Origin of the sequence: Paramylibacter kogurei (assembly GCF_002742285.1) — a bacterium.
Lineage (GTDB): Bacteria > Pseudomonadota > Alphaproteobacteria > Rhodobacterales > Rhodobacteraceae > Amylibacter > Amylibacter kogurei.
Window position 1 is genome coordinate 458,871 of record NZ_MDGM01000012.1, and the last position, 55,277, is coordinate 514,147.

64 protein-coding genes, 1 tRNA gene and 1 pseudogene (2 of these 66 cut by a window edge) are annotated in these 55,277 nt (G+C 49.9%); 50 read left to right on the plus strand and 16 right to left on the minus strand.

All coding sequences use genetic code 11. The annotated features are described in order from the left end of the window. The 7 genes in view from BFP76_RS07710 to BFP76_RS07740 are tightly spaced (at most 29 nt apart) and all read left to right on the plus strand, a layout consistent with a single transcriptional unit that may run on beyond the window. On the plus strand, nucleotides 1-262 hold the end of the coding sequence (locus tag BFP76_RS07710) for an SPOR domain-containing protein (protein ID WP_099592601.1). 605 nt of this gene lie to the left of the window's left edge; 262 of the gene's 867 nt are visible here — the last part of the coding sequence; the start codon falls outside the window, past its left edge; its stop codon occupies nucleotides 260-262. Next, the gene (nagZ, locus tag BFP76_RS07715; RefSeq protein ID WP_240514005.1) at nucleotides 259-1,257 is read left to right on the plus strand and encodes a beta-N-acetylhexosaminidase; all 999 of its coding nucleotides are present in this window, start codon (nucleotides 259-261) and stop codon (nucleotides 1,255-1,257) included. Before BFP76_RS07710 ends, nagZ begins: the two co-directional genes overlap by 4 nt. A gap of 29 nt (nucleotides 1,258-1,286) precedes the next feature. Next, nucleotides 1,287-2,069: a segregation and condensation protein A gene (locus BFP76_RS07720; protein WP_099592605.1), complete on the plus strand. Its 783-nt coding sequence runs from the start codon at nucleotides 1,287-1,289 to the stop codon at nucleotides 2,067-2,069. Beyond that, nucleotides 2,069-2,749, plus strand: coding sequence for an SMC-Scp complex subunit ScpB (gene scpB, locus BFP76_RS07725; protein WP_099592606.1), 681 nt, complete (start codon nucleotides 2,069-2,071; stop codon nucleotides 2,747-2,749). The genes BFP76_RS07720 and scpB overlap by 1 nt, the downstream gene beginning before the upstream one ends. 20 nt (nucleotides 2,750-2,769) lie before the next feature. Then, nucleotides 2,770-3,381, plus strand: coding sequence for a DUF2726 domain-containing protein (locus BFP76_RS07730; RefSeq protein ID WP_099592607.1), 612 nt, complete (start codon nucleotides 2,770-2,772; stop codon nucleotides 3,379-3,381). Next, the gene (locus BFP76_RS07735; RefSeq protein WP_099592608.1) at nucleotides 3,378-3,584 is read left to right on the plus strand and encodes a hypothetical protein; all 207 of its coding nucleotides are present in this window, start codon (nucleotides 3,378-3,380) and stop codon (nucleotides 3,582-3,584) included. Before BFP76_RS07730 ends, BFP76_RS07735 begins: the two co-directional genes overlap by 4 nt. A gap of 3 nt (nucleotides 3,585-3,587) precedes the next feature. Beyond that, nucleotides 3,588-3,977 carry a VOC family protein gene (locus tag BFP76_RS07740; protein WP_099592610.1) on the plus strand — a complete coding sequence of 130 codons (390 nt, stop codon included), beginning with the start codon at nucleotides 3,588-3,590 and terminating at the stop codon, nucleotides 3,975-3,977. Here BFP76_RS07740 and BFP76_RS07745 read toward each other — a convergent pair. Further along, a complete protein-coding gene (locus BFP76_RS07745) occupies nucleotides 3,969-4,352 on the minus strand; it encodes an MAPEG family protein (protein ID WP_099592612.1) in 384 nt (127 codons plus the stop codon). The two genes, BFP76_RS07740 and BFP76_RS07745, sit on opposite strands and share 9 nt — an antisense overlap. A 333-nt stretch (nucleotides 4,353-4,685) precedes the next feature. Here BFP76_RS07745 and BFP76_RS14660 point away from each other — a divergent pair, with 333 nt between their 5' ends. Continuing rightward, a complete protein-coding gene (locus BFP76_RS14660) occupies nucleotides 4,686-4,829 on the plus strand; it encodes a hypothetical protein (RefSeq protein WP_165775683.1) in 144 nt (47 codons plus the stop codon). A gap of 327 nt (nucleotides 4,830-5,156) precedes the next feature. On the opposite strand, the gene BFP76_RS07755 is transcribed toward BFP76_RS14660, so the two are convergent. The 8 genes from BFP76_RS07755 to BFP76_RS07790 all read right to left on the minus strand — a co-directional run bounded on the left by BFP76_RS07755 (nucleotide 5,157) and on the right by BFP76_RS07790 (nucleotide 10,573). Then, nucleotides 5,157-6,239: a 2'-deoxycytidine 5'-triphosphate deaminase gene (locus tag BFP76_RS07755; protein WP_099592615.1), complete on the minus strand. Its 1,083-nt coding sequence runs from the start codon at nucleotides 6,237-6,239 to the stop codon at nucleotides 5,157-5,159. A 39-nt stretch (nucleotides 6,240-6,278) separates the two neighbouring features. Continuing rightward, nucleotides 6,279-6,355, minus strand: a tRNA-Pro gene (locus tag BFP76_RS07760). A gap of 58 nt (nucleotides 6,356-6,413) precedes the next feature. Continuing rightward, complete coding sequence (locus tag BFP76_RS07765) at nucleotides 6,414-7,124, minus strand: MerR family transcriptional regulator (protein ID WP_099592617.1); 711 nt, start codon at nucleotides 7,122-7,124, stop codon at nucleotides 6,414-6,416. A 6-nt stretch (nucleotides 7,125-7,130) separates the two neighbouring features. Next, nucleotides 7,131-7,433 (minus strand): integration host factor subunit alpha, encoded by a 303-nt coding sequence (gene ihfA / locus BFP76_RS07770; protein ID WP_099592619.1) that lies wholly within the window; start codon nucleotides 7,431-7,433, stop codon nucleotides 7,131-7,133. Nucleotides 7,434-7,536: 103 nt separating this feature from the next. Then, nucleotides 7,537-8,508 (minus strand): beta-ketoacyl-ACP synthase III, encoded by a 972-nt coding sequence (locus BFP76_RS07775; protein WP_099592620.1) that lies wholly within the window; start codon nucleotides 8,506-8,508, stop codon nucleotides 7,537-7,539. A 46-nt stretch (nucleotides 8,509-8,554) separates the two neighbouring features. After that, complete coding sequence (gene plsX, locus BFP76_RS07780) at nucleotides 8,555-9,646, minus strand: phosphate acyltransferase PlsX (protein ID WP_099592622.1); 1,092 nt, start codon at nucleotides 9,644-9,646, stop codon at nucleotides 8,555-8,557. Nucleotides 9,647-9,668: 22 nt separating this feature from the next. After that, complete coding sequence (rpmF, locus tag BFP76_RS07785; RefSeq protein WP_099592623.1) at nucleotides 9,669-9,875, minus strand: 50S ribosomal protein L32; 207 nt, start codon at nucleotides 9,873-9,875, stop codon at nucleotides 9,669-9,671. Between the two features lie 143 nt (nucleotides 9,876-10,018). Next, nucleotides 10,019-10,573, minus strand: a complete 555-nt coding sequence (locus BFP76_RS07790; protein ID WP_099592625.1) for a YceD family protein — start codon at nucleotides 10,571-10,573, stop codon at nucleotides 10,019-10,021. 119 nt (nucleotides 10,574-10,692) lie between these two features. On the opposite strand from BFP76_RS07790, the gene BFP76_RS07795 reads away from it, so the two are divergent. Beyond that, the gene (locus tag BFP76_RS07795; protein WP_099592627.1) at nucleotides 10,693-11,148 is read left to right on the plus strand and encodes an outer membrane protein assembly factor BamE; all 456 of its coding nucleotides are present in this window, start codon (nucleotides 10,693-10,695) and stop codon (nucleotides 11,146-11,148) included. 106 nt (nucleotides 11,149-11,254) lie between these two features. After that, a complete protein-coding gene (locus tag BFP76_RS07800; RefSeq protein WP_099592628.1) occupies nucleotides 11,255-11,989 on the plus strand; it encodes a GNAT family N-acetyltransferase in 735 nt (244 codons plus the stop codon). A gap of 8 nt (nucleotides 11,990-11,997) precedes the next feature. Here BFP76_RS07800 and moaA read toward each other — a convergent pair whose 3' ends face one another. Next, complete coding sequence (moaA, locus tag BFP76_RS07805) at nucleotides 11,998-13,011, minus strand: GTP 3',8-cyclase MoaA (RefSeq protein WP_099592630.1); 1,014 nt, start codon at nucleotides 13,009-13,011, stop codon at nucleotides 11,998-12,000. Between the two features lie 112 nt (nucleotides 13,012-13,123). On the opposite strand from moaA, the gene BFP76_RS07810 reads away from it, so the two are divergent. Next, nucleotides 13,124-13,651, plus strand: coding sequence for a hypothetical protein (locus BFP76_RS07810; RefSeq protein WP_133117408.1), 528 nt, complete (start codon nucleotides 13,124-13,126; stop codon nucleotides 13,649-13,651). 3 nt (nucleotides 13,652-13,654) lie between these two features. On the opposite strand, the gene BFP76_RS07815 is transcribed toward BFP76_RS07810, so the two are convergent. The 3 genes from BFP76_RS07815 to glmU are packed head-to-tail and all read right to left on the minus strand — an operon-like array spanning nucleotide 13,655 to nucleotide 17,511. After that, nucleotides 13,655-14,329 (minus strand): DNA alkylation repair protein, encoded by a 675-nt coding sequence (locus BFP76_RS07815; protein ID WP_099592632.1) that lies wholly within the window; start codon nucleotides 14,327-14,329, stop codon nucleotides 13,655-13,657. Next, nucleotides 14,329-16,152, minus strand: coding sequence for a glutamine--fructose-6-phosphate transaminase (isomerizing) (gene glmS, locus BFP76_RS07820; RefSeq protein ID WP_099592634.1), 1,824 nt, complete (start codon nucleotides 16,150-16,152; stop codon nucleotides 14,329-14,331). The genes BFP76_RS07815 and glmS overlap by 1 nt, the downstream gene beginning before the upstream one ends. A gap of 3 nt (nucleotides 16,153-16,155) precedes the next feature. Then, nucleotides 16,156-17,511 (minus strand): bifunctional UDP-N-acetylglucosamine diphosphorylase/glucosamine-1-phosphate N-acetyltransferase GlmU, encoded by a 1,356-nt coding sequence (gene glmU, locus BFP76_RS07825; RefSeq protein ID WP_099592635.1) that lies wholly within the window; start codon nucleotides 17,509-17,511, stop codon nucleotides 16,156-16,158. A 128-nt stretch (nucleotides 17,512-17,639) separates the two neighbouring features. Here glmU and BFP76_RS07830 point away from each other — a divergent pair, with 128 nt between their 5' ends. The 3 genes from BFP76_RS07830 to BFP76_RS07840 all read left to right on the plus strand — a co-directional run bounded on the left by BFP76_RS07830 (nucleotide 17,640) and on the right by BFP76_RS07840 (nucleotide 20,051). Next, the gene (locus tag BFP76_RS07830; RefSeq protein ID WP_099592637.1) at nucleotides 17,640-18,305 is read left to right on the plus strand and encodes an HAD-IA family hydrolase; all 666 of its coding nucleotides are present in this window, start codon (nucleotides 17,640-17,642) and stop codon (nucleotides 18,303-18,305) included. Between the two features lie 82 nt (nucleotides 18,306-18,387). Further along, entirely contained in the window at nucleotides 18,388-19,587 is a 1,200-nt protein-coding gene (locus tag BFP76_RS07835) for a DegT/DnrJ/EryC1/StrS family aminotransferase (protein WP_099593991.1), read from the plus strand. Nucleotides 19,588-19,589: 2 nt separating this feature from the next. Further along, nucleotides 19,590-20,051, plus strand: coding sequence for a thermonuclease family protein (locus tag BFP76_RS07840; protein ID WP_099592638.1), 462 nt, complete (start codon nucleotides 19,590-19,592; stop codon nucleotides 20,049-20,051). Here the strand turns inward: BFP76_RS07840 and BFP76_RS07845 are convergent. After that, nucleotides 20,048-20,908, minus strand: a complete 861-nt coding sequence (locus BFP76_RS07845; RefSeq protein ID WP_099592640.1) for a sulfotransferase family protein — start codon at nucleotides 20,906-20,908, stop codon at nucleotides 20,048-20,050. The two genes, BFP76_RS07840 and BFP76_RS07845, sit on opposite strands and share 4 nt — an antisense overlap. Before the next feature lie 188 nt (nucleotides 20,909-21,096). Here BFP76_RS07845 and BFP76_RS07850 point away from each other — a divergent pair, with 188 nt between their 5' ends. The 23 genes and pseudogenes from BFP76_RS07850 (at nucleotide 21,097) to BFP76_RS07960 (ending at nucleotide 42,035) form a co-directional block, all read left to right on the plus strand. Continuing rightward, nucleotides 21,097-21,462: an NADH-quinone oxidoreductase subunit A gene (locus tag BFP76_RS07850; protein ID WP_099592641.1), complete on the plus strand. Its 366-nt coding sequence runs from the start codon at nucleotides 21,097-21,099 to the stop codon at nucleotides 21,460-21,462. Then, the gene (locus tag BFP76_RS07855; protein ID WP_099592642.1) at nucleotides 21,453-21,986 is read left to right on the plus strand and encodes a NuoB/complex I 20 kDa subunit family protein; all 534 of its coding nucleotides are present in this window, start codon (nucleotides 21,453-21,455) and stop codon (nucleotides 21,984-21,986) included. Before BFP76_RS07850 ends, BFP76_RS07855 begins: the two co-directional genes overlap by 10 nt. Nucleotides 21,987-21,992: 6 nt before the next feature. Further along, the gene (locus BFP76_RS07860) at nucleotides 21,993-22,604 is read left to right on the plus strand and encodes an NADH-quinone oxidoreductase subunit C (RefSeq protein ID WP_099592643.1); all 612 of its coding nucleotides are present in this window, start codon (nucleotides 21,993-21,995) and stop codon (nucleotides 22,602-22,604) included. Then, a complete protein-coding gene (locus tag BFP76_RS07865; protein WP_099593993.1) occupies nucleotides 22,604-23,812 on the plus strand; it encodes an NADH-quinone oxidoreductase subunit D in 1,209 nt (402 codons plus the stop codon). Before BFP76_RS07860 ends, BFP76_RS07865 begins: the two co-directional genes overlap by 1 nt. After that, a complete protein-coding gene (locus tag BFP76_RS07870; protein WP_099592644.1) occupies nucleotides 23,812-24,291 on the plus strand; it encodes a hypothetical protein in 480 nt (159 codons plus the stop codon). The genes BFP76_RS07865 and BFP76_RS07870 overlap by 1 nt, the downstream gene beginning before the upstream one ends. A 4-nt stretch (nucleotides 24,292-24,295) precedes the next feature. Next, nucleotides 24,296-25,027 (plus strand): annotated as a pseudogene (nuoE, locus tag BFP76_RS07875) (NADH-quinone oxidoreductase subunit NuoE); the annotation flags it as partial. 35 nt (nucleotides 25,028-25,062) lie between these two features. Then, nucleotides 25,063-26,112, plus strand: coding sequence for a hypothetical protein (locus tag BFP76_RS14695; RefSeq protein WP_205661392.1), 1,050 nt, complete (start codon nucleotides 25,063-25,065; stop codon nucleotides 26,110-26,112). A 31-nt stretch (nucleotides 26,113-26,143) separates the two neighbouring features. Beyond that, nucleotides 26,144-26,362, plus strand: a complete 219-nt coding sequence (locus tag BFP76_RS07885) for a DUF5337 domain-containing protein (protein ID WP_099592646.1) — start codon at nucleotides 26,144-26,146, stop codon at nucleotides 26,360-26,362. 6 nt (nucleotides 26,363-26,368) lie between these two features. Then, nucleotides 26,369-27,664, plus strand: a complete 1,296-nt coding sequence (gene nuoF, locus BFP76_RS07890; protein WP_099593995.1) for an NADH-quinone oxidoreductase subunit NuoF — start codon at nucleotides 26,369-26,371, stop codon at nucleotides 27,662-27,664. Nucleotides 27,665-27,696: 32 nt separating this feature from the next. Then, a complete protein-coding gene (locus BFP76_RS07895) occupies nucleotides 27,697-28,188 on the plus strand; it encodes a hypothetical protein (RefSeq protein ID WP_099592647.1) in 492 nt (163 codons plus the stop codon). A 160-nt stretch (nucleotides 28,189-28,348) separates the two neighbouring features. Beyond that, nucleotides 28,349-28,750: a DUF5333 domain-containing protein gene (locus BFP76_RS07900; protein ID WP_099592648.1), complete on the plus strand. Its 402-nt coding sequence runs from the start codon at nucleotides 28,349-28,351 to the stop codon at nucleotides 28,748-28,750. A 7-nt stretch (nucleotides 28,751-28,757) separates the two neighbouring features. Continuing rightward, nucleotides 28,758-30,779, plus strand: coding sequence for an NADH-quinone oxidoreductase subunit NuoG (nuoG, locus tag BFP76_RS07905; RefSeq protein ID WP_099592649.1), 2,022 nt, complete (start codon nucleotides 28,758-28,760; stop codon nucleotides 30,777-30,779). 6 nt (nucleotides 30,780-30,785) lie between these two features. Then, a complete protein-coding gene (gene nuoH, locus BFP76_RS07910; RefSeq protein ID WP_099593997.1) occupies nucleotides 30,786-31,823 on the plus strand; it encodes an NADH-quinone oxidoreductase subunit NuoH in 1,038 nt (345 codons plus the stop codon). Then, complete coding sequence (locus tag BFP76_RS07915; protein ID WP_099592650.1) at nucleotides 31,823-32,413, plus strand: hypothetical protein; 591 nt, start codon at nucleotides 31,823-31,825, stop codon at nucleotides 32,411-32,413. The genes nuoH and BFP76_RS07915 overlap by 1 nt, the downstream gene beginning before the upstream one ends. Beyond that, a complete protein-coding gene (gene nuoI, locus BFP76_RS07920) occupies nucleotides 32,413-32,904 on the plus strand; it encodes an NADH-quinone oxidoreductase subunit NuoI (protein WP_373295869.1) in 492 nt (163 codons plus the stop codon). The genes BFP76_RS07915 and nuoI overlap by 1 nt, the downstream gene beginning before the upstream one ends. 25 nt (nucleotides 32,905-32,929) lie before the next feature. Beyond that, entirely contained in the window at nucleotides 32,930-33,544 is a 615-nt protein-coding gene (locus tag BFP76_RS07925) for an NADH-quinone oxidoreductase subunit J (protein WP_099592652.1), read from the plus strand. Further along, a complete protein-coding gene (nuoK, locus tag BFP76_RS07930) occupies nucleotides 33,541-33,846 on the plus strand; it encodes an NADH-quinone oxidoreductase subunit NuoK (RefSeq protein WP_099592653.1) in 306 nt (101 codons plus the stop codon). Before BFP76_RS07925 ends, nuoK begins: the two co-directional genes overlap by 4 nt. 6 nt (nucleotides 33,847-33,852) lie before the next feature. After that, complete coding sequence (gene nuoL / locus BFP76_RS07935; protein ID WP_099592654.1) at nucleotides 33,853-35,829, plus strand: NADH-quinone oxidoreductase subunit L; 1,977 nt, start codon at nucleotides 33,853-33,855, stop codon at nucleotides 35,827-35,829. After that, nucleotides 35,829-37,382 carry an NADH-quinone oxidoreductase subunit M gene (locus BFP76_RS07940; RefSeq protein WP_099592655.1) on the plus strand — a complete coding sequence of 518 codons (1,554 nt, stop codon included), beginning with the start codon at nucleotides 35,829-35,831 and terminating at the stop codon, nucleotides 37,380-37,382. Before nuoL ends, BFP76_RS07940 begins: the two co-directional genes overlap by 1 nt. A 15-nt stretch (nucleotides 37,383-37,397) precedes the next feature. Continuing rightward, entirely contained in the window at nucleotides 37,398-38,837 is a 1,440-nt protein-coding gene (gene nuoN, locus BFP76_RS07945) for an NADH-quinone oxidoreductase subunit NuoN (protein WP_099592656.1), read from the plus strand. 1 nt (nucleotide 38,838) lies between these two features. Next, entirely contained in the window at nucleotides 38,839-39,585 is a 747-nt protein-coding gene (locus BFP76_RS07950) for a biotin--[acetyl-CoA-carboxylase] ligase (protein ID WP_099592657.1), read from the plus strand. A gap of 10 nt (nucleotides 39,586-39,595) precedes the next feature. Next, nucleotides 39,596-40,363 carry a type III pantothenate kinase gene (locus tag BFP76_RS07955; RefSeq protein ID WP_099592658.1) on the plus strand — a complete coding sequence of 256 codons (768 nt, stop codon included), beginning with the start codon at nucleotides 39,596-39,598 and terminating at the stop codon, nucleotides 40,361-40,363. Nucleotide 40,364: 1 nt separating this feature from the next. Beyond that, complete coding sequence (locus BFP76_RS07960) at nucleotides 40,365-42,035, plus strand: ribonuclease J (RefSeq protein ID WP_099592659.1); 1,671 nt, start codon at nucleotides 40,365-40,367, stop codon at nucleotides 42,033-42,035. Nucleotides 42,036-42,091: 56 nt separating this feature from the next. Here BFP76_RS07960 and BFP76_RS07965 read toward each other — a convergent pair whose 3' ends face one another. Beyond that, entirely contained in the window at nucleotides 42,092-43,561 is a 1,470-nt protein-coding gene (locus BFP76_RS07965; RefSeq protein WP_099592660.1) for a DEAD/DEAH box helicase, read from the minus strand. Between the two features lie 201 nt (nucleotides 43,562-43,762). Between BFP76_RS07965 and BFP76_RS07970 the strand changes: the two genes are divergently transcribed. Together BFP76_RS07970 and BFP76_RS07975 are read left to right on the plus strand one after the other, a co-directional pair. After that, the gene (locus tag BFP76_RS07970) at nucleotides 43,763-44,098 is read left to right on the plus strand and encodes a hypothetical protein (protein WP_133117409.1); all 336 of its coding nucleotides are present in this window, start codon (nucleotides 43,763-43,765) and stop codon (nucleotides 44,096-44,098) included. Next, nucleotides 44,095-44,526 (plus strand): hypothetical protein, encoded by a 432-nt coding sequence (locus tag BFP76_RS07975; RefSeq protein ID WP_099592662.1) that lies wholly within the window; start codon nucleotides 44,095-44,097, stop codon nucleotides 44,524-44,526. The genes BFP76_RS07970 and BFP76_RS07975 overlap by 4 nt, the downstream gene beginning before the upstream one ends. On the opposite strand, the gene BFP76_RS07980 is transcribed toward BFP76_RS07975, so the two are convergent. Beyond that, a complete protein-coding gene (locus tag BFP76_RS07980) occupies nucleotides 44,523-46,130 on the minus strand; it encodes a peptide chain release factor 3 (protein WP_099592663.1) in 1,608 nt (535 codons plus the stop codon). The two genes, BFP76_RS07975 and BFP76_RS07980, sit on opposite strands and share 4 nt — an antisense overlap. A gap of 208 nt (nucleotides 46,131-46,338) precedes the next feature. Here BFP76_RS07980 and BFP76_RS07990 point away from each other — a divergent pair, with 208 nt between their 5' ends. From BFP76_RS07990 to BFP76_RS08040, 11 genes are all read left to right on the plus strand, one after another. After that, nucleotides 46,339-46,821, plus strand: coding sequence for a hypothetical protein (locus BFP76_RS07990; RefSeq protein WP_133117410.1), 483 nt, complete (start codon nucleotides 46,339-46,341; stop codon nucleotides 46,819-46,821). 66 nt (nucleotides 46,822-46,887) lie between these two features. Then, the gene (locus tag BFP76_RS07995) at nucleotides 46,888-47,664 is read left to right on the plus strand and encodes an SDR family oxidoreductase (RefSeq protein WP_099592666.1); all 777 of its coding nucleotides are present in this window, start codon (nucleotides 46,888-46,890) and stop codon (nucleotides 47,662-47,664) included. Next, nucleotides 47,665-48,789 carry a DNA alkylation repair protein gene (locus BFP76_RS08000; protein ID WP_099592667.1) on the plus strand — a complete coding sequence of 375 codons (1,125 nt, stop codon included), beginning with the start codon at nucleotides 47,665-47,667 and terminating at the stop codon, nucleotides 48,787-48,789. A gap of 139 nt (nucleotides 48,790-48,928) precedes the next feature. Beyond that, a complete protein-coding gene (locus tag BFP76_RS08005; protein WP_099592668.1) occupies nucleotides 48,929-50,350 on the plus strand; it encodes an SLC5/6 family protein in 1,422 nt (473 codons plus the stop codon). A gap of 62 nt (nucleotides 50,351-50,412) precedes the next feature. Then, the gene (locus BFP76_RS08010) at nucleotides 50,413-51,498 is read left to right on the plus strand and encodes an ABC transporter ATP-binding protein (RefSeq protein ID WP_099592669.1); all 1,086 of its coding nucleotides are present in this window, start codon (nucleotides 50,413-50,415) and stop codon (nucleotides 51,496-51,498) included. Between the two features lie 137 nt (nucleotides 51,499-51,635). Next, nucleotides 51,636-51,875, plus strand: coding sequence for a twin-arginine translocase TatA/TatE family subunit (locus BFP76_RS08015; RefSeq protein ID WP_420818662.1), 240 nt, complete (start codon nucleotides 51,636-51,638; stop codon nucleotides 51,873-51,875). Between the two features lie 28 nt (nucleotides 51,876-51,903). Next, complete coding sequence (gene tatB, locus BFP76_RS08020; RefSeq protein ID WP_099592670.1) at nucleotides 51,904-52,350, plus strand: Sec-independent protein translocase protein TatB; 447 nt, start codon at nucleotides 51,904-51,906, stop codon at nucleotides 52,348-52,350. Continuing rightward, nucleotides 52,350-53,225, plus strand: coding sequence for a twin-arginine translocase subunit TatC (gene tatC / locus BFP76_RS08025; RefSeq protein WP_099592671.1), 876 nt, complete (start codon nucleotides 52,350-52,352; stop codon nucleotides 53,223-53,225). Before tatB ends, tatC begins: the two co-directional genes overlap by 1 nt. Nucleotides 53,226-53,236: 11 nt before the next feature. After that, nucleotides 53,237-54,052: an ATP-binding protein gene (locus BFP76_RS08030; RefSeq protein ID WP_420818663.1), complete on the plus strand. Its 816-nt coding sequence runs from the start codon at nucleotides 53,237-53,239 to the stop codon at nucleotides 54,050-54,052. A gap of 329 nt (nucleotides 54,053-54,381) precedes the next feature. Next, nucleotides 54,382-54,828 (plus strand): hypothetical protein, encoded by a 447-nt coding sequence (locus BFP76_RS08035; protein WP_099592673.1) that lies wholly within the window; start codon nucleotides 54,382-54,384, stop codon nucleotides 54,826-54,828. A gap of 143 nt (nucleotides 54,829-54,971) precedes the next feature. Further along, nucleotides 54,972-55,277: the 5' portion of a helix-turn-helix transcriptional regulator gene (locus BFP76_RS08040; RefSeq protein ID WP_240514006.1), read on the plus strand. It continues 213 nt past the right edge of the window; only the first 306 of its 519 coding nucleotides appear in the window; the start codon lies at nucleotides 54,972-54,974; the stop codon falls past the right edge of the window.

Consider the following 55,277-nt stretch of genomic DNA (forward strand, 5'->3'; position numbering starts at 1 on the left):
CAGCGTTCCATTGGGCAGCAAATTGGTGCAATTGGGCGCATTTGATTCCATCAAAGGAGCGCGTTCGATTTGGGCGAAAACCCTGACCAAACATTCCGATTTGTTAGGCAGCAAAGATTACATCATCCAAAAGGCCGATTCAGGCGGGCGCGTATTTTACCGTTTGCGTGTTGCGGGGTTTGATGGCGCGGATGATGCACGTGCATTATGTACTGCGTTGAAATCACGCAAAACGCCTTGTATCGCGGTCACCGCACGGTGAGCAGTCAAAACGCGGTCATTTTCGGATGCGAAGGTTTGCGCCTGAGCGGTGCTGAAAAATCATTCTTTGGTGATGCGAAACCTTGGGGTTTTATCCTGTTTGCGCGCAATCTGGATACGCCCGATCAAATTCGCGCGCTTTGCGCGGAACTGCGCGAATGTGTTGGGCGCGATGCACCGATTTTGATCGACCAAGAAGGCGGGCGCGTGCAACGGCTGCGCGCACCACAATGGCGCGAATGGTTGCCACCGCTGGATCAAATGGCGGCGATTGCCAACCCCGCCGATCAACGCCGCGCAATGGCGTTGCGCTATCGTTTGATTGCACATGAATTACGCGATCTTGGCATTGATGTGAACTGTGCCCCGATGTTGGATGTGCCCACACCCGATGCGCATTACATTATCATGAACCGCTGTTATGGTGATAACCCTGATATCGTGGCCGAAATGGGCCGCGCCGTATCAGAAGGGTTGCTCGCAGGTGGCGTATTGCCAATTATCAAACATATCCCCGGACATGGGCGTGCGAATTTGGACAGCCACCACGATTTACCCCATGTGGATGCCAGCGCGGATGATCTGCGCAATATTGATTTCAAACCGTTTCGCCATCTGTCTGATCTGCCCATGGCGATGACGGCGCATATTGTTTACACGACAATGGATGCGCAAAATTGCGCGACCCTATCGCCCGTTATGATTGATGCCATTCGCAACGACATTGGGTTTGATGGTTTGCTGATGAGCGATGATTTATCAATGAAGGCGCTAACGGGTACATTTGCACAGCGCACAGTTGGCGCAATAAACGCGGGCTGTGATGTGATTTTGCATTGCAATGGGCAACGCGACGAGATGGATCAAATCATGACACAAGTTCCCGTATTAAGCGGCAAACCACTGGCACGTGCGAACGCGGCATTGGCCATGCGCCACGCACCCGAACCATTTGATTTGGCAATGGCAGAAGAAAGCTTCTCTGCCTTGTTGTAGGTCAGAAATTCGCGCACTATACCGCCAATATGGAATCACAAACGCATATCGATGGCGCCACACAGGCGCGACTTGCCGCCGAAAGCTTGGTTGTGGATGTTGATGGCTATGAAGGGCCGCTTGACATTCTGTTGACCCTTGCGCGCACGCAAAAGGTGGATATGCGCAAGATTTCTGTGCTGGAACTCTCCGTTCAATATCTGAAATTCGTGGAAGAGGCGAAAAAGCTGCGCCTTGAATTGGCTGCGGATTATTTGGTGATGGCGGCGTGGCTGGCGTTTTTAAAATCACGCCTGTTGTTGCCCCCTGATCCCACTGATGACGGCCCATCGGGCGAAGAACTGGCCGCGCATTTGGCATTTCAACTGGAACGGCTGGAGGCCATGCGCAGATCAGCCGCCAAATTGATGGCACGCGATCAATTGGGCCGCGATTTTTTCGCACGGGGCCTGCCCGAAGATGTGACGCGCAAACGCAATGTGGTTTACAAGGCGACGGTGCTTGATCTGATGCAAGCCTATGCCCAGATCCGTACCAAGGATGAATTCACCCCATTACACATGGAAGAACGCAAAAGCGTGTTCACAATGGAACAGGCGCTGGAGCGGATGAAATCATTGATCGGCCATGCGATGGAATGGGGCACGTTGCAACAATTCCTGCCAGATGGTTGGCAAAACGATCCCAAATTGCGCCGATCCGCCACGGCATCGACGTTCGCTGCCATGTTGGAATTGGTCAAAGAGGGCAAATTGGATTTGCGCCAGAACGAGGTGTTCGCACCCATCGAAGTGAAAAAGAAAGACGGTTAATGTCCCAAGATAAACCATTAAACCAAAGCCTGTTCGAAGCCCCACCAATGGGTGAACAGGAACGCATGATCGAAGCGATATTGTTCGCAACCGCCGAACCCCAATCCAAAAAACAGATCGAGGATCGTCTGCCCCATGGTTGTGACGTGTCCGAAGCATTGGTGCATCTGCGCAAACGTTACGAAGGGCGCGGCGTGCATTTGGTTAAGGTTGGCGATGGCTGGGCGTTTCGCACGGCGGGCGATCTGGGTTTCTTGATGCAAAAAGAAAGCACCGAAACACGCAAATTATCACGGGCTGCCATCGAAACATTGGCGATCATCGCCTATCACCAACCTGTCACGCGGTCTGAAATCGAAGAAATTCGCGGCGTTTCCGTATCGCGCGGCACGATTGATTTATTGCTGGAATTGGAATGGATCAAATTGGGCCGGCGGCGCATGACGCCCGGTCGCCCCGTGACATTTATCGTGACCCAAGAATTCTTGGATCATTTCGGTCTGGAAACCCCGCGCGATTTACCCGGCGTGAAAGAATTGCGCGACGCAGGGCTATTGGACAACCGCCCACCACCCGGTGCCGTACCCGGTGTGTTGAAATCCGAAGATGATGGCAGCGGCGGCGAAGAGCCTGATGATTACGAGGCGGATGACGATGATCAGGATGATATGTTTGGGTAGAGCCGAAACGGAGCCGTTGAATGTTTGAACCTGCGGAAATATTGACGGCCATCTGGGATGCTGTTCCGAGTGAATTAATCTATCTCTTGATCGCAATCTTCGCTGGATTGGCGTTTCTTAAGCTCTTACTTCCCAGACGCAGCGCGGTGCGATCAAAGTTTGATTTTCGAAATGTTCAGGATCAGCACAAGGCGATTGAATCCCATCCTTTAACTGTCAAGCCTTTGATAAATAAAGAATGTTTTGATCACGTTTTTGCCCATGTCGAAAACAAGTTACAAGCGTATGGTGCAAGATATAGATTGTTTGCAGAAGTTTCTGTGGGGGCTTTTTTAACGACGAAAAATCCGAAACATTTAAAAGATGTTTACGGAGCATATGGTAGTAAACGCGTGGATATGTTGATTGTAGATTCGCATCAGATGCCAGTTGTGGTGATCGAATATCATGGCACTGGGCACTTTCAAGGTAACTCACGCGAACGCGACGCGGTGAAACGCGCTGCATTTGCCAATGCTGGGCTGCCTTTGTTGGAGGTTTTTCCAAATACCGGATATCAAGAGCTGTCTAACATGATTGATCAAGTGTTGCGTGATCATGAAGATCATGGAACCACGGCAATAGCATCATGAGCCGCTTCATCCAAAATATCATCCGCGTGTTAATCATGAAGGGCATGATGCAAGGGGTGCGGCGTGTGATGAATTGGTGGGGGGATCGCCAAGCGTGGGGGCAGGATGTTGAACAGGCCAAGGTGATCAAGGATCAGACGCGTAAAAACACCATAACCGCGAACCGATTGGTGCGTATGATCCGCCGCTTTGGGCGGTTTTAATTCATGAAACAATTCATTTCCGCCATCAGTGTTGTTGTGCCCGATTATGACGCAGGGATTGCGTTTTATGTGGGTCAGATGGGCTTTGATCTGATCGAGGATACGGATATGGGCGCGGGGAAACGCTGGGTTTTGGTTGCGCCCAAAGGTGCGGTTGAAACGCGTATTTTATTGGCCAAGGCCGTAGGCGATGAACAGGTTGCCGCCATTGGCAATCAAACGGGTGGGCGGGTGTTTTTATTCCTTCATACCGATGATTTTGAGCGCGATTATGCGGCGATGAGCGCCAAAGGCGTGGCGTTTTTGGAAACTCCACGTAACGAGCCATACGGAAAGGTCGCCGTGTTCAGCGACCCGTTTGGTAATAAATGGGATTTATTGCAGTTAAAATAGCGCGATAATCAGCCCCAAAAGCGCAAGCACAAACAACAAAGCGATTGATGCGAGCGTGAGCATAAAGCCAAGGCCGCGCGTTGAAGGCTCCTTGAAATAGGCGCGGCAATAAATTGTGCGCCCCACCAAATAGACACAGCCAACCAGTGCCACCAAAACCGGTGGCCAGTATTTTCCCGCCAAAAACAAAAGTGGCAAAAACGCAACGATACATTCCAGCGTGTTCATTTGAACGCGGTACATGCGTTCAAATCCATCATGTCCCGTCATTGTCGGCGCCTTTAGTCCACTATCGCGGCGCTGTCCGCCCACCAGATAGCCAAAAAAGAGATATTGAAATACTGCGAGTAGGGCGATGAGTTCGATCAGTGGCATAATGAGGTCCTGTGGCAAATACGAGATATGGTGTTAACTGCGCAATTGTTATCACGCCAAAGGGTGCGGGCAATAGAAAAACAGTGGTCGCGGGTTTTGGTTGAGATCGCATTTTTGGGGATGGATAGCTCTGCGAATTTATGCGGTAGTTGAATCTATCAAACGCGTGTTATTCTTAACTTTATCCAGATCAAACGAGGACGCGGTGAATACAATATGAAGAAAAAGTTAATCGTTTTTGTGTGTTGCTGTTGGCTCGTCGTTCTTAATCTGATCTTTTCTGAGCCAATAATTGGGAACGTGCTGATTGCTTTGGGATTTGATAAGAATGTTATGGTTGTTTTTCAATGGGTATTTGGTTTGGCGGTTTTGCTCGGCGCGGGCATTCCATTCGGATATTGGATTGTGAAACTATCCGATTGGTTCGAAACCGTGATTGATGAATCTTCGATTTACAAAAGTCGCAAAGACGATTGAGATCGCTTCGGACGAAAGGCACTTTACCCCAGAAAAATCCGCCAGCACGAAAGCCACGCGAAGGGTTTTAATCCTTGCGTGGTTTCGCCTGTTTGCACAGTTTCGCGTAAATGGATTAACGCGTGACGGGCCCGCCGATTGCGGTTTGTGTCGGACAGGGGGAAACCCTGCACTCTGGGGTTGATAGCCCCGTAAATCGTTGATTTTGCGAGTGATACGATAGGGGAGAAAGCCCATATGCATCCAAAACCTGTGTGACGTCAGGGGTGTTATACACCGCAATTGGTTATGATTTTGTAAGGGGTACGTGCGCTGGTTGTGGCGCAATCAAACGGGGGCTTTGAAATGTTTGGACAATTTCAAACCTTGGCCTTGGTAGTTGGATTTCAAATCCGCGCCGTATAGTAAATCGGGTACTTCGGCCATGCGTTCATAAACCAAGCGCCCCACGCTTTGGCCATGTTCCAAGGCAAATGGTGCCTCGTGACAGCGTACCTCGAGCACACCGCGTGATCCGTGACCGCCCGCAGCACTATGGCCAAATCCAGGGTCAAAGAAACCCGCATAGTGGACGCGAAATTCGCCAACCATGGCAAGGTATGGCGCCATTTCAGCGGCGCAATCGGGGGGGATATGCACGGCTTCGCGGCTGACCAGAATGTAAAATGCGCCCGGATCAAGGATGATGCGTTTATCCGTGGCATAAACCGGTTCCCAGAAATCATCGACGGCGTAATGGTTGATATTATCAAGATCAATCAACCCCGTATGAGGTTTGGCGCGATAGCCGACCAAACCATTTGGCAGATCAAGATCAACGGAAAAGCCAAGCCCGTGATCAATTTGCGCAGGCCCATCAACCAAGCCAATATCGGCGTGAATGGCGGAAAGTTCACCATCGGATAGCAATGCTTGGCCTTGGCGAAAACGAATTTGGTTAAGTCGCATACCAGGGCGGACAAGCACGGAAAATGAACGTGGGCTGATTTCGGCGTAAAGGGGACCGTTATATCCCGCCTCGATCCGATCAAATTCGATGCCGTTATCGGTGATACAACGGGTGAACACATCAACGCGCCCCGTGCTGCTCTTGGCATTGGCGACGGCGTTGATATCGGTAGGGAGGTTGAGGGATTCCATCATCGGAACCACATAAACACAGCCCTTTTCCAAAACCGCGCCATTGGTCAGATCGACCTCGTGCATTTTGAATTTTTCAAGCCGTTCAGCAACGCTATTACCAGCCCCTGCAAGGAATGAAGCGCGGACGCGATATGCCTTGCGCCCAAGGCGCAGATCAAGGCTGGCAGGTTGAATTTGGCCGGCAGGAATGGGGTCTGTCACATTGATTTCGCCACGCGCCAACATTGATGTGATGGCTTGTGATGGAAGAACGCCGTGATATGCCATATTCCCCCCGCGTGGCTGTGACAGTGACCTGTCAGAATTTGGTCGGGCTAGCAGGGTTCGAACCTGCGACCTCTCGTCCCCCAGACGAACGCGCTACCAGACTGCGCTATAGCCCGTGAAAACCGTTTATATCGGCAAAGTTAGTGACTGCAAGTGAGAAAACACCCGATTGGATTAAGATAGCTGGTTTAACGCCCGTTTCATGCGGTTGCGTACCTTTTTCAGGCGATAAAACAGATCTTCGACATCCATCATCTGATCATCATTCAACGTTGCGCGTGTCTTGGTAGGCGAAATTGCGTGACGTTTACGTTCAACGAGTGATTGCGCATCGGCAACTGGCACAGATTCGGTCAGAACAATTGGTTCTTCACGTCGGCCAACGGCGGCGTTAATGCGATCCTTGGCATCCTGTTCGACAGGGTGTTTGATGTCGGGTGACGCTGGCGCGGGTTGTGCGCTGTGTGATGATGTGAACACAGGTGTTTCATCATGTGTGGGCGTGGATGGGGCAGGGGGTGTTGATGTGTCAGCCACGGATTCTTCTTTGTCTTTGGTTGGGGCCGGTGCGGTTTTCGCAGATTTGGTGCGCCGCCCTTTTTCGGGGAAATCTAATTCTGGCGAAAGTTCGGATACGTGTTTCACACCCTTGTCCGACAGAATCTTTTGCGCAGCTTTGATTGTTATACCTTCGCCATGCAATAGCGTTTTAATCCCACCAAGCAATTTCATATCCGCAGGGCGATAATAACGCCGACCACCCGCACGTTTGACAGGTTTGATTTGGCTAAACTTGCTTTCCCAGAAACGAAGCACATGTGTTGGCGTATCCAACCAATCCGAGACTTCGGAAATTGTGCGGAATGCTTGTGGTGCTTTTTTCATCAGAGATTATCGTTTGTTTCCAGACGATACCTTGTCTTTCATCACGTGGCTGGGGCGAAATGACAAAACGCGGCGCGGGGTGATTGGTACCTCTTCGCCCGTTTTAGGGTTGCGCCCGACACGTGCAGTTTTATCGCGCAGATTGAATGTGCCAAAGGATGAGATTTTCACACTTTCGCCACGTACCAACGCATCAGAGATATGTTGCAACACGCCTTCGACAAGGTCAGCGGATTCATTTCGGGATAAGCCGACCTCGCGAAATACTGATTCTGCTAGGTCTAGTCGCGTTAACGTTTGATCGGCCATAATGTCTCTTCCCCAAAAATGTTACGTTAGGATATTGGGATTCGAATTTGCGAGTCAACAATTTCGTCGGATCAACACGTTGATATGGCAAGAAAAACCCGATTTACCACCGTAATACAACAGCACCCCATGCTAAACCACCGCCAATTGCCTCTGTTAAAAGCAGATCACCTTGTTTGACCTGCCCCCGTTTCACCGCGACTGACAAGGCGAGGGGAATCGATGCAGCAGAGGTATTGCCGTGGTCTTGGACGGTGACCACAACACGTTCCATGGGCACGCCCATGATCTGTGCTGTTTTTTTGATAATGCGCAAATTGGCCTGATGAGGGACGATCCAATCGACATCATCACCATGTAGGCCAATTTTTTCCAAGGCGGATTCACCTGCCTCTGCCAATTTGGCGACGGCGTGTTTGAATACTTCGCGTCCTTCCATGCGTAAAACGCCTGTGGTTTGCGTTGAAGAAACACCGCCATCAACATAGAGGATATCGTTGTATTTCCCATCAGATTTTAATTCTGTGGATAAAATCCCGCGATCGGCATTGGTGCCTTCGCATTCTTGGGCTTCGATAATCAAAGCGCCCGCGCCATCGCCAAACAAAACGGATGTGGTGCGATCATTCCAATCCATAATGCGCGAAAAGGTTTCGGCACCAATGACCAAAATGCGTTTTGCCTGACCCGCGACAATCATCGCATTGGCGGTGGACAGCGCATAAGGAAAGCCCGCACAGACGGCCTGAACATCGAAGGCAAAACCGCCATTCATGCCCAATGCGGCCTGAACCTTGGTCGCGGTGGAAGGGAATGTTTGATCAGGGGTCGATGTGGCCAAAACAATCGCATCAATATCTGTGGCAGGGATGCCCGCGTGATTAAGCGCATCCTTGGCCGCATGAATGGCCAGATCAGAGGTCAGTTCACCATCGGCGGCAAAATGGCGACGTTCAATCCCTGAACGTGAACGAATCCATTCATCGCTTGTGTCGATCTTGGCTTCGAATTCAGCATTTTCAACAACACGCGCAGGCAGGTAATGCCCAATGCCGATTGGGACTGCTCTTGTCATTTTCATTTTTTACCCCGGGGTCGATTCTTATTCTTGTAACGTTACGTTACGTATCTTCGCCTCCTGCGGCGGCAGATGCAACACGTGCGGCAAGTTTTTCTGAAAATCCAAGTTTTGCAAGTTGATAGCCGAGCTGAATCGCAGCCGCGACACCGGTGGCATCGGCATCGCCATGTGATTTGATCACAGTGCCATTCAGGCCCAGAAATACACCGCCATTCACACGGCGCGGATCAATGCGTTTTTTCAAACGCTGCATCGCGGTATAGGAAAATAACGCGCCGATGCGTGAAAATGGGGTGTGGCGAAACGCTTCTTTAAGCAAATCACTGATAAGATTTGCGGTACCTTCGCCAGTTTTCAATGCGACATTGCCCGTAAACCCATCCGTGACGATCACGTCAACCTTGTTTGATGGCAGATCGCTTCCTTCGATAAAGCCGACGAATTCATATTCGTTGCTGGAAAAGCTTTCGGTGATTAGTTCATGCGCTTCTTTAAGTTCGGTGCGGCCTTTGTGCTCTTCGGTGCCGACATTCAACAAACCAACGCGCGGCGTTTCAATGCCAAGCCCGTTGCGCGCATAAGATGCCCCCATCAATGCGTATTTCAACAGATCGGGCGCATCGGCGCGTACATCGGCGCCCATGTCCAGAACCACGTTAAATCCGCTGGGGTTGCGCGATGGCCACAGAACCGCAATGGCGGGGCGGTAAACACCCGGGGCCTTGCGCAGGCGCAGCATGGAAATCGCCATTAACGCGCCCGTGTTGCCACAGGAAACGGTGACGGCCGCCTCTTTGTTTTTAACGGAATCGATGGCGTTCCACATGGATGTGCCCTTGCCATTGCGCATTGCAAGGCTGGGTTTGTCATTCATGTTGATAGAGGATTCAGCGTGGCGAATATCGCATTTGCCGGTCAATGATTTGCGTTTCGCAATCAATGGTTTCAGAACAGTTTCATCGCCATGCACGATAAACCGTATATCTGGATTTGCGCTGGCGGATTTATGCAACCCGCCGACAACAGCAACCGCACCCCGATCGCCGCCCATTGCGTCAACCGAGATAACAATATCTGATTCAGATTTGTTGATAACAGAATTTGCGCCGACCCGATCAATGTCGTTTGTCATGTCGGATCAGCCCAAAGCCGTTTTATGCCGCGTCGTCGTCTAGGTCGATTTCTTCAACGCTAGAAACAACTTGACGATCATCATAGTGACCACATGCGCCACATACGTGATGTGGGCGTTTCAGTTCACCGCAGTTTGCGCATTCGTTTGGATTGTCTGCAACCAATGCGTCGTGTGAACGACGATTGTTACGACGAGAGCGCGTAATCTTGTTTTGTGGGACAGCCATGTCACAACCTCGAATTTGTGGGGCAGCGCCCCTTTATAATAGTCCAGCAAGTCGCAAAGAGCGTCTCGATTCCCGACCTAATGGAAGAGCCGCGAAAATACAAAGAAAATCCGTTTCTGCAACCCCTTTATGTCACTTGGCGCTTATTTTGACAATTTATCCTTTAATGATGCCAATGATGCGAATGGTTTTGCGTCATCATCTGTCATCGCAGCCTTGCCAGGTTCAGTAAAAACAGCGTTTTCCAGCGTTGCACCGGGGATTTGTGGATAGGGGGGTAAATTCAACGCGATTACCTCTGATGCGATGGCAAACAGATCGATTTCGTTGCCCAAAGGCTCCGTTTCGACATTTTCATCCATTTCAGAAACAGAATCCTCTTCGAAATCTTGATCGTTGGGGATGAAATCGCGCTGAATGTTTTCATCGATGCGGGTTTTCACAGGTTCAAGTGTGATCACACAAGATTGCACCACTGATGCGCCCAATTTTGCGTTTAATGTCCAGCTTTCGCGCCCTGCGGCCTTGATCGTGCCGTCAAACGACAATTTGGTCAGGTCGACCAGTTCCAAATCTTGGATAATCTGGCCCAGTTGTTGTTCAGTGAAATCAAGCGCAAAGCGATATTCGCCGTTTTGTGGCAGATCAGAAACCGCGACCACAGATGCATTATGAATTTTTGATTGATTTTTCGTCATGTTTTTTTTCGTCTTACCCGCATTGTGTTGCTTTGATCTTGAACAAAGAAACAAGATGTTTGATTGTAGACCACGCACAGGGTATGTGGGCAAGAGTTAACAGGTTAAAGGCGCATAAAATGTTTGGAAGATTAAACCGATTTATGGCAGTGGGCATATTGCTGCTTGGATTCGCCGCCTGTTCCGAAGTGTTCCGTTATCACGGCTATGCCCCAACAGATGCCCAATTAGAAGAATTGGTTGTGGGCATTGATACCCGCGGAAGTGTCGAAGACATCGTTGGCCCGCCATCCAGCACAGGTGTGATGAACGATGGCGGTTGGTATTATATTTCCACCAAAATACGCCATTACGCATACCAAGAAGCACGCGTCGTTGATCGTGAACTTGTCGCCATTTCATTTGATAGTGAAGATGTGATCACCAATATCGAACGTTTCGGTCTGGCAGATGGGCGCGTCATTGTGTTGAACCGTCGTGTGACCGAATTGCCCGTCAAAGGGCCAGGTGTGCTAAGCCAGATTTTGGGTACATTGGGTAACATTGATGCGGGTCAGATTTTGGGCGGCAATTGATCGCTTGGTCTGTAAACAAAGCGTTACAATCATTATGTAAGTGCACATCATGCACCCTGCGTTTTGCGCGGGGGCTGTCAAATCCGGTTGGGTTGGAGGATGCAAAATGGTGATCTTGCAAAAGGGACAGTACCGCGCCCGTTTCGCGCAAACCCCAAATGATATTATGGCCGCGCAACGCTTGCGTGCCACGGCGTTTTTGGGTGATCACAGCGGTTTGGATCAAGATGAATATGATGATCAATGTCTGCATGTATTGATCGAAGATGTTCAATCTGGACAGCTAAGGTGCTGTTTTCGCATGATGTTTTTGGCAGCACAGGATTGCCCCGATCAAACCTATTCGGCGCAATTTTATGATCTGAAACATTTCAAAAACTTTGACGGGGCAAAGTTGGAATTGGGGCGATTTTGCATCGCACCTGATGTGATTGATCCCGATATTTTGCGCCTTGCATGGACCGTGATTACGCAATTCGTTGATGAACGGGATGTCAAAATCTTGTTTGGTTGTTCTTCATTTCATGGCACGGATGCGGCGGCCTACACCGATGCATTGGCATTGTTAAAAGAGCGCCATTTGGGCCCAAAAAAATGGATGCCACGGATCAAAGCGCCAAAAATTTATCGCTTTGCCAAGGAATTGAAGGGGCGCAAGCCTGATATTCGCGCCGCACAGCGCACTTTGCCGCCATTGTTGCGTAGTTACCTCACCCTGGGTGGTTGGGTCAGCGATCATGCGGTGGTGGATCGTGCACTTGGCACGTTGCATGTTTTCACGGGTGTCGAAATCGCGAGCATTTCACCCGCACGTAAACGAGTGCTGCGCGGTGCGATCTAGCAGATAGTTTAGCCGCCCGTATGGCTCATGTGGCGGGTCATTTGACCATCGGCGCGTTGGCGCGAATAATCAAAATCATGCCCCTTGGGTTTGGTTGCAATCGCCCCGTGAATCGCACGGATTAGGGGCGCATCATCATCAGGGTTGTCGCGCAAAACGCTGCGCAAATCGGATTCATCCTCTTGCCCCAAACATTGGAATAACTGCCCAGTACAGGTTAGCCGCACGCGATTACAGCTTTCGCAGAAATTATGGGTCAGTGGGGTGATAAACCCGATTTTTTGATTGGTCTGGGACAGGCGCACATATCGCGCAGGGCCACCGCTTCGTTCATCGGATTCGATTAAATCCCATGTTTTTGCCAAACGTGCGCGCAAATCTTTGAGCGACCAATATTGATCCAGACGATCCTCGTTACCGATGTCGCCCATGGGCATCACCTCGATAAAGGTCAGATCCATATCGCGATCTGCACACCAGCGCACCAGCGTTTCCAATTCATCCTCGTTAAAACCCTTGAGCGCGACGGTGTTGATTTTCACGCGCAGCCCTGCGTTCAGCGCTGCATCAATCCCATTCAACACCTGCGCCAAGCGCCCCCAGCGGGTGATGCGGGCAAATTTATCTGTGTCCAGCGTATCCAGCGATACGTTGATGCGTTTTACACCACAGGCGGCCAATTCATCGGCATATTTCGCCAGTTGCGATCCGTTGGTTGTAAGCGTGAGTTCACCAAGCGCACCCGATTCCAAATGGCGCGACATGTTTTGGAAAAACGTCATGATTCCACGCCGCACCAAAGGTTCACCACCCGTAATGCGCAGTTTATTAACCCCTTGGCTGATAAACGCAGAACACAGGCGATCCAGCTCTTCGAGTGTCAGCAATTCTGCCTTTGGCAAGAATGTCATATTTTCCGACATACAATAAACACAGCGAAAATCGCAGCGGTCTGTTACAGAAACCCGCAGATAATTGATCTCGCGTGCGAAAGGGTCGATAAGTTTGGGTGTATTGGTCATGGCGCCACCTTATGGGTGGGAAATTTTGCGTGCAATAGGCCAAAGGTCACAAACGCGTTGAAACCGACATCATCGGCGCATAAGTTTAGCGCAACAAGGCAAAGGATGAATGATGCAACATTTTAAGATTTCAATCGCTCTGGGTGGTTTGGCAATTTTGGCCGCTGGCTGTGCGGATAATGCGGGTTCATTCCCAACGCTTGGTCAGGGATACAAAGAATCAACCGAAGTGGTGTCAGATGTCGCCCCCGAAACACAAGAAAGCGTCGCTGAAACAGAGGTTGCATCTGTTGATCCAGATGTGTTGACCACAGGTGTGACACCGCAACAAGCCGCAACAGTAAGCGAAGCCGAAGTCGCCGCCGCCACCGCCGCGCCAAGCACATCGGGTGCATTGCTGGGCGAAACAGTTGGGTCATTGGGATTGTTGGAACGCACGGGCATTTGGGTGCGAACACCTTTGGTCACGGCCGAAACAGAAGGGCGCATTGTGGTGAAATCCACAGGAAAATCGGCAAATGTCACGTTGATTCCGCTGGGCGGTGATGCGGGCGCGGGTTCGCAAATTTCATTGGCAGCGATGCAATTGCTGGGCATTCCACTGACGGATTTGCCCGTGCTGGACGTTTACAAAAGCTAGTATTTACAGATATTTACGCGCTTCTTTCACGGCGAACGCTTTCATCGCGTCGCCGTGTTGATCCAAAAACGCAACCACGCGTGGTTTGTCATGTTTTGAGAGGCTGCGCAGCCACCAACCGATTGCTTTTTGGATAAACCATTCGGAATCATTCACATATCCCGCAGCCCAGCCCAAAATGCGATCACGCTGTGCCAGTTCATCGTCGCTGGGGTGGTTTTGTTTGGTCCAGGGCAGGGTCATCACCAATGCGGCGCGACGCACCCAGATGTTTTCATCTTGCGTCCAAGTTTCCACCAGATCAAGCCGTTCGGGATGCGCGATCAAACGCCGTGCACCCGCACCAGATGCATGATCGGCGATTGCCCATGCATCGAATTGGGGCACCCAGCGGCAAATTTCATCCCATACGGCATCATCGGGTTTGATCCGTGCTTGGGTTAACAATTTGGCGGCGGCGATGCGGGCCTCGTGGATATTGGAATCCCATAACAGGAGGGCCAATTCCACGCGGGCATCACCATCAAATTCAACGCGCCATTGTTTATAAAGCACATCAATTTCAGGGTTGGATACACCCAGATAGGGGCGTTCAACCTTGTGATAGGCGGCCATTTGCGCCGCCTTTTCATCCGATTGCAACGCCATTAATTGCGCAAGTGCATCCGCGGCGTTCATTATTCAACCGTAACCGATTTTGCCAAATTGCGTGGCTGATCCACATCCGTGCCCTTGGCAACAGCAGTGTGATAGGCCAACAATTGTGCCGGAATCGCATAAAGGATTGGCGCAAGGGGGGCGTGGACGGCGGGCATTTTAATAACCTTCCACGCGCCATCGCTGGCAACCTGTGCGCCCGCATCATCGGTGAACAGGATCACCTTGCCACGACGTGCCATGACCTCTTGCATATTGCTCACCGTTTTGTCGAACAACGCATCCTTGGGTGCAAACACCACGATGGGCATGTTTTCATCGACCAGCGCAATGGGGCCGTGTTTCAATTCACCACTGGCATAGCCTTCGGCGTGGATATAGCTGATCTCTTTGAGCTTGAGCGCGCCTTCCAGTGCGATGGGGAACAGCGCACCGCGCCCCAAAAACAATGTGTCGCTGAATTTTGACAGGGCGTTGGCGACATCAATAATTTCATGTTCAGCCTGAAGCGCAACATTAATAATGGATGGCAGGCCAAGCAGGGCAGAGACCAATGCCGCCTCGCCATCCGCATCCAATTTGCCGCGCTGGCGTGCGGCCTTGATCACCATGGTCATCAACACGGTCAACTGACAGGTAAAAGCCTTGGTCGAGGCCACGCCGATTTCAACACCTGCATGAATTTGCAAACTGGCGTTTGATTCACGTGCGATCGAACTTTCGGGGACATTGACCACACCAATGGTTTGGGCGTGATTATCGTTGCAATAACGCAATGCGGCCAATGTATCGGCGGTTTCGCCAGATTGGCTGACAAAGACGGCCAATGTGTTATCGCGCAGGGGTGGTTCGCGATATCGAAATTCCGATGCCACATCCAAATCAACGGGGATGCCCGCGATTTGTTCGAACCAGTATTTCGCAACATTACATGCCAAATAGGCCGTGCCACAGGCCACCATGGTAATTTGCGAAATTTTGGAGAAATCCAGATCAACATCGGGCAACACCACGGCATTGCGTTCGGTATTGATGTAATGTTTCACCGCATCGCCCAACACGGCAGGCTGTTCTGCGATTTCCTTGGACATGAAATGTTTGTGCATACCCTTGTCGGCATTTGCGGATTTCATATCCAATTCACGCATATTGCGATTGGCAAGCGCACCGTTGGCATCACGAATTTCGAAACTGTTGCGGGTAATCACCGCCCAGTCGCCTTCTTCGAGGTATGTGACCTTGTTTGTCATTGGGGCCAGTGCGATGGCGTCTGATCCCACGAACATTTCACCATCCCCATGACCAATGGCCAAAGGGGAACCCTTGCGTGCGGCGATCATCAAATCATCTTCGCCTTGGAACAGAAAGCAAAGCGCATATGCACCATCAAGACGGGCGATGGTTTTTTCTGCGGCTTCTGATGCAGACAGGCCACCATCCATAAATTGTTGGCACAGTTTTACAATGGTTTCGGTGTCGGTATCGGTGTCAAACCCATATCCCGCATCGGTCAATTCGCTGCGCAATTCTTTGAAATTTTCGATTATGCCATTGTGCACCACTGCGACGCGCCCTGCCTGATGGGGGTGGGCGTTGGTGATATTGGGTTGGCCATGTGTGGCCCAACGTGTGTGGCCAATGCCAGCGGTGCCCGCAATCGGGTTATGCACCAGCAAATCGGACAGGTTAACCAATTTGCCAACCGCGCGGCGGCGATCCAGCACGCCGTCATTGACCGTGGCGATACCCGCACTGTCATAGCCGCGATATTCAAGACGTTTCAGCGCATCAACCAAAATTGGCGCAGCTTGGTGATTGCCCAAGACACCGACGATTCCACACATATCTTAATCCTTTTTCTTCGCGGCCTTGGCGGCCTTTAACTTGTTCATCAAACGCAGTGCAAAGCCAACTTTGTTCACTTGTTTTGCCCGCCCAAGGGCGAGATCACCATCAGGCACATCATGGGTAATCACCGAACCCGATCCCGTCATCGCATCGTCGCCCACGCGCACAGGGGCAACAAGGGCGGAATTTGATCCGATAAAGGCACGTTCGCCAATGATGGTTTTATGTTTGAATACACCGTCATAATTACATGTAATTGTGCCAGCGCCGATATTGGCATCTTTGCCAACCTCTGCGTCACCGATATATGACAGGTGGTTAAGCTTCGCACCCTCGGCCACGAGCGCGTTTTTGACTTCGACAAAATTGCCAACCTTAGCTCCATCACCGATTTCTGCACCCGGGCGCAAACGGGCATAGGGGCCAATGATTGCATCCTTGGATACATGGCACCCTTCCAGATGGGAAAACGCGCGGATATTTGCACCTGATTCAATGGTGACATCAGGGCCAAAAACCACGTTAGGTTCGACAATCACATCGCGCCCAATGATGGTGTCATAGGCGAAAAATACCGTTTCGGGGGCCGTCAGTGTGGCGCCATTGATCATCGCGGCGTGGCGTGCGTTGAATTGAAATGTGGATTCGGCCACGGCCAGATCAACGCGGCTATTCACGCCCATGGTTTCGGATTCATCACAGGATACCGCGGCACATGTCATGCCCGCATCGCGTGCCAGCGCCACAATATCCGTCAGGTAATATTCGCCATTGGCATTATCATTGCCAACCTTTGCGATCAGATCAAACAACACATCGCGGGGCGCACAGATGACGCCAGAGTTGCAAAAATTCACCTTAAGCTGTTCTGGCGTTGCATCCTTGGCCTCGACAATTGCATCAAGCGATCCATCATCGGCCAAGATCAAACGCCCATAACCACCCGCATTGGCGGCGGTAAAACCAAGCACAACAACGGATGCGCCGCTGTCGCGTTTATTTTTCATGGATTGCAAAGTTTTATGCGTGATAAACGGTGTATCGCCATAAAGGATGAACACATCCCCTTCAAAATCGGACAATGCTGTGCGTGCCTGATCCACCGCATGACCCGTGCCAAGCTGTTCTGTTTGCAATACCACCTGTGCATCGGGGTTGTAATCGAGCGCGGCCTTTTCCACCAAATCCGCACCGTGCCCCGCAACAACGATAGTGCGCTGTGCGTCGATTCCTTCGCCAGAGCGCATCGTGTGCACCAACATGGGGGCACCCGCGACAGCGTGTAAAACTTTGGGCAGATCGGATTGCATCCGCGTGCCTTTGCCCGCGGCGAGGATAATAACTGCGTTCGACATAAAATAACCTTTGTTCTTTTGCCTGCTTTTAGCGGCAGTTTTCACACAGCGAAAGTGTTTCATGCTCAAGAAACCTTTCACTGCGTTACGAAACTGTGGCAGATGGAGGGAAAAATGGATGGTGATTGATGAAATCGGCGATTTTTGACCTTGATGGGACGTTGGCGGATACCAGTGCGGATTTGTTGACAGCTGCAAATGCGTGTTTTGAGGCATTGGGCCACAAGGGCGTTTTGGATCTGGAACGTGATGCGCTGACCGCGTTTCGTGGCGGGCGGGCAATGCTCGGCCTTGGGTTTTCGCGGGTGAAACCCGATTATTGCGAGGCGGATATTGACGTGCAGCATCCGATATTCTTGGATCATTACAGCACCAATTTGGATGTGCATACCGTATTATATGATGGCGTGATTGGGGCGTTGGATCATTTGCAGGGTGCGGGCTATGCGCTTGGCATTTGTACGAACAAGCCAGAAGGGCTTGCCGTTGAATTGGTGAAACGATTGAAAATTGATCACTATTTTGGCGCGTTGGTGGGGGCGGATACGCTGCCCGTGCGCAAACCTGACCCCGAACATTTGTTTGAAACCATTCGTCGCATTGGTGGCACGCCGGATAAATCGGTTTTGATCGGCGATACAATTACCGATCGCAAAACCAGCACAAATGCCAATGTGCCCAGCATTCTGGTAACATTTGGGCCAAGCGGGCATGCAATTGCGGATTTGGCACCAGAGGCATTGTTGCATCATTATGATGACCTGCCCAATTTATTGTCGCAAATGTTGGATTAATCTTTGCCGAAACAAGCGCTGCGTGGGTTGCAATTTAAAACCCGCGCTGTTTGATTATTCGCAAACCACCAAAGGTATCGAAATGAGCGATAAATTCACCGGCAATTTCACCCAACAACAACCCATCCCAGAGGATGCAATAGAGGCTGCGGTACGCGTGATGCGCCACGGGCGGTTGCATCGATATAATGTGGTTGCAGGTGAAAAATCCGAAACGGCATTGTTAGAGGAAGAATTCGCGCGTTACGTTGGTGCAAAATATTGTTTGGCGGTGGCATCTGGTGGATATGCGCTGGCGGCGGCGTTGCGTGCGCTGGGCGTTCAGACGGGTGATACTGTTTTGACCAATGCATTCACGCTGGCGCCCGTTCCCGGTGCGATTGCAAATGTGGGTGCAAAACCTGTGTTTGTGGAAACCACGCAAAGCCTGGTGATGGATTTGGATGATCTGCGCGCAAAAATCGCATCGAGTAGTGCGCGTGTTCTGATGCTGAGCCATATGCGCGGGCATCTGGTGGATATGGATGCGTTGATGGAAATTTGTAACGCCGCCGATGTTCAAGTGATTGAAGATTGCGCCCACACGATGGGGGCATTTTGGAACGATGTGCCAAGCGGGCGCCACGGAGTGGTGGGATGTTATTCCACCCAAACATTCAAACATATGAATTCGGGCGAGGGCGGTTTGTTGGTAACAGATGATGCCGAAGTAATGGCGCGTGCCACGATGTTATCGGGATCGTACATGTTATATAGTGGTCATAGCGCGGGCGCACCCGCAGAGACATTTAAAGATATTCGTCTTGATACCCCCAATTGTTCGGGGCGCATGGATAACCTGCGCGCCGCAATTTTGCGCCCGCAACTGCGTGATTTGGATACACAGGTGGCGGCGTGGAATGCACGATATGACGCGGTGGAAAATGGGTTGCGCAATACGCCAGCGTTGCAGATCGTGGAACGCCCAACCAAGGAACGCATGGTTGGATCATCCATTCAGTTTTTGTTGCCTGATTTTTCACAATCACAGATGCGCGATGTTTTGAAACGCTGTGCTGAGCGCGGGGTAGAATTGAAATGGTTTGGCGGTGATGAACCAACAGGGTTTACGTCGCGCCATAATTCGTGGCGCTATATTGATCCCCAAGAATTGCCCAATACAGATCGTATTTTGGCAGGGTTGATTGATATGCGATTGCCGCTGACATTTTCGCTGGATGATTGTGCACAGATTGCACGCATCATTCGCGACGAGGTTGGTGTTGTGCACCAAGCAGGATAGAAATGTTGCGCCACGCCTTTTACCGATGGCGATCGGGTATTTATCTGTGGCTGGGAATCGCGGTGTTTGCGCTGGTGATTTTACCGCGTATCGGGGATGTGGTGATCGGGTATCTGAAACCAACAACGGGGTGTTCCATCACCGCGATTGTTGATGGTGATACAATTAGCATTGATTGTGAAAATGCCGATGAAACGCGCGCGCGGATTATCGGGTTGGATACACCCGAATTGGCCAGCGAATGTTTTGATGAATGGATTTTGGCGCAGCGTGCAAAATGGTTTTTACGCTGGCGCATTTGGTCGGCAAATCACATTGAAACGCAAACCCAAGGGCGCGATAAATATCGCCGTCAATTGGTGCGCGTGAAAATTGACGGCACAGATATCGCAACGTCAATGATTAACGCAAGGCTTGCCCGCCCATATGATGGTGGGCGGCGCGCGGGTTGGTGCGATAATTAATCTGGGCGCCCTTGAAACCATGTATCTGGAATTTGGCGTTTAAACCGGCGGCGGCAAAATTGATACTGTGGCCAAAGGTGGCGCATGATCTGATCATATATTGGGGCGGGTAGATCCGCAGGGCGCGATGGGTTTTTCACCTTGTCAAACATCGGTTCCACATAATCCACACCCAAAAATTCATATATCCGCGCCATTGCATCCACGCTGAACAGGTTTTCAAAAAATTCGTAATGGATTTGATCAGGGGTGAAATTCGCTTCCAATGCATTGATACATTTTTTGTAATCAGAACGCAGACGAAAATCGCGATTGTCCAACATTTCAATGGCGCGTTTGTGCAATTCATCATCCGCAATATCGCGCCGCTCGACGCTTTCTAAAAAACGCACGGCTGACCAATGGCGTGCAATCGGATCGCGCATCAAGAATATGATTTTTATGTTTGGAAACAGGGTTTTAACATATTCATATTCAGATGGTTTTAACGCCGTATAATGCGGTGTGATTTCACCAAATACGCGTTCATCGGTTACGCGTTCATCAAAAAACGTGCGGTACAAATCACCATCGCCCCCCATTTCAATGCGTTCCAACACTTGGAAAACTTTGTCATCTTGGGGCAGGCCGGTATGTGAATGCGGTTTGGAATATTGTTTGGCCAAACGTTCGAAATAAGGAAACGGCCAACGTTCGAAATGATCGCGATTGCCAAAGAAATGTAATTCTTTCAATGGGGACATAAAAACCTGTGGATGATCGCGCAGGGTTTTGGATAACCAAGTTGTGCCAGATTTATGCGCGCCAACACCCAAAAGAAATGTTTTCCCCGCAAGGTTTGGATAATCATCTGACATTCATTCATTCCAATAATTGAACTGGATTTATGCCATGATTTTGACGTGATGCATAGATATGGTTCACGAAACACAGTCTGGTTTTTTTACAGAACAGTGACACGTCTTGTTGACCTCTTAAAACCCAAGGGGTAAACCCGTCTCTGACTCATGGCTTCAAGGCTGTCATTACCGAAGAGGGAAGTCCGTTGGACGAACTATTAAGAGAGTATCTTCCGATCCTAATTTTTTTAGGTGTCGCTGCGGGGCTTGGCCTCGTTTTAATCCTAGCTGCTGTTATCGTTGCTGTTCGTAATCCAGATGCCGAAAAGATTTCTGCATATGAATGTGGGTTCAACGCATTTGACGATGCGCGGATGAAATTCGATATCCGATTTTATCTGGTATCCATCCTGTTTATTATCTTTGACCTAGAGGTGGCGTTTTTGTTCCCTTGGGCCGCGAGCTTCCAACATGTTGGGATTGTCGGGTTCTGGTCGATGATGGTGTTCTTGGGCGTGCTGACCATTGGTTTCGCCTATGAGTGGAAAAAGGGAGCCTTGGAATGGGAGTAGTCACATCACCCAATACCGCAGGCGCGGATAAGGATGTTGCAACGGCGGCATTGAATGCCGAATTGCAAGACAAGGGTTTTCTGGTCACGTCATCTGCGGATGTTATCAACTGGGCGCGCACAGGGTCGTTGCATTGGATGACATTTGGTTTGGCCTGTTGTGCGGTTGAAATGATGCACACCGCGATGCCACGTTATGACATGGAACGTTTTGGGACAGCACCACGTGCATCCCCACGCCAATCGGATTTGATGATCGTTGCGGGGACGCTGACCAATAAAATGGCACCAGCATTGCGCAAAGTTTACGACCAAATGCCAGAACCACGCTATGTGATTTCCATGGGATCATGTGCGAATGGCGGCGGGTATTACCATTATTCATACAGTGTTGTACGCGGGTGCGATCGTATCGTTCCTGTTGATGTGTATGTGCCCGGTTGCCCACCCACAGCAGAAGCATTGCTTTACGGTATCTTGCAACTGCAACGCAAAATTCGCCGTACCGGCACGATTGTAAGGTAACCTGATATGAGCGCTGAACTACTCGAACTGGGCGAAGTGATTGCGATCAAGCAAGAAGCCGCTATCATCAGTACCGATGTGAATAAAATGGGCGAACTGGTTTTGACCGTTCATGCCAATAAAATTCCAGAGCTGGTTGAATTTTTGCGTGGCAATTCCGCGATGAAATTTTCGACATTGATTGATATCACGGCGGTGGATTACCCAACCCGCGCCACACGATTTGAAATCGTTTATCATTTCTTGTCCATGTATACGAACCAACGTATCCGCCTAAAGGCGGCAATTGCGGATGGTGATTTGGTGCCATCGATCACCGATATTCATCCATCGGCCAATTGGTACGAACGTGAAGTGTTCGACATGTATGGTATCATGTTCACTGGCCACCCTGATCTGCGTCGTTTGCTGACAGATTATGGTTTCCGCGGCTATCCATTGCGCAAAGATTTCCCAACAACGGGTTACAACGAATTGCGCTATGACGAAGTTGAAAAGCGTGTGGTTTATGAACCCGTGTCACTGGTGCAAGAATACCGCCAGTTCGATTTCATGTCCCCATGGGAAGGTGCAGAATATATCTTGCCTGGCGATGACAAAGCAGAAGGGGCGAAATGATGGACGGTAATTTCAACGACGCCCAAACGGGTGAACAACGTATCCGTAATTTCAACATCAACTTTGGCCCACAGCACCCTGCGGCGCATGGTGTGTTGCGCTTGGTTTTGGAACTGGACGGTGAAATCGTAGAACGCTGCGATCCCCATGTTGGTCTGTTGCACCGCGGTACAGAAAAGCTGATGGAAAGCAGAACATATCTGCAAAACCTGCCGTATTTCGACCGTTTGGATTATGTGGCGCCAATGAACCAAGAACATGCTTGGTGTTTGGCGATTGAAAAACTAACGGGTGTCGAGGTTCCGCGCCGTGCGTCCTTGATCCGTGTGTTGTTCTGTGAAATCGGGCGGATTTTGAACCACCTGATGAACGTAACAACACAGGCGATGGATGTTGGTGCGCTAACGCCTCCGCTCTGGGGGTTTGAAGAGCGCGAAAAATTGATGATCTTTTATGAACGCGCATCGGGTGCACGCCTGCACGCGGCCTATTTCCGCCCCGGCGGTGTTCATCAGGATCTGCCACAAGATTTGATCGACGATATCATGCAATGGACAATGGAATTCCCAGATGTGCTTGCCGATATCGACGGGTTGCTCACCGAAAATCGCATTTTTAAACAACGCAACGTTGATATTGCGGTAATCACCGAACAAGAAGCGCTTGATTGGGGTTTCTCTGGTGTGATGGTGCGTGGTTCTGGCATGGCATGGGATTTGCGCCGTGCGCAGCCTTATGAATGCTATAACGAATTTGAATTCGATATTCCTGTGGGCAAAAATGGCGATTGTTATGATCGTTACCTGTGCCGTATGCAGGAAATGCGCGAAAGCATTAAAATCATCCAACAATGTATTCAAAAATTGGATGAATCCACGGGCGATGTTTTGGCACGTGGCAAGCTGACACCACCTGCGCGTGGTGACATGAAAACATCTATGGAAGCCTTGATCCACCATTTCAAACTTTACACCGAAGGGTTCAAAGTGCCCGAAGGCGAAGTTTACGCAGCGGTCGAAGCACCCAAAGGTGAATTTGGTGTTTATCTGGTTTCAGATGGCAGCAACAAACCGTATAAATCGAAAATTCGCGCGCCGGGCTATCCCCATCTGGCGGCGATGGATCACATCAGCAAGGGACACCAATTGGCAGATGTGGCGGCGATTATCGGGACACTTGATATCGTATTTGGGGAGATCGACCGTTAATGGGTAAACTGTTCTACAATTTTGGTTTTGTGAGTGCGTTGAGTTTATCAATCTTTGCATTGGGGAATCCCGTGCAGGCACAATCAAATCAGAATGTAGGCTGGGGGCAATTTTTTGCCACCATCAGCGAAACACCTGAAAAATATGTGGATAATGTAAAAAACTGTCCAGTTTGGAATGACGCAGAAGAGCTGTGCGAAACCATCGAAAAATTTTACGGCCCGCTGATTGATCCAGCGACGGGTGGTGCAAATGTTGTCGATGATCCACGCGCAGTGAAATTCATTCTGGCCATCATCACTAATGGAATTTTTGTCTCTAACAGAAGCCCGCGTGAACGTTTGAAATGCCCAGCGACTTGGCAACCAGACGCGCCGTTGATTACCCCAACGTTTAAGACCAATGAAATGCTTGTGCGTGTGCGCAAATATGAATCTGGTATCGTTGGGCAATCCTGTTTGTTAGAGCTTGTGGAGTAAGAAAATGTCACTTCGTCGTTTGCATCCTGAACAGCCTGACAGCTTTAAGTTCACGGCAGCCAATTTAAAATGGGCCAAGGCTCAGATGAAAAAATACCCAAAGGGACGTCAGGCATCCGCCGTGATCCCATTATTGTGGCGCGCCCAAGAACAAGAAGGTTGGCTATCCAAACCCGCGATCGAGGCTGTGGCAGATATGCTGGAAATGGCCTATATCCGTGTGCTGGAAGTGGCGACGTTTTATTTCATGTTCCAATTGGCACCGGTTGGCAATGTTGCCCATATTCAAGTGTGTGGCACAACATCATGCATGATCTGTGGCGCCGAAGATTTGATTGGCGTTTGCAAAACCATGATCGCGAAAAATCCGCATCAGATTTCTGATAACGGCAAGTTTAGCTGGGAAGAAGTCGAATGTTTGGGTGCCTGTTCAAACGCGCCAATGGTGCAAATTGGCAAAGATTTTTACGAAGATTTAACCGCGGAGAGTTTCCGCGAAATCATTAATGCATTTGATCGCGGCGAGGTTCCAACACCTGGTCCGCAAAACGGCCGTTACGCGGCTGAACCATTGTTTGGGCTAACAAGTCTTACAGACATGAACACAGGCCAGCATTCGCATAATGCGTCCGCTGGTTTGGCATTGGAATACGGAGATACGATTAAACGTATCCAGGGAAATGAAGTTCCAATTTTAAAGTCGCGGACAACAGCCGCAAAGAAAAAGTCAGCTAAAACAGCGGGCTAGTTCAAAATGGGGAGTAATTGTAAATGACGAATACGAATTCAAATGAAAACAGCACCTGCAACTTGATTTGCTGGCTTTTGGCCATTGCGGGTGGCTTGGTATTGGCCAAAATGATCGCATCGAATATCTGGGTCGGCTTGGTGATCGCAATCATTGCTGCGTTGTTGCTGTCTTGGTTGCTGCGCACCATTTTTTGTTCAAAATCAAACGACGTTGTTGATTCAGGAATAAGCACCGCCGCGGGCGTTGGTGCCGGTGCTGCTGCGTTGGGCGCGGCTGCTGCTGCGAAAACAGCCAAGGCTGCATCTGATACAGCAAGTGTTGCAAAAGATGCCGCTGGTGATGTCGCGTCTGCTGCGAAAGATACGGCATCAACCACAGCGGCAGGTTTCACATCCGCCGCTGAATCCGCTGCGGACACAACCAAAGCTGCTGCAAAAGCAACAACAGCCAAGGCGAAAACGGCGGCGAAATCAACAGCAGCCAAAACAAAAACCGCAGCCAAGACCACAACTGCCAAGGCAAAAACCGCAGCGAAATCAACTGCGGCGAAAACAAAGACCGCTGCAAAAACAACGGCTGCCAAGACGAAAACTGCTGCGAAGAGCACAGCGTCAAAAACAACGACGGCTGCGAAGTCTGCTGCGAAAACCACAACGGCCAAGGCGAAAACAGCGGCAAAATCCACTGCTGCGAAAACCAAAACGGCGGCTGCCAAAGCACCTGCAAAAGCAGCAAGTGCAGCGAAAACAGCAGCCAAAAAAACCACAACAGCGGCGAAAAAACCAGCGGCCAAAAAGGCAACTGGTCCCAAGCTTTATAAAAAAGCGCCAGCAAAGACTGATGATTTGAAACTGATTTCAGGTGTTGGTCCAAAACTGGAAGGCACATTGAACGATATTGGTATCTATCAATTCGCACAGGTTGCCGATTGGAAAAAAGCCGACATCGCATTTGTTGACGAGCGCCTGACATTCAAGGGCCGCATCGAGCGTGATGGTTGGGTTAAACAAGCGAAAATTCTGGCCAAAGGTGGCGAAACAGAATTTTCAAAGAAAAAGAAGAAAGCTTAGGCCACACGCCTGAGCCATAAAGGAAGAACAGGTGGCCCCTGACCAAGATCCAAAACGTGCCAAGGCACGGATCGCATCAATTGTTATCTTTGTAACAATGGTTGTTTGGATGGGGGCCTCTTGGATTGGCGGAAAGATCGGATTACCAACGCGGTTCGCGTTTCTGTTCGATTTTGCCGCATTAGCAGCGCTTTTTTGGGCGCTGGTTGTTTTGTTTCAAGTCTGGCGCGAGAGCCAGAAAAAAGGATGAATGAAGATGCTTGCAGATAAAGATCGTATCTTTACAAACCTCTATGGGATGCATGACCGCACATTGCGCGGCGCGAAAAAGCGCGGGCATTGGTCTGGCACATCGAAATTCATCAAAAATGGTCGTGACTGGATCATTGATGAAATGAAAAAATCTGGGCTGCGTGGCCGTGGTGGTGCGGGTTTCCCAACGGGCTTGAAATGGTCATTCATGCCAAAAGAATCCGATGGTCGTCCATCCTATCTGGTTGTGAACGCCGATGAATCCGAACCGGGTACATGTAAAGACCGCGAAATCATGCGCCATGATCCCCATACATTGGTCGAGGGCTGTTTGATCGCGGGTTTCGCCATGGGTGCAAACGCTGGTTACATCTATATCCGTGGTGAATTCATCCGCGAACGCGAAGCATTGCAGGCCGCGATCGACGAAGCATATGATGCGGGATTGCTCGGCAAAAACGCCGCGAAATCCGGTTGGGATTTTGATCTGTTTCTGCACCATGGTGCAGGTGCGTATATCTGTGGAGAAGAAACCGCATTGCTTGAAAGCCTAGAGGGCAAAAAAGGCATGCCACGCATGAAACCACCGTTTCCTGCTGGTGCGGGGCTTTATGGTTGCCCGACAACCGTGAACAATGTGGAATCAATTGCCGTTGTGCCAACAATCTTGCGCCGTGGTGCGGATTGGTTTTCAAGCTTTGGTCGCGAAAATAACGCAGGCACAAAATTGTTTGCGATTTCGGGCCACGTTGAAAACCCATGCGTGGTGGAAGAGGCGATGTCGATCCCATTGCAAGAATTATTGGAAAAACATTGTGGTGGTGTGCGCGGTGGCTGGAAAAACCTCAAGGCCGTTATTCCGGGTGGGTCATCTGTGCCAATGCTGCCAGCCGCAACATGTAATGATGCGATCATGGATTTTGATTGGCTGCGCGAACAACGCTCAGGTCTTGGTACCGCGGCGGTGATCGTGATGGATCAAAACACCGATGTGATCAAGGCGATCTGGCGTCTGTCGAAATTTTACAAACATGAATCATGTGGGCAATGCACACCGTGTCGCGAAGGGACGGGTTGGATGATGCGCGTGATGGATCGTTTGGTAACCGGCGATGCAGAACCCGAAGAAATCGATATGTTGTTGGATGTCACCAAACAAGTCGAAGGCCACACAATTTGTGCGCTGGGTGATGCGGCGGCGTGGCCGATCCAAGGTTTGATCCGCCATTTCCGCGATGAAATCGAAGACCGTATTAAACACAAACGCACAGGGCGCGTCAGCGCGGTTGCGGCAGAGTAGTAGCAAGTTTCACCAAGTACCGGAGCAAGTTTATGCGAAAGGGAACAAAAATTGGCTTACCCAGCGTGGCAATATGCTTTGCGTTGTTTGGCTGCACCACGGGTGGTGGTGGCAGCGTGGGTGTGCCTATGAATTTTGTTCCGACATCGGAAAAACTGTTGAAGGTGCAAACAGATTTCTTGGATGATGTTGCCGAGGCGGAAATTGCATCGCGCATGGTGAAATTATGCCCTGCATATAAATTCAACCCAGATGAAAACGAACGGGTGATTGAAAAATTCGCCATTCGCACCAGTGTTCTGGAAGGGCGCGATGATGTGCCTGCGCGTGAATTTGAATATTTCCAACGTGGTGCGGGCAGTTTGATGAAAACGCGCCATTCCAAACAAATCATTGCAGAAAAGCTCAGTGAAAATTTGGAACGCCTTGGTATCACGCGCGAAAACTTTACTCAGTTCTGCGTTGTGGCAGATGAACAATATGCAAAACGCACCCAGATCGGGCGTTTCTTGCAGAAAAAATAGGGAAGGACGGTATGTTTACACATAACAAAAACATTTCGCGCCACCCTGTGAGCGCATGCGCCAAAGCCAATGAAATAAGGGATAACAACGCCCTGTCATTGGATAACACGCCCATGTTTCCTACATTTTGCGTAACGCAAAACCAAAAGGAAACAATGGTATGAGAAACATTTTGACAACAGCCGCAGCAATCAGCGTGATCATCACAGGTGTCGCCGTGGCGAAACCGTCATTGTGGAGCTATGACAAAATCTCACAAGGTCTGTTTGATATGGCCGTCGCGAATGAAATTGGCAAACGCTGTTCGTCCATTTCAACACGCAAGATCAAGGGCCTGTCTTTTGCCCAATCATTATTTTCATATGCCAAAACCAAAGGATATTCATATTCCGAGGTGAAAGCATTCATCGAAGATGATAAAGAAAAGGCAAAATTGCGGGCGCGCGTCGTTCCGTATCTGAAATCAGAGGGTGTGAATATCAATTCACCTGAAACATTTTGCCCATTGGGGCAACGTGAAATCAAAAAGAACAGCCAAATCGGCGTTCTGTTAAAGGGCTAATAGGGTAATGACAAACCTACGCAAAGTAATCATCGACGATAACGAAGTCGAAGTGGACGGCGCAATGACTGTGCTGCAAGCCTGCGAAGTGGCGGGCATCGAAGTACCGCGCTTTTGCTATCACGAGCGTCTGACGATTGCTGGTAACTGTCGTATGTGTTTGGTGGAAATCGTAGGTGGCCCACCAAAACCCGCCGCATCCTGTGCGATGCAGGTCAAAGATTTGCGCCCCGGCCCAGAAGGCCAACCGCCTGTGGTGAAAACCACATCGGCAATGGTGAAAAAGGCGCGCGAAGGCGTGATGGAATTTTTGTTAATCAATCACCCGCTTGATTGCCCGATTTGCGATCAGGGTGGTGAATGTGATTTGCAAGATCAGGCCATGGCATATGGCGTTGATTTTTCCCGTTTCCGTGAACCAAAACGCGCAACCCAAGATTTGGATCTGGGGCCATTGGTTGGCACACAGATGACACGTTGTATTTCATGCACGCGTTGTGTGCGTTTCACAACAGAGGTCGCTGGTATCACACAAATGGGCCAAACAGGGCGCGGCGAAGATGCGGAAATCACATCGTATTTGAACCAAACCTTGGACAGCGAACTACAAGGCAACATCATTGATCTTTGCCCTGTTGGTGCGCTGACATCGAAACCATATTCATTCACGGCGCGTCCGTGGGAATTGAAAAAGACCGAAACGATTGACGTGATGGATGCGCTTGGGTCCAACATTCGTGTGGATACCAAGGGTCGCGAAGTGATGCGCATTATGCCGCGCAACCATGATGGCGTGAACGAAGAATGGCTCTCGGATAAATCCCGTTTCATCTGGGATGGTCTGCGCCGTCAACGCCTTGACCGCCCATATGTACGCAAGGGTGGTAAATTGAAACCCGCAACATGGGACGAAGCATTCAAAGCAATCGCAAAGGCCGTAAAAGGCAAATCAGTTGCGGCAATCGCAGGTGACGTTGCCCCTGTGGAGGCGATGTTCGCGTTGAAAGAATTGGTCACTGGTTTGGGTGGCAATGTTGAATGTCGCGTTGATGATGCGAAATTGCCAGCGGGCAATCGCGCTGCATATGTTGGCACCGCAACCATCGCCGATATTGATGATGCGGAAATGATCCAATTGATCGGTACAAACCCACGCGTAGAAGCACCTGTGTTGAATGCGCGTATCCGCAAGGCTTGGATCAACGGCGCCACCGTTGGTTTGGTTGGGGATGCGATTGATTTGACCTATGATTATGCACATGTCGGCACAGATCGCGCCGCGTTGGAAGGCTTGGTTTCCAAGAAAATCAGTGCTGCGACAAAGAAGAAAAAATCCATTGTGATTGTGGGCCAAGGCGCATTGCAAGGTGCAGATGGCGAGGCCGTATTGGCCGCGGCACAACAATTGGCCGCAAATTCAGACAGCAAATTGTTGATCCTGCACACCGCAGCGGCGCGTGTGGGCGGCATGGATATTGATTTTGTCACCAAAGGCGGAATTAAAACCGCGTTGAAAAGCCCAGACGTGGTTTTCAACCTTGGCGCGGATGAAGTCGAAATCGCAGAGAACCCATTTGTGATTTACCAAGGTTCACATGGTGATCGTGGTGCGCATCGCGCAGATATTATTTTGCCAGCAGCAGCATACACAGAAGAGAGCGGTATTTTTGTAAATACCGAAGGTCGCCCACAAATGAGCGCACGCGCAGGGTTTGCACCTGGTGATGCACGCGAAAACTGGGCGATTTTACGCGCCTTGTCCGCCGAATTGGGCGCGACATTGCCGTATGACAGTTTGGCACAGCTTCGCGCGGCACTTTTTGCGCAATATCCGCATCTAGGCGCGATTGATACGGTGCCAGAAAACAGTGGAAGTGCATTGAAACCCAAAAAATTGGGCAAAGGTGCATTTAAATATGCGATTTCTGAACATTACCTCACAAACCCGATTGCACGTGCATCCGAAGTTATGGCAGAGCTTGCGCGAAATGCAGCAGAACGCAAATCAGCAGCACTTGCAGCGGAATAGGAATTGATCATGGGCTTTTTCGAAACAAATCTTGGAATTTTCGTGACCATCCTTGCACAGTGTTTGGCTGTGATTGGGTTCTTGTTGGTCTGTGCGATGTTCCTTGTGTATGGCGACCGTAAAATTTGGGGTGCGGTACAGTTGCGCCGTGGTCCAAACGTTGTGGGACCTTGGGGATTATTCCAGCTGATCGCGGATTTCTTGAAATACCTTGTGAAAGAGGTCGTGATCCCAGCGGGTGCGGATAAAACCGTGTTTTTGCTGGCGCCGATGATTGCATTTGTGCTGCCTGTGGTGATCTGGGCGGTTATTCCGTTTAATGAAACATGGATTGTTTCGGATCTAAACATCGCCATTCTTTATATTTTCGCGATTGGTTCGCTGGAAGTTTACGGCGTGATTATGGGTGGTTGGGCGTCCAACTCCAAATACCCGTTTTTGGGTAGCTTGCGTTCCGCCGCACAGATGATTTCATACGAAGTTTCCATTGGTTTCATCATCGTGGGCATCATCATTTCAACGGGATCGTTGTCTTTGGTTGATATCGTAAAAGCCCAAGATGGCAATTACGGCGCGCTTAGCTGGTATTGGTTGCCACACTTCCCAATGGTTTTCTTGTTCTTTATTTCGGCACTTGCCGAAACCAACCGCCCACCGTTTGATTTGCCAGAGGCGGAATCAGAATTGGTGGCGGGGTATCAGGTTGAATATTCATCAACACCATTCTTGTTATTCATGATCGGTGAATATTTGGCGATTTGGTTGATGTGTGCGCTGACATCATTGTTCTTCTTTGGTGGTTGGTTATCACCAATCCCAGGTCTGCCAGATGGCCCATTGTGGTTGATCGGTAAAATGGCGTTCTTCTTCTTCATGTTCGCAATGGTAAAGGCGATCACACCGCGTTACCGCTATGACCAATTGATGCGCTTGGGTTGGAAAGTATTCTTGCCAATGTCATTGGCTTGGGTTGTCATTGTGGCATTCTTTGCACAATTCGGTGCCTTTGGCGGCGCTTATGCACGCTGGGCTGTTGGGGGTTAATGATGCTGCGTCGTTTAACAACATCAATTGCATTTCTGCTTGGCCTGATGGCTATGCCGATTGCGGCTGATGTTGCGGATGAAACTTCGTCGCTTCATGCGATGGCAGAGGACTGTGTTGCAGCCAAGCGCGATGTTTGCGTGGTGATGGCATCAACACAGGTTCTGACATCTATGGATATGATGGAACATCTGTTTAAAAACGATGCGGAAAAATTGGCACGATTTGCGGAACTGTTCGAAGTGTCTTCGTTCAAAACATTGCAAACGGGCCGCCCAGCATTTCGCAAGTTTCTGGCGGAAAATGCGATTTGGACATTGGATTTTTATAACGAGCGTTTCCGCGCTGGTTTCGAAAAAGACTACTCTTATGAAAAGGTGCGCCATAACTATGCGGCGTTCCAATTGTTGCGTGCACAGGCATGTGACGAACTGAATAATGCGCCTTGCGCTGAATCCGCTTTGTGGAGCTTGAACAACACACAAAAGGGCGGGCATTGGGATGATGTTGTGAAACATTTCCAAATGAAAGAAGAGCTGGCGATACAACTTCCTGCAAAAATGCTTGCAGATTACAAAGGACGGATTTGATGGCGTTTGATTATGCGCGCTCGGCGAAATATTTTTTGCTAGCAGATTTCATTGTCGGTTTTAAATTGGGGATGAAATATTTTTTCCGCCCCAAGGCGACGTTGAACTATCCCCATGAAAAGGGTCCTCTAAGCCCGCGTTTTCGTGGTGAACACGCATTGCGTCGTTATCCAAATGGCGAAGAACGCTGTATCGCATGTAAATTGTGCGAAGCGATTTGCCCAGCACAAGCGATCACCATCGATGCGGAACCGCGCGATGATGGATCACGGCGTACAACACGTTATGACATCGACATGACAAAATGCATCTACTGTGGTTTCTGCCAAGAAGCATGCCCAGTGGACGCCATCGTCGAAGGACCAAATTTCGAATTTTCCACAGAAACCCGCGAAGAGCTGTTTTATGACAAGGATAAATTGTTATCCAACGGCGAACGTTGGGAAGCGGAAATCGCACGCAACATCGAATTAGACGCGCCGTACCGGTAAGCGACACAGATAGGGGAAACATCTTATGGGCATTACACTTCTTGCCTTTTACTTATTTGCGATTGTTGCGGTCTGTTCCGGGCTGTTCGTCGTATTGGCGCGCAACCCTGTGCATTCGGTGCTGTGGTTGATTTTGGCATTCTTTAGCGCGGTTGGCATGTTCATCCTTGTTGGGGCTGAATTTATCGCGATGTTGCTGGCCATTGTTTACGTTGGCGCGGTCGCGGTGTTGTTCCTGTTCGTGGTGATGATGCTGGATGTCGATTTTGTGGAACTGAAGGGCGGTATGGCGAAATACCTGCCGTTTGGTTTGGCTATTGGCGCGGTATTGTTGATCGAACTGGGTTTGGTTTTTGGCCACTGGAACGTGGCCGATAACGCAGAGGCATTACGCCAATCAGTTACACCAGATATTGCGGATAAGCATAACACCATTGCGCTCGGCTCGGTGATTTACACCGATTATATCTATCTTTTCCAAGCATCGGGTTTGATCCTGTTGGTGGCGATGATCGGTGCGATCGTTTTGACATTGCGCCACCGCACGGATGTGAAACGTCAAAATATCCAAACACAGATGCATCGTGATCCAGCGAAAACGATGGAAATCAAAAACGTGAAACCGGGGCAGGGGCTATGATACCACTTGAACACTATCTTACCGTTGCGGCGATCCTGTTTGTTATCGGGATTTTCGGAATATTTGTGAACCGCAAAAACGTAATCGTCATTTTGATGTCGATTGAATTGATGTTGCTTGCGGTGAATATCAACCTGGTTGCCTTTTCCGCCCATCATGGGGATTTGACAGGGCAGATTTTCACACTGTTTGTGCTGACAGTTGCGGCGGCTGAGGCCGCGATTGGCTTGGCGATCTTGGTTTGCTTCTTCCGTAATCGTGGGACGATTGCTGTTGAAGATGTCAACGTAATGAAAGGTTAAGGGGCAATGGAACAAATTCTTCTTTTTGCTCCGCTTGTTGGTGCGCTTATCTGTGGTTTCGGCCATCGGATGATCGGCGAAAAAGCGGCGATGATGGTGGCAACGGGTTTGTTGTTTCTGTCCGCAATCCTGTCTTGGGTCGCGTTTTTAACATTCCATGGCAATGATCATGTGATCCCGTTGATGCGCTGGGTTGAAAGTGGCGGGTTGTCCACCGATTGGGCCATCCGCGTTGACCGTTTGACCGTGATTATGTTGATCGTGATTACATCTGTATCATCATTGGTACATTTGTATTCATGGGGCTACATGGCCGACGATCCCCAGTGGAAAGAAGGCGAAAGCTATAAGCCGCGCTTCTTTGCTTATCTGTCGTTCTTTACATGGGCGATGTTGATGCTGGTGACGGCGGATAACCTGTTGCAACTGTTTTTCGGTTGGGAAGGTGTGGGCGTTGCATCATACCTGTTGATCGGTTTTTATTACCGCAAACCAACGGCGAATGCCGCCGCGATCAAAGCGTTTGTTGTAAACCGTGTGGGTGACTTTGGTTTTTCATTGGGTATCTTTGGACTGTATTTCCTGACCAAGAGCATCAATTTTTCCGAAATTCTTGACCCCCACACAGCCGAGGCAATTTCACAGCAAACCATTCGGTTCCTCAGCTGGGATATCAACGCACTTGAGGTAATCACAATGTTGCTGTTCATCGGTGCGATGGGTAAATCGGCACAGTTGTTTTTGCACACATGGTTGCCAGACGCGATGGAAGGGCCGACACCAGTGTCCGCATTGATCCACGCGGCGACAATGGTAACGGCGGGTGTATTCATGGTGTGTCGTTTGTCACCACTAATGGAATACGCAACATTCACTCCGAATTTTATCATCGTGATCGGTGCAACGACGGCGTTTTTCGCCGCAACCGTTGGATTGGTGCAAAACGATATTAAACGCGTGATCGCATATTCCACCTGTTCACAGCTTGGCTATATGTTTGTGGCGGCGGGTGTTGGTGCCTATCCGGTGGCGATGTTCCACTTGTTCACACACGCCTTTTTCAAGGCAATGTTGTTCTTGGGCGCGGGTTCGGTGATCCATGCGATGCACCACGAACAAGATATGCGCAATTATGGTAACCTGCGTAAAAAGATCCCATATACATTCGCCGCGATGATGATCGGCACATTGGCGATCACGGGTGTTGGTATCCCACTGACACATATCGGTTTTGCGGGTTTCTTGTCCAAGGATGCGATCATTGAATCGACATTTGCGGCCGGTGCAGGCCCTGCGCAATATGCGTTTATTCTGTTGGTACTTGCCGCGGCCATGACCAGTTTTTATTCATGGCGCCTTATCTTCCTGACATTTTATGGCACGGAGCGTGGCGATAAGCATACGCATGAACATGCACATGAAAGCCCGATGGTGATGTTGATCCCATTGGCGGTTCTGGCATTGGGTGCGATTTTTGCAGGCATGTTGTGGTACGAAGATTTCTTTGGCCATCACGTCGAAGAATTCTTTGGCCATTCGGTATATGCCAACCATGAAACAAACCACGTAATCCATGATGCGCATAACGTGCCAAAATGGGTCAAGGTTTCACCGTTTGTTGCGATGTTGTCTGGATTTATTCTGGCGTGGATCATGTATATCAAAAAACCAACGGCACCTGCGAAGTTGGCAGAACAGCACAGCGGGTTGTACGCATTTTTGCAAAACAAATGGTATTTCGATGAACTTTACGATTTGATCTTTGTGAACCCAGCCAAGGCGCTTGGCCGGTTCTTGTGGAAAAAGGGCGATGGCAAGGTGATTGATGGTGGCATCAACGGCGTTGCCATGGGGATTATCCCATTCCTGACCAAATGGGCAGGGCGGGCGCAATCTGGTTACTTGTTCCATTATGCATTTGCGATGTTCCTCGGGCTCGCGGCGATTATCACTTACTTTGCGATTACTGGGGGGGCTCACTAATGGCCTTGACTGACAGTCTTTTGTCCCTTGTGATATTCCTGCCCTTGGTGGCGGCGTTTATCCTGATGTTTATTCTGCGTGGCGAAGATGCTGCGGCACAACATAACGCCAAGGTGTTGGCGCTGGTGGCAACGATTGCCAATTTTGTGGCGTCGATCTTTATCCTGACCAGTTTTGATAAAAACAACACAGGGTTCCAATTGGTTGAAACCCACGAATGGCTTGCAGGTTTGCAATACAAGGTTGGTGTTGATGGCATTTCGGTTCTGTTCGTGATGTTGACCACATTCTTGATGCCCATTGTGATTGGCGCATGTTGGAAGGTTGAACACCGCGTCAAAGAATACATGATCGCATTCTTGGTTTTGGAATCGCTGATGATCGCCGTATTCTGTGCGCTTGATATGATCCTGTTCTATGTTGTGTTCGAAGCAGGCCTGATCCCGATGTTCCTGATCATTGGTATTTGGGGCGGCAAAGATCGCATTTACGCATCGTTCAAATTCTTCCTCTACACATTGCTCGGTTCTGTTTTGATGTTGGTTGCGATGTTGTTCATGTGGTGGGATGCGGGCACGACCGATATTCCAACATTGTTGAACACCCATACATTTGACAGCGCGGATTTCACCATCCTTGGCATCACCATTGTTGGTGGCGTGCAAACATTGCTGTTCTTGGCGTTTTTCGCATCATTCGCGGTGAAAATGCCGATGTGGCCTGTGCATACATGGCTGCCAGATGCTCACGTTCAGGCGCCAACAGCGGGTTCTGTTGTTTTGGCGGCGGTTCTGTTGAAAATGGGCGGTTATGGGTTCTTGCGCTTTAGCTTACCCATGTTCCCAGAGGCATCGGCAATTCTGGCCGATTTCGTGATGACCTTGTCTGTAATCGCGATCATCTACACTTCGCTTGTCGCGATGATGCAAGAGGACATGAAAAAGCTGATTGCCTATTCATCCGTTGCTCACATGGGGTTCGTTACCATGGGTATTTTTGCGATGAACCAACAGGGTATTGATGGTGCGATTTTCCAAATGATCAGCCACGGGTTTATCTCTGGTGCGTTGTTCTTGGGTGTTGGTGTGATCTATGATCGTATGCACACGCGCGACATCGATGCATATGGTGGTTTGGTTGTGCGTATGCCGGTTTATGCACTGGTGTTTATGTTATTCACCATGGCCAATGTTGGCTTGCCTGGCACATCTGGGTTTGTGGGTGAATTTCTGACACTGGTTGGTGCATTCCAAGCAAACACATGGGTTGCATTTGGTGCAACCACGGGTGTGATCCTGTCGGCGGCCTATGCGCTCTGGCTGTATCGTCGTGTGGTGTTTGGTGATTTGATCAAGGAAAGCCTGAAATCAATCGCCGATATGGATACACGCGAAAAGCTGATGATGGCGCCATTGATCGTGATGACCATTTTGTTGGGTGTTTACCCCGCATTGGTTCTGGATCTGATCGGCCCAGCGGTAAGCAATTTGTTAGACAATGTCGCGACAGCACAGGGCGTGGTTGAAACCGCCGCACCTGTTGTGTCGCATTAATTAAGGGTGACTGACATGATCGGCACAGATATCAAAATCGTTTTGCCAGAAATCATTCTGGCGGGCTATTCCATGTTTATCCTCATGGTCGCCGTTTACGGCGGCAAGGATCGCCTTGCAGGCACCATTTTCTGGCTTACTGCGCTTGTGATGGCGGGATTGGGTTTGTGGATTGCCGCCGATGTTGACGTATCGCGCAGCGCATTTCGTGGGGCATTCATTGATGATAATTTCGCCCGCTTTGCCAAGGTGGTAATGTTATTCGCATCTGCCATCATGTTGTTGCTGTCGCAGGAATACCTGCGTCGTAACAATCTGCTAAAATTTGAATTTCCGGTTCTGATCGCATTGGCCAATGTTGGTATGATGATGATGGTTTCTGCGGGTGATTTGATGGCGCTTTATATGGGCTTGGAATTGCAATCGCTGTCTCTTTACGTGATTGCGGCATTTCGCCGTGACAGCCTGCGTTCAACAGAGGCGGGTTTGAAATATTTTGTGCTGGGCGCCTTGTCATCTGGCTTGCTGTTATACGGTGCATCACTGGTTTACGGTTATGCAGGAACCACGCAATTTGCGGGCATCGCATCTACCATTCAGGGTGGTGAACTTGGGCTGGGCATGTTGTTTGGCCTTGTGTTCATGTGCGTTGGTATGGGGTTCAAAATATCTGCTGCACCGTTTCACATGTGGACGCCCGATGTTTACGAAGGCTCGCCAACACCCGTAACAGCATTTTTCGCAACCGCGCCCAAGGTGGCCGCCGCCTGTTTGTTTGCACGTGTTGTGCATGATGCATTTGGTGCTGCGGTATCTGATTGGAAACAGATCATTGCATTCTTGTCCGTCCTTTCCATGTTCCTCGGCGCGATTGCGGCGATTGGGCAAACCAATATCAAACGTCTGATGGCCTATTCATCAATCTCTCACATGGGGTTTGCATTGATGGGCTTGGCGGCAGGTACGGAACTGGGCGTGCAATCATTGCTGATTTACATGGTGATCTATGTGGCGATGAATGTCGGTGTGTTTGCGTTTATCCTCAACATGGAAAAAGACGGGAACCCAGTCACCGATATTGCGGCACTTGGTCTTTATTCACGCCAAGAACCGCTTCGCGCAGCGGCACTTGCCGCATTGATGTTCTCACTTGCGGGTATCCCACCATTGGTTGGATTTTTTGGTAAGTTTTACGTGCTGAAAGCGGCGGTGCAGGCCGATCTGGCGTGGCTGGCGATTGCCGGTGTGATCGCATCTGTGATTGGTGCGTTTTATTACCTGCGCATCATTTATCTGATGTATTTCGGCGAAGAAGCGGATGCCTTGAACGGTAAAATGCCAACATTGCATTACGTGGCCTTGATGGCATCGGCGTTTGTGATGATCGCGGGTATCGTGAACCTGTTCGGGATCGAAGGTTTCGCCGCCAATGCGGCTGCGAGCCTGTTGCGTTAATATGAACGGCTGGCCCACCGGCGTGGGCCGCCGTGTTTTTGATACCATCGACAGCACAAATATTTATGCGCGCGCTATCGTGAATGATGGCGCGTCGCCCGTTTGGATCATGGCACATGAACAAACCGTAGGTGTTGGGCGGCGCGGGCGGGCATGGTCAACACAACGAGGCAATTTTGCCGCGACTTATCTGGCCGAGATCAAGGATGATTTAAACACGGTGGCGTTGCGCAGCTTTGTTGCCGCGCTTGCATTGTATGATGCGCTGAATGCTGTGGGTGTGGCGGCGGATCGGCTATCCCTCAAATGGCCAAATGATGTGTTGCTTGATGGGGGCAAGGTCGCGGGTATCTTGCTAGAAACCGCTGGTGTGGGACCAAGCCATATTTGCATCGGAATTGGTGTAAACCTTGCCCATGCACCGGAGCCTGCGAAAATGGAAACCAATGCAGTGCCGGCAAAATCATTGCTGGCGGATGTTGGGATAAACATTAACGCGGAACAGTTTTTGGATGCTTTGGCATTCGCGTATCAGCAACGAGAAACCCAATTTCGCGCTAGCGGATTTGACACCATTCGAACCGATTGGTTGACACATGCTGCGCGGCTGGGTGAAACCATCATCGCACGTACACCAAAAGGCGATACCGTTGGCACGTTTGAGACGCTAGACGAAACAGGCGCGGTTATATTACAAACCGCCAAAGGGCGCTGTGCCATTCACGCCGCCGAAATCTTTTTCACCTAAAGGACAACAAATGTTATTGGCCATTGATATTGGGAATACAAACTCGGTTTTTGCCATTCACGATGGCAAAGAGTTCATTGCATCTTGGCGTTGTGAAACCGTGGCGAAACGCACGGCGGATGAATATTATGTGTTCCTCAAACAGTTGATGGATTTGAACGGGATCAAGGCAACACTAGATCGTGTGATTGTTAGTTCAACCGTGCCACGCGCAGTGTTCAATATTCGTGTTTTATCAGACCGTTATTTCGATTGCCGCCCGATTGTGGTGGGGAAACCCGAAACAAAATTGGGCATTGATGTGCGCGTGGATGAGGGCACAACCGTGGGCCCAGATCGCTTGGTCAATACCGTTGCGGCCCATGATTTATATGGCGGTGATTTGGTGGTTGTGGATTTTGGTACCGCCACCACGTTTGACGTTGTTGATCACGATGGCGCCTATATTGGCGGTGTGATTGCACCCGGTGTGAACCTGTCGATGGAAGCATTGCACATGGCCGCCGCTGCGTTGCCTCACATCGATGTGACAATGCCCGACAAGGTGATCGGCACCAATACCGTAGAATGTATGCAATCGGGCGTATTTTGGGGTTACGTTGGGCTGGTCGAAGGGATATGTAAACAAATTCGCGCCGAACACCCACGCGCGATGAAAATCATCGGCACAGGCGGCTTGGCCTCGTTATTTGAACGCGGCACTGACGTATTTGAAAACATAGAAACAGATTTAACCTTGCATGGGTTAAAGTTGATCGCAGAACGAAACGACACATAATATGACTTCGAAAAATAAATTGGTGTTCCTGCCACTGGGTGGTGCAGGTGAAATTGGCATGAACATGTATCTGTATGGTTATGGCCTTGCTGGTAAGGAACGTTTCATTCTTGTCGATGTGGGTGTGACATTCCCCGATATGGACGGCACCCCCGGTGTTGATTTGATCATGGCGGACCCTGCGTATATTGAACAACGCGCGGATCGTTTGGATGGGATTTTCATCACCCACGCCCATGAAGATCATATTGGCGCGATTGGCCTGTTATATCCACGGCTCAAAGCACCGATTTATTGCCGCAAATTCACCGGCGCCGTTGCACGCGCCAAAATGGAAGAACGCGGCCAAGACCCTAATTTGGTAGAGGTCGTCGGGCCTTACCCCGAACAGGTGACATGTGGCGAGATGAAGGTGGGTTTCCTGCCCGTTTCCCATTCGATACCAGAGGCATCTGGTTTGGTGATCGACACACCAGCAGGGCGCATTGTTCACACGGGTGATCTAAAACTGGACGAAAGCCCAATGGTGGGTGAACCGTTCAATGCCGCACTCTTTGCTGAACTGGGAAAACAAGGTGTGCATGCGCTTGTTTGCGATAGCACAAATGTATTTTCACCCGAACCAGGACGATCAGAGGCAACGTTGCCCGAACCACTTGGTAAAATGATCAAAGGTGCCAGCGGCATGGTCGTTGCCACCACATTTGCATCCAACATCGCGCGTCTGCGCACATTGGCACAAGCGGGTGTTGATGCGGGGCGTTCGGTTTGTGTGCTGGGGCGTTCAATGCAGCGTATGTTGGGTTATGCCCAATCAACCGGTGTGCTGGATAATTTCCCGCCAACCATCCCATTGGAAGACATCCAAGACGTGCCACGCGATCATTTGATGTTGCTGGTGACAGGCAGCCAAGGCGAACGCCGCGCGGCATCTGGCCAATTGGCCAACGGCAAATATCTGGGCATCACGTTGAAAGAGGATGATACATTCTTGTTTTCATCCAAAACCATCCCGGGCAATGAAAAATCCGTTGGGCGCATTATCAACAGCTTTGCGATGCAAGGTGTGAATGTAATCGATGATAGTGCTGGGATTTATCACGTATCTGGCCACGCCAATCGCCCCGATTTGGAACGCATTCACGACCTGTTGAAACCCAATATGTTAATCCCGATGCATGGTGAATTCCGTCATTTGCGTGAACATGCCGAATTGGCAGAATCCAAGGGGATCAACGCCGCGGTTGCCGCCAATGGTACGATGCTCGACATTACGAACAAAAAACCCGTTGCATATGATCACGTCGAAACAGGGCGTGTTTATTTGGATGGCACGCGTCTGATCGGTGCGATGGACGGTGTGGTGTTGGAACGTATCCGCATGGCAACGCGTGGCATGGTTTCCGTATCATTGGTGATCGAAGAAAAAGAATTGCTGGGTGTGTGGGCCGAACCAACAGGTTTACCAGAAACCAACCCGATCGAGGATGATCTGGCCGAACAGATCGAAGCGATGGTTGAACAAGCCCTGATGGCAGCAAATGCGAAATCATTGGGAAATGATGACAAGGTCGAGGAATTGACCGAACGCGCCGTGCGCAAAGTTTGCAAAGACGAAACCGGCAAAAAACCAGTGGTCAAGGTTTTGATCAACCGTTTAGAAGCAGCATAAAATAAGGGCGCTTGGATATTCACCAAGCGCTCTAAAATCTTCAAACGCGCCGTAAATTATGCGTCGTCTGTTGCATCTGCATCATCGTTTGATGATGCTTGCGGTGCTGGGTCTTTTTTCACAAAATCAAAGGATTGCGTCATAAAGGCGGGCATGTGATCACCCATGCCTTTGACAGTATTCTTTGGTTCTTGTTTGTGATTGCGCGATTTTTTCGAACGATTGTTCTGTTCGTTGTTGTCTGCGGATTTCGCAGGCGCTTTGTCTTGTTTTGCAGGCGCTTTATCCTGTTTTGCAGGTGCCGATTTTTGCGGAGCCGGTTTTTGTTCCTGCTTTGGCTTGTCAGTCTTTGGTGCGCGTGTTGATTTGGGTGTTTCCACGACAGGTGCATCAAGACGTGGAATGGGGTGTTTCACCAATTCTTCGATCTTGTCCAAATGTTTTTGCTCGTGGGGGAGGCAAAGCATGAACGCCCAACCGCTACGCCCTGCGCGACCTGTGCGGCCAATACGATGAACGTAATCTTCGGAATGGATCGGCACGTCATAGTTAAATACATGCGATACGTTTGGAATGTCCAAACCACGCGCGGCCACATCCGATGCGACCAGCAATTGAATGTCGTTATTGCGAAACCCGTTCAACACTTCCATACGATAGCGTTGATCCAGATCACCATGAATAGCGCCGGCGTTATACCCGTGTTTTTTCAATGATTTCAAAACGATATCAACATCAACCTTGCGGTTGCAAAAAATGATACCATTGGTCAGCGTTTCGGATTGGCTCTCGATAATTGCACGCAATGTATCGCGTTTCATCTTCGCCTCTACCTTGCGATTTGGGGCTTTGAAACAGCAAACCTTTTGTTCGATATTTTCTGATGTCGTTGCTTGGCGTGCGACCTCTACCCGTGTTGGGTTTTGCAAAAACTCTTGCGTGATCCGCGTGATTTCAGGCGCCATTGTTGCACTAAAAAACAAGGTTTGGCGGGTGAACGGGGTCAGTTTGAAAATACGTTCAATATCGGGAATGAACCCCATATCCAACATACGGTCAGCCTCGTCCACCACCATAATTTCGATACCCGTGAGCAACAGCTTGCCACGTTCGAAATGATCCAACAAACGCCCGGGTGTTGCGATCAACACATCTACGCCGCGATCAATCAATTTATCTTGTTCGTTAAACGAAACGCCACCGATCAACAGGGCCATATCAAGTTTAACGTATTTGGCATAAAGCTCGAAGTTTTCCGCAACCTGTGCCGCCAATTCGCGGGTGGGTGCCAAAACAAGGCTACGCGGCATCCGTGCGCGTGCACGACCCCGTGCCAATTTGTGGATCATTGGCAGGGTAAAGCCCGCCGTTTTACCCGTACCGGTTTGCGCAATGCCTAAAACATCGCGTCCTTCCAATGCGGGGGGGATTGCCTCTGCTTGGATGGGGGTAGGGGTGTCATAGCCAACATCGGCTATTGCTTTTAGGACCTTTGGAGACAGGCCCAAATCTGTAAATTTTGTCATATTTCTCGCGTTTAGTTGCGGCATTAATAATTGCCGCATGCTCATCGCGGCCCGATGACCGAAGCGTCATCATTTCCTCATGCGCATGATTTAAAGGATTTTACGCATATGTCAATCTGGCGAAAAGAACAGGTGTGGTTATGATTGTTTGCGCGGCAAAATTGCCTATATAGTGGACAAATATTGATGTTTGGGGGCGCTATGCCAGATTGGTTTATTTATTTTATCGCGGCAATCGTTGTTGGGATCATTGCATTGATCATGTTGCGCATGGCATGGCGCGCGGGGCGGCGTGCGTTGTGGATGAAACGTTATAACGACGTTGAAATGGTCAACGCGATGATGGCAGGGCGCATTGCACGGGGCATGACTATGGATATGGTTGTGGATGTTTGGGGCATCCCTGCTGATCTGGACGAAGTGGTCATGAAAACCAAAACCAAGCATGAAATGAAATACGACGAAAAAGGTAAAAATCGTTATGGAACGCGTGTTTATCTTGAAGATGAAATTGTTGTAGGTTGGGAAACCAAGTGATCCGTTATCTGTTGGATATTTGGCAAAGCTTTCGCGCCTTGCCATTGTGGGTACAGCTTTGGATGGTGTTTATTTTAGTGCCGGTGAATGTATTGTCGTCGGATTTTATGCTTGATCCAAATGGATGGATTATTGCCTTGTTAGCCTTTGCAGGTCTTGGCGCAAATCTGGTGATTATGCTTGTGCAGCGGGGGTTTTCCAAAGCAATGGCAATACCCCATTTGATATTTTGGATACCATTGCTGATCGTCGCATACCCGCTGGTGGGGGCGGATGTCGATTATAAATACGGAGCCTTTATCACCGTGATTTTCTGGGTGAATCTGATTTCCATCCTGTTCGATCTGCGCGATGCGTGGCAATGGTGGCAGGGTGATCGTGGCGTTGCAGGGCGTGTCAGGGCGCGAAAACCCGCGCCCTTGGGTTAAACCATTACGGTTTTTACATCCGTGAGGTTCAATTCAGGAAAATCACGTTCAACACGATCAATATCCCATTGCAGGCGGGTCATATAAACGGGATCACCATCATGATCCGTGGCCATATGCCCCTTGTTTCCGTCAATGAACTTATCAACATTTTCTTTCGGACCGGTTAACCAACGGGCCGAAGTGAATTGGGTTTGCTCGAACCGTACGGGAATGCCGTATTCAAGCTCGATGCGTGACGCCAGAACTTCGAATTGCAACGCGCCAACGACGCCCACAATCCAGCCTGCGCCGATCATCGGTTTGAACAGCTTTGCCGCACCTTCTTCGGCGAATTGGGTCAATGCTTTGTCCAGATGTTTGGCCTTCATCGGGTCGGTGGCGCGCACAGATTGCAGCAATTCTGGTGCAAATGATGGGATGCCTGCGAACCGCAGTATTTCACCCTCGGTCAAGGCGTCACCGATGCGCAATTGGCCGTGGTTGGGGATGCCGATAATATCTCCTGCCCATGCCTCTTCTGCCAATTCACGATCAGATGCGAGGAACAACATCGGGCTGGCGATGGCCATGACCTTTTTGCTGCGCACATGGGTGAGTTTCATGCCGCGTTTGAAATGCCCGGCGCACAGACGCACGAATGCAATGCGGTCGCGGTGTTTTGGGTCCATATTGGCTTGAACCTTGAACACAAACCCCGAAACTTTTGATTCATCAGGGGAAATTGGCCGCACATCGGATGGGCAAACCTGTGGCTTGGGGCCAAATTTACCGATGCCTTCCATCAATTCCTGCACGCCAAAGCTATTGATCGCAGAGCCAAACCAGATTGGGGTCAATGTGCCATCAAGGAATGCTTGGTGGTCGAATTCTGGCAACAATTCGCGTGCCATTTCAACCTCTTCCAAGAATTTTTCAAGCAGGTCAGCGGGCACATGTTCGGCCAGTTTTGGATCATCCAAACCGTTGATTTCAACGCTTTCGGCGATCACATTGCGATCGGCGCGATCCATCAATTCAAGACGATCATTTAACAGATCGTAACAGCCTAAAAATTCACGACCAACACCAATTGGCCAGCTGGCAGGGCAAACGTCAATCGCAAGGTTTTCTTGGATTTCATCAATAATATCAAATGTTTCACGGCTTTCGCGATCCATTTTATTACAGAACGTCAGGATCGGCATATCGCGCAGGCGACAGACCTCGAACAATTTGCGCGTTTGGCTTTCAACGCCTTTGGCGCCATCAATCACCATGACGGCGGCGTCCACTGCGGTGAGTGTGCGATAGGTGTCTTCGGAAAAATCAGAGTGGCCGGGCGTGTCCACCAGATTGAACCAAAAATCCTTAAATTCAAAGGACATAGCGGATGCGGAGACGGAAATGCCGCGATCCTTTTCCATCTGCATGAAATCGGAACGTGTGCGGCGTGCTTCGCCTTTGGCGCGCACCTGTCCAGCCATCTGAATTGCACCACCATAGAGCAGGAATTTTTCCGTCAAAGTGGTTTTCCCCGCATCGGGGTGAGAGATGATGGCGAATGTGCGCCGCCGATCAATTTCGGGGGGCAAAACGAATGAATTATCTGCGCGATCTAACATGAGGCTGCGTATAGATAAGGTTTCTGGGAAGGGCAAGAAAACACTGTATGACATCCGTGGGACAAATGGCGGACATGCGTATGGCAGATGTCGCACATTTGGGCGGGCACAGGATTTTGGATATTTAAAACATTTGGAGGTGGGGGTGTTTGGTTTGTTAGCATTGCTTGAAAATTGAGCGAAACGGCATAGGTATAAAGGAGGGGGAATGATGAAAATTATATCGCAAGACGACAATCAGATGATTGTGTGTGAAGACAATAAATTCATGCGCATGTTTTTTGGCATGTTTTTATTGGCGGGTTTATATTTTATTTACAAAGTGATCACAGATCAGGTGGATGATTATTTCGGGGTGCTTTTATTTATTGTCATACCCGTTGCGGGTCTGGGATGGTTTTCGCCTGTGACCTGTATGACAATTGATCGTGGGCGCGATATGGTGGTGCATCGTCACAAGCACCCGTTGCGCGGTGCGGTTGAAACGCAATACAAGCTGTTGGATATTTCGGGCATATGGTTTGCGCGATTGCGCGGTGATCATCGCGGGATGCGCCGCGTATTATTTCGCGTCAATGACGAAAACATCGGATTTACATTGCACAGTTTTGGTACGTTTCGTGCCAATCAAATCGAAGCAGTCGTAGATCAGATGCAAAAATTTATGAATATCGGTGGTGATCCCAGATAAATCCATTTGTGCTGGACGCGGCGTGGTGATGCGTTAGTCTGCCCCCAAAGGCAGAAGGAGTGCATTATGGATTTGGGAATCAAAGGCAAACGCGCGATCGTTTCGGCGGCGTCAAAGGGGCTTGGCTTTGGCTGTGCGGAGGCATTGGCAAAGGCGGGCGTTGATTTGGTGATATGTGCGCGAACACAAGAAACATTGGACCAAGCGGCGGAAAAATTGCGTGTACACGGTGTGGATGTGACAGCCGTTGCCTGTGACATCACAATCGAAGCGGGACAAAAGCAGGTTTTGGATGCCGCGGGTCATGTGGACATTTTGGTCACCAACGCAGGTGGGCCACCCCCCGGTGTGTGGTCCGATTGGAATCGCGATGATTTCATCAAGGCGCTGGATGCCAATATGCTGACACCAATTGCGTTGATGAAGGCCTGTTTGCCCAGCATGATGGAACAGGGTTGGGGTCGTGTGGTCAACATCACAAGCCAATCTGTGAAAGCACCGATTGCAGCGCTTGGCCTGTCCAATGCTGCGCGTACTGGATTAACAGGATATGTTGCGGGAACCGCACGCCAAGTGGCGGGCAGTGGTGTCACGATTAACAATCTGTTGCCAGGGATTCACGCGACTGATCGTGCGGTTTCATTGGATACAGGTGTATCAAAGGCGCAAGGGATCAGCATGGATCAAGCGCGCAAAAACCGCGAGGGCACTATTCCCGCAGGGCGTTATGGCGAGGCATCTGAATTTGGTGCGGCCTGTGCGTTTTTATGTTCAACGCAGGCTGGATTTATCGTTGGGCAAAACCTGTTGCTGGACGGTGGCGCGACATTGGCGACCATATAAATGGCAGAGAAGTTCAGCCTGAAAGATGAGTTATTCAACCTTGATCGGGTGACATATCTGGCTGAACTTTTCCACGCGGCGGATTCTGGATTTGATCGCGATGGTTTTGTGGCCGCCGTGATGGAACGGATGCTGGATCTGGAATTGATGGCGCGCATTGGCTGGATTGCGCAATGTCTGACCCAGTTCTTGCCAGATGATTTTGCAAATGCTGCGGATCGGATTGAAGCAGCATTGCCACCCGAGCTTGACCCCAGCAAATCCGACGATGATTTTGGCAGTTTTATTTTTGCCCCCTTAAGCGAATATGTGGTGATGCACGGGCTGAACGATCAGCATTTTGAGCGATCAATGGCGCTGTTACACGCAATTACGCGCCGCTTTTCAGTGGAATTTGCGATGCGCCATTTTTTGATCAAATACCCAGAACGGGTGCTGACGATTTTTGATCAATGGGCGCGTGATGATAATTATCATGTGCGCCGATTGGTAAGCGAAAGCACGCGCCCCGTGTTGCCGTGGGGGAAAAAGGTTTCACTGGATGTGGCGCAAACCTTGCCGCTGTTGGATATTCTGTATGCAGATCGCACACGATTTGTGACGCGATCTGTTGCCAATCATTTGAATGATGTTGCAAAGAATAACCCAGCCCTTGTGGTCAACAGGTTGCGCGATTGGCGCGATCAAGGGGTGCAGGACAGCAAAGAAATGGCGTGGATGTGCAAACATGCGCTGCGCACATTGATTAAACAGGGCGATATGAATGCGCTGTCACTGTTAGGGTATCGTGCGAAACCAGCGGTTGAAGTGTTGAGTTTTGAAGCGCCTGCGCAGGTGAAAATGGATGATTATCTGGAATTGTCGAGCCAGATCAAAGCCTTTGAGGATGAGCCGTTAATCGTGGATTTCATCATTGAATTCGTAAAATCCAACGGCGAGAGAAAACCCAAGGTTTTTAAATTGAAGCAGTTTGAAATGAAGGCGGGAGAAGTGGCCGAGTTGCACAAACGCCATCGTTTGGTTGCCAATGCGACGACGTTTAAGTTGTTTGCAGGTCTGCATCGTGTGCATTTACAGGTGAATGGGCGCGTGATGGCCAGTGCGGATTTTGAATTGATCCCATAGTGGATATTTCGCAGATCGGTTTTTTGGATATTTAGAACATTTGGAGATAAGGCGCATTGTTCACGCATTTGTCAGGAAATGCGATGTCGACTTGTGCATTTTTCGTGATATCAGCCATTGAAATTTTTGGGGGAAATTGATGGAAATTTTTGCAAGCCCTTGGGCATTGGTCGGCTTTGTTGGTTTGGTGACATGTGCGAGTCTTTGGCTCGCGCCGCGTCATGTAAGCGTTGCGGGCTTTTTTGAAGGGGCGGATCGCAATGGTGGACAGCCTAGTTTGTGGGTGTTGGTCTTAAGCCAAGTGACCACTTGGATATTTGCGCGATCATTGATGAATGCTGCGATTTTGGGATATTTTTATGGGTTTGCGGGGACGCTGGCCTATACCACCTATTATCTGAGCTTTCTAAGCGGTGGTTATATTGTTTCGCGGATGCGGCGTGATCATGCGGGATCGGTACAGGATTGGTTGTTTGATCATTTCGGGCGTATGGGGGCGTGGACATATAATGTGGTGATTGCATTACGCCTGCTGTCCGAAGTTTTTGCAAATTTAATCGTTGTTGGGCTAATTTTTGCAGCGGCTTTCCCTGATGTGGCATGGGCAGAGGCGGGGTCTGTTGTGGCGCTGGCCTTGATCGGGTTGATTTATTCTGCACTTGGTGGATTGCGCGCATCGCTGCGTACAGATGTGTTGCAGATGGTGATTTTTCTGGTGGTGTTTATCGTCGCTTTTGGCGTGATGGTTTTGGGCGATGGGTTTTCGTTTGGCGCAATTTTTGGCGCACAGGGTGTGCATGATCAGGCCAGCCGCCCGGGTTGGGTGTTGGTTGCGGTGGCCGCATTACAGGTGTTTTCATATCCCGCACATGATCCCGTGATGATGGATCGTGGGTTTTTGGCGGATGAAGAGACCACGCGCAAAAGCTTTGTCTTGGCGTTTATCATTTCTGCGTTGTGCATTTTTGGATTTGGCATGTTTGGTATTCAGGCAGGTTTGATCGGGGCAGCATATGAAAATCAATTGTTGGGGACTTGGGCGGCGATGTTTGGTCCGTTTGTCTATTTCTTGATTGCGGCGTCATTGTTAATTTCTGCGATTTCCACGCTTGATAGCGCGTTGGCCTCTGCTGCGCGGTTGGTGATTGATGAATTCAATGTGGCTGTGCGAAGTGTGTTGAACGGGCGCATTGCCATGGTGTTTTTCATGGTGGGTGGCGCAATATTAACCCTGTGGGGGAATAAAACATTGTTTGATGCGGTGGCGGTGTCTGGCACAGCGTCGATGTTTTTAACACCTGTTTTGATTCTGGCATTCATGGGTATGGTTGTACCACGCTGGTCATATATGGTGGCGTGGACAGCGGCGATATTAGGGGCAGCAGCGTATATGTATCGTGGTACTGAACTGGTTTCGCAAATTGTGAATCCGTGGATTTCAACGAGCGAGGTTCACAAATATGATCAGCTGTTGGTGATTTGCATCGCCGTGCTGGTGATCGGATTTGCCGCAGGAATTTTAGGGATCATCAGCAATCGTATACTTGCCGTTCGCGCGTGACACTGGTATCGCCACGCTATGCCTGATTAAATTGGTCAGGTGAAGGAACCAAGGCAAGTAGCGTGACGCAAGACACAAATGAAACGGCAACATTGGAATTGCGCGATATTTCGCGTCGCTTTGGGTCGCGTAATGTGGTTGATGGGCTGAGCCTGCGGCTCCATGCGGGGCAGGTGACGTGTTTGTTGGGGCCATCGGGCTGTGGTAAATCAACGACATTGCGCATTGCAGCAGGGGTTGATCAACAAACGACTGGGCACGTTTTGATCAACGGAGAGCTGGTTTCGGGGGATGGACAACATCTGCCACCTGAATCGCGCGGCATTGGTTTGATGTTCCAAGATTTCGCATTGTTTCCCCATTTAACCGTAGCCAAAAACGTTGGTTTTGGTATTGCGCGTGATCCTAATCGGGATGTGCGTGTGCGCGAGTTGCTCGGCAAAGTTGGATTAGAGGATTTTGGTGATAAATTCCCCCATCAGTTATCTGGTGGTGAGCAACAGCGCGTTGCATTGGCGCGTGCATTGGCACCGCGCCCTGCGGTGATGTTGATGGATGAACCGTTTAGCGGGCTTGATAATCGGCTGCGTGATACGGTGCGTGATGCAACGTTGGAATTGTTGAAATCCGAAGGCACGGCGGTGTTGATGGTCACGCATGAACCAGAAGAGGCAATGCGCATGGCTGATCAGATCGCATTGATGCGCGATGGGCGTATCGTGCAATCGGGAGCTCCGTATAATATTTATAATTCCCCAGTTGATCGCCGCGCCGCCGCATTTTTTTCCGACATCAATGTGATCAATGGTCAGGTGCATGGTGCATTAACCCGAACACCGTTTGGCGATTTCCTAACCCCCGGAATTGCCGATGGCAAAGATGTGGAAATTGTCATTCGCCCACAACATTTGCGCATTGATTTTGATCGTGGTGGTCGTGGGCCAAACCCAACCGTAGAAGAGGGCACACCCGCACGCGGCGTGGTGGAACGCGCACGGTTTTTAGGGCATCAGAGCCTGGTCGAATTTGCCATGGATTATGACAATGTGCGCCTTCATGCGGTTGTTCCAGGGGTGTTTTTACCTAACGCGGGCACGCCATTGTGGTTAAGTGTGCGCCGTGATCGATGCTTTGTTTTTGTGCAGTGACGCAAATGTTTCAATAAATCGACAAATATTCACGCAAACGCGATTGTTTAGGCTTTGAAACCATTGAAAAACAGCCTAACTATACATTGGAAACAAAAAACGGCGCATCTGTGCTGATGATTTTTTAGGAGGATCACATGATTCCAATGACACCACTTTTCATCCAAAATATTGGCTTGCCTGGCTTGCTGCTGATTGCAGTTGTGGTTTTGGTCATGTTTGGCCGTGGTAAGATCAGCAACCTGATGGGCGAAGTCGGCAAAGGCATCACCGCGTTCAAAAAGGGTGTGAACGAAGGCAAAGAAGAAATGGATGCAGCATTAGAAGATGCATCCGAAGAAGCCAAAGATATTACACCAAACAAAGACAAGGCATAGGCCCTGTTGCCGCGCATAGGGGTTTTGCATGTTTGATATTGGTATGGCCGAAATGTTGGTCATTGGCGTTGTCGCCTTGATCGTTGTTGGCCCCAAAGACTTGCCCATGATGTTTCGCAAAGTGGGCAATTTTGTTGGGCGTGCCCGTGGTATGGCGCGCGATTTTCAACGCGCCATGGATCAGGCCGCGGATGACACGGGTATCAAGGATATTGGTGATACGGTGCGCAAGGCCACCGATATCAAAGATTTGGGTGTTGATACCATCAAAGACCCGATGAAATCTTACGCCGATAATTTTGGTAGCGGTGCAAAATCTGCAAGCGATACAAGTGCATCGGGCGCGTCGGGCGCAACAGCGAAGACTGCGAGCAAAACAACCGCGACCAAAACCGCCGCCAAAAAGCCCGCAAAAGCAGCAGCGAAAAAGACCACAAAAACGGCCACTAAAAAGACCGCCAAGAAAGCAAGTTAATGAGCGATACACCTGATCTGGAACATGATGAGATCGAGGCGAGTTCGGCACCTTTGATCGAACATCTTGCCGAATTGCGCACACGGTTAATCTATTCCGTCGGCGCGTTTATCGTTGCGATGTTATTGGTGTTTTTTGTCGCCGAACCCTTGTTGAATTTCCTGTTCGAACCGATTGCAAAAATTTTGCAAGAACGCGGACAGGATGCCCGCCTGATCTTTACCGCCCCCCAAGAAAAATTCTTTGTCCTGTTTCGGATTTCGGTGATTGGCGGCCTGATGCTGGCATTCCCTGTGATTGCCTATCAGATGTGGCGCTTTGTGGCGCCGGGATTGTATAAAAACGAAAAGGGCGCATTTTTACCGTTCATTATCGCATCGCCTTTGTTGTTCCTGTTGGGGGCAGCATTCGCGCATTACGTTGTAACACCGCTTGCCATGCGGTTTTTCATCGGTTTTGGTGATATCCTTCCCGCAGTGACCGATTTGTTGACCAGCGGTGATGTCGGAGAAGTTGCCAATCCAGACGCCAGCCAAGAGTTAGAAACCGTGTTCTTAGGCTCGGTCAAGGAATCGCTGGATTTGACATTGAAGTTTATCTTTGCCTTTGGGCTTTGTTTTCAGTTGCCAGTTTTGCTGACCCTGTTGGGGCTGGCTGGGATTGTTTCATCCGAAGGTTTGAAAGATGTGCGCAAATATGCGGTTGTTGGTATTTTGACCCTTGCCGCCGTTGTGACGCCCCCTGATGTGATTACACAGGTGATTTTGTTTAGCGTTGTTTACATGCTTTACGAGGTGTCCATCTGGTTGGTGATGATGGTGGAAAAGAAACGTGACGCACGTATCGCCGCCGAAGAAGCCGAGCTTGACCTGTGAATGATGATGCTTTGAACCGCATTGCAGCGGCGCTGGAACGATTGGCGCCGGCCCCATTATCCGCACCTGATTTTGATGCGGCCAATGCATTCGTTTGGCATTCAAACCCTGAACAATTAGCACCGGTTAAGGATGTTAGCCGTGTATCGCTTGATCTGCTGATTGGTGTTGATCGGGCGCGTGAAACATTATTGACCAATACCAGCCAATTTGCCGATGGATTGCCCGCGAATAATGCCTTGCTCTGGGGTGCGCGGGGTATGGGCAAATCATCTTTGGTGAAGGCTGTTCATGCCGCCGTTGGTGGTGCGCTCAAGCTGGTGGAAATTCAACGCGAAGATTTGGCAAGCGTATCCACGCTTTTGGCGATCCTGCGCCAAAGCAAATATCGTTTCTTGTTGTTTTGTGATGATCTGAGCTTTGATGGGGATGATGCCGCATACAAAAGCCTCAAAGCCGTTTTGGATGGCGGTGTCGAAGGGCGCCCCGACAATGTGTTGTTTTATGCCACATCCAATCGACGCCATCTGATGCCGCGCGATATGATCGAAAATGAAAAATCCACGGCGATCAATCCATCTGAAGCGGTCGAAGAAAAAGTATCATTGTCCGATCGGTTTGGCCTGTGGCTTGGTTTTCATCCGTGTGACCAAGATCAATACCTCAAAATGATTCGAGGATATTGCGATTCATATGGCGTGAGCATCAGCGATTCAGATCTGAAAGCGCAAGCAATCGAATGGCAGGCCACACGTGGTGCGCGATCAGGGCGCGTTGCGTGGCAATTTTTTGTTGATCTTGCGGGACGTCAAAAAATTAAATTGTAAATAACTATTTGTTTTTAAATGGTAATACCGGACGTATACCTTTGGTTTATGCGGTTATACCTTTCGTTTATAGCGCTTTGTTCGAAAACTTGGTTAATTAAAGTTGTTCCGTGCTGGATACCCAATGTCACTAGGTGCGTTTGTCGGGGACAAGGCAAATGTAGATTTTGATTTCTAGCGTTGATGACAAAGGCGAAGGTGCAACCAGAACCGATGTCACACAGAGTTGACGACGACACGCAGCGTTGCTCTAATTGGATGCAAGTGAATAGCCCCTCTTTATTATTCACTTGCATCCAATACCCGTTCCTTAACCCAAAGATTGACCCATGTTAAAATTTACCCGTACAGTGATTATAGTGAGCCTTGCAGTGGCAACGCCAAGTTTTGCCCAACAGGCGGCAACACCCGCCGATATTGTGGTGCGCCAATTGGTTAATCAGGGATTTACCATTACCAACCGTGGTCGCACATGGCTGGGACGAACAATTATCACAGCACAAAAAGGCATGGTCGAACGCGAAATTGTTGTTGCGCGCGGGTCTGGGCAAATATTGCAAGACGATTGGGTTTTTGATCCTGATGCTGGTGACGAAGCCAGAGCCGAAGAAGACGCAGAAGACGAAGAAGAAAGCGACCCGCGGAGCGGTGGTGGTCACAATGGCGGTGGGAATAATGCTAGCGGTAATGGCGGTGGTCATAATGGTGGTGGTCACAACGGCGGCAGGCATGGCAATGGTGGCGGGCATGGCAATGGCCAAGGGCGCAATCGTTAATGTGGCCAAATTCATTTTGGGGTTAGCCCCATATAAGACGTTTGATTTAAAAATAATATCACGTGATTTTTCTCTAGATTTTGGTTAACTTCGTTTTGCAAACTAATTCATTTCAACACCCTGACGATTTCTGGGAAAGCACATTGAACAATCGCAAATTTTTGCTCTGGGCCACGGTCGGGATTCAGATTTTTTGTTCGGGTATCTTTATCGCCAATCTGGCGGTGTCGATCCTTGGGCTTCGCACGACAAGTATTGGCTGGCAATTGCGCGAAACTCTAGAAGTCAGCGCAAGTGTTGGGTTGATGCTGGGTGCTATTTTGGGTGTGCGGATGATTTTGCGCGCCGAACGAAGCCAGCAACGCGCCGAAGAAAAGCTTCGCGGTGCTTCGGATGCTTTTGTCACTGTTGTTAATCAAAAATTTCAACGATGGGCGCTTTCTGCCGCT

Bases quoted from the DNA above. Each gene is read 5' to 3' on its own strand.
- BFP76_RS07855 (WP_099592642.1), top strand. From the start codon at position 21,453: ATGGGAGTAGTCACATCACCCAATACCGCAGGCGCGGATAAGGATGTT.
- nuoF (WP_099593995.1), top strand. From the start codon at position 26,369: ATGCTTGCAGATAAAGATCGTATCTTTACAAACCTCTATGGGATGCAT.
- nuoN (WP_099592656.1), top strand. From the start codon at position 37,398: ATGATCGGCACAGATATCAAAATCGTTTTGCCAGAAATCATTCTGGCG.
- BFP76_RS07840 (WP_099592638.1), top strand. From the start codon at position 19,590: ATGTTGCGCCACGCCTTTTACCGATGGCGATCGGGTATTTATCTGTGG.
- glmU (WP_099592635.1), bottom strand. From the start codon at position 17,511: ATGTCGAACGCAGTTATTATCCTCGCCGCGGGCAAAGGCACGCGGATG.
- BFP76_RS07895 (WP_099592647.1), top strand. From the start codon at position 27,697: ATGCGAAAGGGAACAAAAATTGGCTTACCCAGCGTGGCAATATGCTTT.
- BFP76_RS07960 (WP_099592659.1), top strand. From the start codon at position 40,365: ATGACTTCGAAAAATAAATTGGTGTTCCTGCCACTGGGTGGTGCAGGT.
- BFP76_RS07745 (WP_099592612.1), bottom strand. From the start codon at position 4,352: ATGCCACTGATCGAACTCATCGCCCTACTCGCAGTATTTCAATATCTC.
- rpmF (WP_099592623.1), bottom strand. From the start codon at position 9,875: ATGGCTGTCCCACAAAACAAGATTACGCGCTCTCGTCGTAACAATCGT.
- BFP76_RS14660 (WP_165775683.1), top strand. From the start codon at position 4,686: ATGGTTGTTTTTCAATGGGTATTTGGTTTGGCGGTTTTGCTCGGCGCG.
- BFP76_RS07800 (WP_099592628.1), top strand. From the start codon at position 11,255: ATGGTGATCTTGCAAAAGGGACAGTACCGCGCCCGTTTCGCGCAAACC.
- ihfA (WP_099592619.1), bottom strand. From the start codon at position 7,433: ATGGCCGATCAAACGTTAACGCGACTAGACCTAGCAGAATCAGTATTT.
- BFP76_RS07860 (WP_099592643.1), top strand. From the start codon at position 21,993: ATGAGCGCTGAACTACTCGAACTGGGCGAAGTGATTGCGATCAAGCAA.
- BFP76_RS07900 (WP_099592648.1), top strand. From the start codon at position 28,349: ATGAGAAACATTTTGACAACAGCCGCAGCAATCAGCGTGATCATCACA.
- plsX (WP_099592622.1), bottom strand. From the start codon at position 9,646: ATGACAAACGACATTGATCGGGTCGGCGCAAATTCTGTTATCAACAAA.
- BFP76_RS07915 (WP_099592650.1), top strand. From the start codon at position 31,823: ATGATGCTGCGTCGTTTAACAACATCAATTGCATTTCTGCTTGGCCTG.
- BFP76_RS07955 (WP_099592658.1), top strand. From the start codon at position 39,596: ATGTTATTGGCCATTGATATTGGGAATACAAACTCGGTTTTTGCCATT.
- BFP76_RS08000 (WP_099592667.1), top strand. From the start codon at position 47,665: ATGGCAGAGAAGTTCAGCCTGAAAGATGAGTTATTCAACCTTGATCGG.
- BFP76_RS07720 (WP_099592605.1), top strand. From the start codon at position 1,287: ATGGAATCACAAACGCATATCGATGGCGCCACACAGGCGCGACTTGCC.
- BFP76_RS07835 (WP_099593991.1), top strand. From the start codon at position 18,388: ATGAGCGATAAATTCACCGGCAATTTCACCCAACAACAACCCATCCCA.
- BFP76_RS07990 (WP_133117410.1), top strand. From the start codon at position 46,339: ATGATGAAAATTATATCGCAAGACGACAATCAGATGATTGTGTGTGAA.
- BFP76_RS07765 (WP_099592617.1), bottom strand. From the start codon at position 7,124: ATGAAAAAAGCACCACAAGCATTCCGCACAATTTCCGAAGTCTCGGAT.
- BFP76_RS07740 (WP_099592610.1), top strand. From the start codon at position 3,588: ATGAAACAATTCATTTCCGCCATCAGTGTTGTTGTGCCCGATTATGAC.
- scpB (WP_099592606.1), top strand. From the start codon at position 2,069: ATGTCCCAAGATAAACCATTAAACCAAAGCCTGTTCGAAGCCCCACCA.
- BFP76_RS07980 (WP_099592663.1), bottom strand. From the start codon at position 46,130: ATGTTAGATCGCGCAGATAATTCATTCGTTTTGCCCCCCGAAATTGAT.
- BFP76_RS07795 (WP_099592627.1), top strand. From the start codon at position 10,693: ATGTTTGGAAGATTAAACCGATTTATGGCAGTGGGCATATTGCTGCTT.
- nuoL (WP_099592654.1), top strand. From the start codon at position 33,853: ATGGAACAAATTCTTCTTTTTGCTCCGCTTGTTGGTGCGCTTATCTGT.
- moaA (WP_099592630.1), bottom strand. From the start codon at position 13,011: ATGACCAATACACCCAAACTTATCGACCCTTTCGCACGCGAGATCAAT.
- BFP76_RS07755 (WP_099592615.1), bottom strand. From the start codon at position 6,239: ATGGCATATCACGGCGTTCTTCCATCACAAGCCATCACATCAATGTTG.
- nuoI (WP_373295869.1), top strand. From the start codon at position 32,413: ATGGCGTTTGATTATGCGCGCTCGGCGAAATATTTTTTGCTAGCAGAT.
- BFP76_RS07965 (WP_099592660.1), bottom strand. From the start codon at position 43,561: ATGACAAAATTTACAGATTTGGGCCTGTCTCCAAAGGTCCTAAAAGCA.
- BFP76_RS07995 (WP_099592666.1), top strand. From the start codon at position 46,888: ATGGATTTGGGAATCAAAGGCAAACGCGCGATCGTTTCGGCGGCGTCA.
- BFP76_RS07865 (WP_099593993.1), top strand. From the start codon at position 22,604: ATGGACGGTAATTTCAACGACGCCCAAACGGGTGAACAACGTATCCGT.
- BFP76_RS07940 (WP_099592655.1), top strand. From the start codon at position 35,829: ATGGCCTTGACTGACAGTCTTTTGTCCCTTGTGATATTCCTGCCCTTG.
- glmS (WP_099592634.1), bottom strand. From the start codon at position 16,152: ATGTGTGGAATCGTCGGTGTCTTGGGCAATCACCAAGCTGCGCCAATT.
- BFP76_RS07950 (WP_099592657.1), top strand. From the start codon at position 38,839: ATGAACGGCTGGCCCACCGGCGTGGGCCGCCGTGTTTTTGATACCATC.
- BFP76_RS07970 (WP_133117409.1), top strand. From the start codon at position 43,763: ATGCCAGATTGGTTTATTTATTTTATCGCGGCAATCGTTGTTGGGATC.
- BFP76_RS07790 (WP_099592625.1), bottom strand. From the start codon at position 10,573: ATGACGAAAAATCAATCAAAAATTCATAATGCATCTGTGGTCGCGGTT.
- BFP76_RS07870 (WP_099592644.1), top strand. From the start codon at position 23,812: ATGGGTAAACTGTTCTACAATTTTGGTTTTGTGAGTGCGTTGAGTTTA.
- BFP76_RS07845 (WP_099592640.1), bottom strand. From the start codon at position 20,908: ATGTCAGATGATTATCCAAACCTTGCGGGGAAAACATTTCTTTTGGGT.
- tatC (WP_099592671.1), top strand. From the start codon at position 52,350: ATGAGCGATACACCTGATCTGGAACATGATGAGATCGAGGCGAGTTCG.
- BFP76_RS08035 (WP_099592673.1), top strand. From the start codon at position 54,382: ATGTTAAAATTTACCCGTACAGTGATTATAGTGAGCCTTGCAGTGGCA.
- BFP76_RS08005 (WP_099592668.1), top strand. From the start codon at position 48,929: ATGGAAATTTTTGCAAGCCCTTGGGCATTGGTCGGCTTTGTTGGTTTG.
- BFP76_RS07730 (WP_099592607.1), top strand. From the start codon at position 2,770: ATGTTTGAACCTGCGGAAATATTGACGGCCATCTGGGATGCTGTTCCG.
- nuoK (WP_099592653.1), top strand. From the start codon at position 33,541: ATGATACCACTTGAACACTATCTTACCGTTGCGGCGATCCTGTTTGTT.
- BFP76_RS07830 (WP_099592637.1), top strand. From the start codon at position 17,640: ATGAAATCGGCGATTTTTGACCTTGATGGGACGTTGGCGGATACCAGT.
- BFP76_RS07925 (WP_099592652.1), top strand. From the start codon at position 32,930: ATGGGCATTACACTTCTTGCCTTTTACTTATTTGCGATTGTTGCGGTC.
- BFP76_RS07735 (WP_099592608.1), top strand. From the start codon at position 3,378: ATGAGCCGCTTCATCCAAAATATCATCCGCGTGTTAATCATGAAGGGC.
- BFP76_RS07775 (WP_099592620.1), bottom strand. From the start codon at position 8,508: ATGACAAGAGCAGTCCCAATCGGCATTGGGCATTACCTGCCTGCGCGT.
- BFP76_RS08015 (WP_420818662.1), top strand. From the start codon at position 51,636: ATGATTCCAATGACACCACTTTTCATCCAAAATATTGGCTTGCCTGGC.
- BFP76_RS07810 (WP_133117408.1), top strand. From the start codon at position 13,124: ATGCAACATTTTAAGATTTCAATCGCTCTGGGTGGTTTGGCAATTTTG.
- tatB (WP_099592670.1), top strand. From the start codon at position 51,904: ATGTTTGATATTGGTATGGCCGAAATGTTGGTCATTGGCGTTGTCGCC.
- BFP76_RS14695 (WP_205661392.1), top strand. From the start codon at position 25,063: ATGACGAATACGAATTCAAATGAAAACAGCACCTGCAACTTGATTTGC.
- nuoG (WP_099592649.1), top strand. From the start codon at position 28,758: ATGACAAACCTACGCAAAGTAATCATCGACGATAACGAAGTCGAAGTG.
- BFP76_RS07815 (WP_099592632.1), bottom strand. From the start codon at position 14,329: ATGAACGCCGCGGATGCACTTGCGCAATTAATGGCGTTGCAATCGGAT.